This window comes from Parabacteroides sp. B2-S-102, assembly GCF_023656665.1.
GTDB lineage: Bacteria > Bacteroidota > Bacteroidia > Bacteroidales > Tannerellaceae > Parabacteroides > Parabacteroides distasonis.
This window is the reverse complement of sequence record NZ_JAMOKM010000008.1, coordinates 115,344-173,014: the sequence shown is the minus strand read 5'-3', so window position 1 is coordinate 173,014 and position 57,671 is coordinate 115,344. Positions and strand designations below refer to the sequence as shown.

The following is a 57,671-nucleotide window of genomic DNA, read 5'->3' as shown; positions in this document are numbered from 1 at the left end:
ACTTGCGTCGCCCAACGCAACCTTTCGTGTGACAAAACATGACCTTTTACGTAGAAATCAGTGGTTAAATACGTATTTTCACCCATTATCTATCCCTAGTTGAGGCTTCTTGAAAAAGAGGCTCGTCAGACAAACAGACTTATTTTAAGCAAATAGATAGATATATAGTTTTTTTACTTACAGTTACAGCAACCCATATTCACAAAGCATATATTACGATATAAAACCAAAACGCACACTTCTAATTATCATTTATAACTAAAAGCATATATTATAACTTCAATCTATTACAAACCTCATATTTATAAAACATTCGAGCCTCTCACCTGTTATATACTTATCAAAACGTTATATATTTGCATTACAATAAAACAAAAAGAAATAATATAAAGAATAATATCATCAAAATGACAAAATCAATCAGATTCACAAAGATGCACGGTGCCGGAAATGATTACATCTATGTAAACACGATGGTCTATCCGATAGACAACCCCGAGGAATTATCTATCGCATGGAGCAAGCCGCACACAGGCATAGGATCTGATGGTTTGGTCTTGATAGGTTCTTCAGACATCGCGGATTTCAGCATGCATATCTATAATGCGGACGGCTCCGAGGCGATGATGTGCGGAAACGCATCCAGATGTATTGGCAAATATGTCTATGAGGCCGGCCTAACGCAAAAGAACAAGGTTACCTTAGAGACCTTATCAGGTATCAAAGAGCTACAATTGAAAATAGAGCATGAAGAGGTCACCGAGGTCACGGTAGATATGGGAATGCCTGCCGTAGGCGAGATGGCCTTGGAGGTTGAGGCTGGAGGAGAAATTTACACCGGCACCGTCATCTCTATGGGAAATCCTCACTTGGTTATCTTCGTGGACGAGATGGACCAGGTCGGTCTGGCAAGCGTAGGCCCGTTACTGGAATGCCTCCCGCTTTTTCCGGACCGGACAAACGTGGAGTTCGTGCAGGTGCTAAAGCCGGACGAGGTACGGATGAGGGTGTGGGAACGAGGTTCCGGCATCACACAAGCCTGCGGAACCGGAGCTTGCGCCACCGCCGTGGCCGGGGTCGTACGTGGGAAGACAAAGCGAAAGACGAAGGTCATCATGGATGGGGGCCCTTTAACCATCGAGTGGGACGAGCGAAGCGGTAAGGTCTTTATGACCGGCGGAGCGGTCAACGTGTTCGAGGGATTCATCAAAGTCTGACACGGGGAACAAGACAAAACAACAAAAACAACAACATAAAAACAAAAGAACTGAGTATGGCACTAATTAATGAACATTTCCTGAAACTACAGAACAATTACCTTTTCTCCGACATCGCGAAAAAGGTAAACAGCTTCAAGGTTACCCATCCCAAAGATAAGATCATTCGAATGGGTATTGGTGATGTTACGCAACCACTTGCCCCCGCCGTTATTGAGGCGATGCATAAAGCCGTGGAAGAAATGGCGAGCAAGGATACATTCCACGGATATGGCCCCGAGCAGGGATATCCTTTCCTAATCGACGCTATCATCAAGAACGATTATGCCAGCCGGGGAGTCTTTATCGAACCGAGCGAGGTATTCATCAGCGACGGAGCGAAAAGCGATTGTGGAAATATAGGTGACATGCTCCGCCACGACAATAGTATCGGGGTGACAGACCCCGTATATCCGGCCTACATCGACTCGAACGTAATGAGCGGACGCACCGGGGTATTGGAAAACGGGAAATGGAGCGATGTCGTATACATCCCTTGCACGGAGGAAAACAACTTCGTACCGGATCTGCCCAGTCGCAGGGTGGACATCCTTTACCTCTGCTATCCCAATAACCCGACCGGAACGACCTTGACTAAGGACGAATTGAAGAAATGGGTAAACTATGCCCTTGCCAACGACGTGCTTATCATGTACGACTCCGCTTACGAAGCTTATATACAGGACCCGAATATCCCCCACTCTATCTACGAGATCAAAGGAGCGAAGAAGGTAGCTATCGAATTCCGGAGCTTCTCTAAAACCGCCGGGTTCACGGGGATACGTTGCGGATACACGGTCGTACCGAAGGAGCTGAACGCCTTCACGCTGGACGGGCAACGGGTACAGTTGAACAAATTATGGAACCGTCGCCAATGCACGAAATTCAACGGAACCAGTTACATAACCCAACGGGGTGCGGAAGCGGTTTATTCCACCGCCGGGAAACAGCAAGTGACAGCTACTATCAATTATTATATGACCAACGCGAAGATCATGAAAGAGGGCCTGCAAAACTGCGGTCTCACGGTGTACGGAGGCGATAACGCCCCATACCTCTGGCTAAAGACCCCGGACGGCCTCTCCTCATGGAAATTCTTTGACAAACTGCTTTATGAAGTCAAGATAGTCGGAACCCCCGGAGTGGGATTCGGACCGAGCGGGGAAGGTTATCTACGCCTCACCGCTTTCGGCGATAGGGATGACACCCTAGAGGCCATGGCTAGGCTGAGGAAGTGGCTAAGATAAGTCATTTACTATAAACAACAATAATCATCAGGTATTATGTCAAAGTTAAGATTTAGAGTCGTAGAATCGGCGTTCGAGAAAAAAGCGACCGAGCTAACCACTCCCGCCGAGAGACCTTCCAAGTATTACGGCGAGCTGGTATTCAACCGTGAGAAGATGTTCAAATATCTTCCAGAGAGAGCGTACGAGAGACTGGTGGACTCCATCGACAACGGTACCCCGTTAGACCGTGAGACAGCGAACGCCGTGGCCTCCGGCATGAAGAAATGGGCGATGGAAAAAGGCGCTACCCACTACACCCACTGGTTCCATCCCTTGACGGAAGGTACCGCCGAGAAGCACGATGCTTTCATCGAGCACGATGGCAAAGGCGGCGTACTTGAGGAATTCGAGGGGAAACTACTGATCCAGCAAGAGCCGGACGCCTCCAGTTTCCCGAACGGCGGTATCCGCAATACGTTCGAGGCCCGTGGCTACTCGGCTTGGGATCCTTCCTCCCCTGCTTTTATCGTAGGAGACACCCTGTGCATCCCGACGATCTTCATCGCTTACACAGGCGAGTCCCTCGACTACAAAGCTCCCTTGCTGAAAGCCTTGGAAGCCGTGAACAAGGCGGCGGTCGATGTCTGCCACTACTTCAACCCGGACGTGAAGAAAGTATACGCCTACCTAGGTTGGGAACAGGAATACTTCCTAGTAGACGAGGGCCTATACGCCGCACGTCCCGATCTGTTGATGACCGGCCGTACTCTGATGGGGCACGAGAGCTCGAAGAACCAACAGTTGGAGGATCATTACTTCGGAGCCATCCCCACCCGTGTCATGGAATTCATGAAAGACCTCGAGGTTGAGGCATTGAAACTTGGCATTCCCGTAAAGACCCGTCATAACGAGGTCGCCCCGAACCAATTCGAGCTGGCTCCCATCTTCGAGGAATGCAACCTCGCCAATGACCATAACTTACTGATCATGGCCCTAATGCGCAAGATCTCCCGCAAACATGGGTTCCGTGTCCTGTTGCACGAGAAACCGTTCAAAGGCGTGAACGGTTCCGGCAAGCACAATAACTGGTCGCTGGGAACCGATACCGGAATCCTTTTGATGGGACCGGGTAAGACGCCGGAAGACAACCTGCGCTTCGTGACCTTCGTGGTCAACGTACTGAAAGCCGTGTACACCCATAACGCATTGCTGAAGGCCAGCATCTCCAGCGCGACCAACGCCCATCGTCTGGGAGCGAACGAGGCTCCCCCAGCGATCATCTCCAGCTTCTTAGGGACACAGCTATCCAAGGTATTGGAACATCTGGAGAACAGCGATACGGAAGATTTCAACCTAGCGGGAAAGCAAGGCATGAAACTCGATATCGCCCGTATCCCCGAGTTATTGATCGATAACACGGATCGTAACCGTACCTCCCCTTTCGCCTTCACCGGTAATCGTTTCGAGTTCCGTGCCGTAGGTTCCTCCGCGAACTGCGCCGCCGCCATGCTGGTATTGAACGCCGCCGTAGCGGATCAGTTGAGGCAGTTCAAGGCCGAGGTAGACGCTAAGATAGCCACCGGAAAGGATAAGTTCGCCGCTATCATCGAGGTAATCCGCAAGGATATCAAGGAATGCAAGGCGATCCATTTCGACGGCAATGGCTACAGCGAGGAATGGAAGGCCGAGGCCGCACGCCGGGGCTTGGATTGCGAGACCAGCGTGCCTTTGATCTTCGACGCTTATTTGAAAGATAGCAGCGTCCGCATGTTCGAGTCCACGGGAGTCATGACCCGTAAGGAGCTGGAGGCTCGCAACGAGGTCAAATGGGAGATGTACACGAAGAAGATCCAGATCGAGGCCCGTGTATTAGGCGACCTGACAATGAACCATATCATCCCGATGGCCACCAAATACCAGTCTTCCTTGATCGACAACGTATATAAGATGCGTGAATTATTCCCCGCAGATAAAGCCGCCCATCTATCCTCCAAGAACATGGAGATCATCGAGGATATAGCGAACCGCACGATCTTCATCAAGGAAAAAGTGGACGAGATGGTCAACGCCCGCAAGATAGCCAACAAGATCGAGAGCGAGCGGGAGAAGGCGATCGCTTACCACGACCGGATCGTCCCGATGATGGAAGCCATCCGTTACCATATCGACAAGTTGGAACTGGTTGTCGATGACCAGATATGGACCTTGCCGAAATATCGTGAGCTTTTATTCATCAGATAGTCTTATTCAGACAGTAGTTTTTTGTTGATTGTTTTGTGTTAACAAGGAGAGGATGCTGCGAAGTATACCTCTCCTTCTTTTTTATCCCATACAAAATACATACCTTTGGGGCATAAATATATAGGAGGGAAATTGATATGACGACAATAGAGTTACAACAATGGAGAGAAAGCTTCGTGGAGAGATACCTTAACAAAATCGATGACATGGAGATATCGGAGGAACTGGAACGGGCTGCCAAAAAGATTTTTTCCAAGAGAAGGACACCCCGCCCTTGCGTAATCCACTCGCAAGAGGAGATGATAGCAGCGGTACGGAAATCGGTAGAAGATGCCCGAGAAGGTAGAGTTACATCAAGTGAGGATCTAGATAAAGAGATAGAGACATGGTTCTGAAACAGAAAAATCCATATTGGACAGCCAAGGCCAAAGAAGATTTGAAAGAAATTACGAAGTATTATAAGAAGGAGATTTCTATCAACATGGCCCACAAGAAAGTCAAGGACCTGAAACATTACGCCGATTTGTTAGCTGACAATCCTCTTCTCGGTTTTTATGAGCAAGCTTTATCCTCGGAGTCGCAAGGCTTTCGGTCTCTTGTTCATGAACATTACAAAATCATCTATTTTATAGAAGATGATATCATCTATATCTCCGCGATCTTCGACTGTCGTCAAAACCCCGATAAATTAAGAACATCTATCAGATAAACAATAACAAATATGAATTACGGATTCGTCAAAGTAGCGGCAGCCGTACCACAGGTTAAAGTGGCTGACTGCTTTTATAATATTCAACAGATTGAGGGATTGATGCGCCAAGCGTCCCAAAAAGAGGTCCAGATCATCGCCTTCCCCGAATTATCGGTTACGTCTTATACTTGCATGGATTTGTTCTCGCAAGAGACCTTACTCAGAAACGCCGAGAAAGCCTTGCTGGATTTAGTGAACAACACCGCCGATCTGGATTTACTAACGATCGTAGGTTGCCCGCTTGTCAGCGGGAGCCAACTGATAAACGCCGCCGTCGCTTTCCAACGGGGCGAGATATTGGGGGTAGTGCCCAAAAGTTACCTGCCCAGCTACAAGGAGTTCCAAGAAGAGCGTTGGTTCACGGCCTCTTCACACCTACAGCAATCCATGATCACGATCGGTAACCGGGAAGTGCCGCTGGATTGCTACCTGATCTTCGAGTACGATGAGGTACGTGTGGGTATCGAGATCTGCGAGGATCTTTGGGTTCCCATCCCTCCCAGCTCCGAGCTAGCCATGCAGGGGGCGAACTTGATATTCAATCTATCCGCCAGCAACGAGTTGATCGGTAAGCATGCTTACTTACGATCCTTGATCTGCCAGCAATCCGCACGTTGTATCGCCGGATACGTCTACGCTTCCGCCGGTTTCGGGGAATCCAGTACCGACCTCGTATTCGCGGGAAACGGTATCATAGCGGAGAACGGCACGTTATTAAGGGAATCCGAGCGTTTCTCCATGGAGGAGCAACTCGTTATCAGCGAGATCGATATCCAGAACTTACAGAACGACCGACGGATCAACACCAGTTTCATGCAGGGTTATCTCAACCATAACATGGATAACGGCACCGTAGTCTCATTCAGCCTTCCCAACCGGGCGCTGGACTTGACCCGGGTAATCGACCCGCATCCCTTTACCCCTTCCGGCGATGCCTTGAAAGAACGTTGCGAGGAAATATTCCATATACAGGTAGCGGGACTCGCCAAGCGTGTCCTCCATGCCCACGCCCAAACCGCCGTCGTAGGCATCTCCGGGGGACTGGATTCCACCTTGGCCCTACTGGTCACCGTCATGACCTTCGACGCCTTGAAGATCCCACGGGATAAGATCATCGGCATCACCATGCCCGGCTTCGGGACGACGGATCGTACCTATACCAATGCCTGCGACTTGATACGCTCCCTGGGCGTGACCCTCCGGGAGATCTCCATCAAGGAGGCTTGCGTCCAACATTTCAAGGATATTGATCACGACATCCATGTACATGACGTGACCTACGAGAACAGCCAAGCCCGCGAGCGTACCCAACTTCTTATGGACGTGGCGAACCAAGCGAACGGCCTCGTGATCGGTACGGGGGATCTCTCGGAGCTTGCCTTGGGCTGGGCTACTTACAATGGCGACCATATGTCTATGTACGGCGTCAACGGTAGCATTCCCAAGACATTGGTCAAATATCTGGTGGAATGGGTTGCCAACAACAAGGTAGACGAGGCTTCCCGCACCACGTTATTAGATATAGTAGACACTCCGATCAGCCCGGAATTGATTCCCGCCGACGAGCATGGAAATATCAAGCAGAAGACGGAGGATTTGGTAGGCCCCTACGAGCTGCACGATTTCTTCCTCTATCACTTCCTGCGCTTCGGTGCCTCCCCCGCAAAGATCTACTTCTTGGCGAAGCGGGCATTCGGGGAAACCTACGACGATGCCACCCTCAAGAAATGGCTCCATACCTTCTTCCGCCGCTTCTTCCAGCAACAGTTCAAGCGCAGTTGCCTGCCCGACGGCCCGAAAGTAGGCTCCATCAGCCTCTCCCCGCGTGGAGACTGGCGAATGCCGAGCGACGCGATGGCTACGCTTTGGCTGGATGAGATCGCAGGGCTTTAACATTCGTTCACGGGTATGGTCATAGACGAGGCTCTCTCATGGGTGTCGAAGCCTCGGCTATGACCCGTGAGAGAGCCTCAGTTATGATCGGTGAGAAAGCCTCGGCTATGATCCTGCCTAATCGAACTGCGTGATCACCCTCCGGATCCGGGTGAAGCTATCGCCGTCCTTCTCCAGTTTATAGATGTGCTTATAGGACAGGGCATCCTGCTCGGTCGGTGAGCCATTGATCAAGAGAATATCCCGGTCGTTGGCGAATTTCAAGATCCCCGCCACGTTATTCGGGTGTAGCTTCCCGATCTCATCCATCATGCAATGTAGCCTGAAATCGGAGAACACCGTGGAGGCGTTCCGCTTGAACACGTTCAGCAACATGATATTTACCATGGATTTGACCAGAATATCCGTACCCTCGGAGCCTACGTTCGTAAGGCGCTCCACGAAGCCCGTATCATTCCGGTTCTCGATCACCCGGAATTTAAGGTCGAAGAAATCCGCCAAGCGGATCAAGTTGCCGGAATAAGCGTCCATCGACTTGATCAACTCACGTAGCAACATCGTCGCCTTCTCCCGGGTAGCCGTATCGTCGGCTGAGGAAGCGAAGAGGTTCTGCCCCAAATCCCAGCTATATTCCTCGTTGAATCGCTTGATCTCCTTCAACAGATTGACGATCTTGTTCTGGCTCGGATCAATACGCATCTCGATACACTGGATAATCCCTACGAAGTTCTTCTCCTTGAAATCGGCGTTGATCTGATCCACCACGCCACGGATATTGCCTTCCTGAGAGACCATGCTTTTCGTGTCCGACGTGATCTGCCGGAAGATATCCGAGTTGCGGGTATTGATACGCGACTGGTATTCCGAGACCTTATCCTCGTCGATAAACTCCTTCAAGTCGCAAGCGAAATCCATATACTCTTTATCATCCGAGAAGCTCGTCTTGAAGGCGAACACATTATCCTCGGAGAAATTGCCGGTGTAGGCGGTTATCTCCTTGCGCAGCTCGGAAAGCTTCTGGGATTGCTCGCTGACGCAGATCGTGATCTCCCGTACCAAGGAACGGCAATCGCCATCCGTATCGGTACGGTTCATGGAAGAGAAGATGGATTCCCTAGAGGTAAACCAGTCCAACAGGGTAGAGCGGTGATATTCCTCCCGGTTCTCCAACGCTTTCCGGTTGGACTCCTTCAGCTCCTTCAACTCGGCATCTACCTTGAAGATACTCCGGTTCACGTCCGCCAGACGCTTTTTCAATTCCTCCCGTTCCCCGTGGATGATCTGCTGCAAGCGCAGGCTCTCCGCCGTCCAGTCGGGTACCTTATCCAGCATCTCTCGTTTATCTTTCAGATACTCGATAATCAATGCCTTGGTCTCGTTGATATATTTAATCTCCCCACCGATATACGCCAAGCGGGAATGGATCTCCTCCAAACGTTTCGGATCGCCACCGCTAGCGGTCAGGCTATCCAATTGCTCCCTGTCATATCCGGATTTGCGCTCTTCCAGCTCCGCTTTCTTGCGTGCGATCTCCTCCGAGATAGCTTCCCTTGCGACGGAGAGTTCCTTATCCAAAGCAGCCAGCTCGTCTTTCTCTTGCTCATCCAAGGAAGCGAGTTCCCGGTCCATCTTGCCTTGAAGCGTGGCGATCTCCTGCTGGATCGAGGAAAGGGTGGCCTCGGCAGCGTTCAACTCCTCCTCCAAGCGCCGGATCTCCTCCTGCCTCAGACGGGTCGCCTGATCCCGTAAGGCCGACAGACGAGACTCGTCCTCTTTCTTGCGGACCGCCAGTTGCTCCAACTCATATTCCGCATGATAGATATCCTCCTTGATGGGCTTCACGGAGGATTGATATTGCTTGCGGAGATTCTCCTTTGCCGCCTCCAAATCCTGCCGCGCCGTAGCGATGAAGCGCTGGATTCCGGCACGTTTTTCCTCGGCATCCTTCTTCTCCGCCAAGTAATCCTCCTTGGTCTTGACATTCCGGTGAATCCCGGAGGTGAAGCGGATTCCATAAAAGGTATCTCCCTCGCCTACCTCCGCCGTAAACTCTTTCCCGTAAAGCAGGCGCTCGTCACACACTTGCCCGATCGTCTGCTCCCAGCCGGGTTTATGCTCGGACAGCCAATTGAAGAAGCTATCTTTCTGGTTATCCAAGAACTCCGTCAGTTCCGCTAGCTTAGCGCTCAGGGCCTCGATCTTCACCTCATTGGATTCCGCTAGCTTTTGATAATCCTCATCCAAATGCTTCCCGGCGGTCTCGAACTCTTTCGTCTGGTAGTTCAACTCGTACTTCAGCTCACGGATCTTCAGCTCCAAGTCCTTCCGGTTTGCGTCGTAATTACCGAGACGCCCTTTGACCGCCTCCAATTCCTCCGAGGTTCCCGACTGCCCCCGGGTGGTCTTGATACGCATCTTCAAGGCGGCGACCTCCGTCGTACGTTTCTCCCGATCCACCAACAAACGCTCTTTCTCCTCCGAGGCGGCATGGCGCAATTCCTCCCGTAGCCGTCGATAATACTCCCGGCGAGCCTCCCGACGAGCATTGATCTCAGTCTCTGCCGCCAGTAATTGTTTCTGTTTCTCGTTCTCGAAGCCGGCCAACTCGTTCTTCAGATTAGCGATCAAATTGGCGTGCAAGACCGAGGCTTCTTTATTCTTGGAAGAAAGCAAATCTTTCTCCACGACTAAGGATTCCTGTTCCTGCTGTAAGATCTCCAATTTGTTACAACGATCCATCGCCGTCTGGATATCTTTTCCGGCATAGAAAACCCGTTTCGCTTCCGCCTCCGACAAGGCGTTTTTCAGCACGGCCAACTCGCCTTCCATCGTGGCTGTCCGGTTCTTCGATTCAGCGTCCAGCTTATCCCTTTGCTTATAGAAATCCGATTTGACCGCCTCCTGCTCGTGTATCTTCCGGGACAACTCCGGCAAGATACGCTCCGTTTCCAGATAAGCCCCGCGCAATTGGCGGCACAGATCGTTGATCCGTAAATCCCGCTTACGGATATCGTCCGACAAGGTAGAGATCCCAGCGGCCTTCCGCGCCATGCCCGGCTCACGGAAAACACCGATATCATTCAGTTGCGCCTCAAAACCGGATAGATGGCTCCGGTAACGGCTCAAGTCGATCACGCTATCCGCCTCGTTCAAGGAGGTGATGATCGTCTGCTTGATATAATCCGCCTCCAAGCGTGAATTCAGCAAGACGTTCTGGATCGTACGGATGATATTCTGATACGAGCCGCTCTCCATCAAGGAATAACAGGAGTAATCCCGTTTATTATCCGAGTTTCCGTAGAGGATATTCCGGTATTCCTCATACGTGGAGATCGCCCCGCTATATTTGATACCGTTCTTATCGAGCACCGAGCGGATACGATCCGACGGATAAGGCGCTCCCTCCTCGTCGATAAAAAGATCCGGCCGGTACGGAGAGGCGATAAAACGGTAGCAGATACGGTTCATCGTCTTATAACTAAGTACCGTAAACCAACCATCCTCCCTCGCTACCTCGTAGATGATCGAGGAATCGGCATAAGGGAAATAATAATCCTGATACGACTTCTTCTCGACCGGGATTCCGAGCCGCTGCGTATCGGCGTTGTAAAAGAAAAGGATCGCACGGAGGATCGTACTCTTCCCCACTCCCTGCGTTCCGATTAAATGTATATTTCCATCCAGCTGTACTTCCGAGTAACGGATAGCGGCGCTGTTTATAAATACTATTTTATTGAGATATCTCATCTTCGTTCTTTATGTTAATACTATGGATCATCTTCGTGAGGTAGTCCCACGAGGAGAGCACTTTCCACGTCCCGTTCATATCGCTTACGCACTCGATAAAGCCCTCTTTCGTCATCCTGTCCAAGATGGTATCGAGGATATCCTTGCGTTTCTCCTTGCCTCCGGTATGTTTTTTCAACCCGTCCAGCTTCATCTCTAGATCCATGTCGATACGGGAACGTACCAATATCTCCGCCGGCGAGAAAGTGAAACCGGGCCCGAAGGCCGTATCGTACGTACAGAAGAAGTCCATGATATCGATCCAAGCGAAGAAACGCTGGAGCTTTTGCTCCAAGGTAGCCCGGGGCTCCTTGCGGGAGAAGTAGAAGTAATTATTCCCCTGCTCCAACACGAAATTGATATGCGAGAAATAATCACGTAAACGCTCAAAATTATCTTCTACGACCGAGAAGAGTGTCCTCAACTCCTTTACACTTGTATTCGAGCACAGAAAATTACCTTTCGACAGGTAATCATAGATCTGTGCGGTCTGTACCGGTAAATTATCTATCATCCTTATTATTATTGTTGTTCTATTTTATCCAGTTGTAGAGACGGGGCGTGCCCCGTCTCTACAACTAGGTTCTTTGAATAATGGCATATTCTATATGCTCCATATGCCCAAAACGGTCTGTTATCTCCAACTCATTCTCATAGAGGGAGAGTAAACGGCAAAATAACGTAACCTTCGCCTCGAAATCCATCTCCCGGTTATAATCATACGCCATCACGAAAGAGAACAAATCCCCTCCGGTCCGGCTAAAAACATCCATCATCTTCCGGGTATTGATAGCAGCCTCCCCCACCTCTTGATTCTCCATCTGCTCGGCGGAGATCACCCCCAGCTCCTGCCGGTGGATCACCTTGTCCGGCCGTATGCCGTCGGCCACCTTCAAGATGACATCCAGTGCCTCGTCCGTTTGCAAATAAGGAATGGAAACCTTGAATAAGGTAGGCTGCACGCCCTCCAATACCACGGAACGCTCCGCGTCTACCACCTCCCGCACGTTCGTGTTCTCCTGTAACTCAAACTGCTCCCGCAGATATTTGATACGACGCAGCTTACGGGTAAAACCCACCTGCGTACGGATCTGGTTCAAGTAATCAATGATATCCTGTTGGGAATGGATCAAGCTATGGCCGGCGCTCAATAACTCCGTCTTCAACTCACGGGCGATCGTCAACAACTCCTCGTCCGGGGCTTGGGCGAAAAAGGGAGTCCGTTCCCGATCCAGCAGCTTCTCCACTTCCACGATCAGGCGGTTGATCTCGATTCGCTTAGCGTCCAGATTCTCCAGTTTGGCGATCTTCACCTTATAGCTCGGCTCGTTCTTGAACGTATTATCGATCACCCGTTGCAAGGACACCACGTTACGTACCAAGATCTTCCCGATCTTCCGCAAATGCGCCTTGACCGATCGCAGATAACCCAGCTTACGCAAATCGTTATCCTCCTTGCCATAATAATCGATCAATTGATACACCAACTGGATATTCTCATCGATCACCGAGGTAGAAATCTCCTCATTCGCCTCCAGAAGCAGCTCATAGAAAGAGAGATAATGCTCATCCATCTCGATATAAGGGCCGTTCCTGCGGATCACCTCACGCTCGATCAGGATATTCAATTTATTCTCATCGATAATATCCAACGCATAATCATAGCGAAACGGTAATGATTTTCTTTTCTCAAATAAGACCTCCAATAGGTCCTTTCCCAGATTTAGCGTGTTCGTTATATGGGGTATTGAATTATATATGTACATCCTAAACAATTAAGGACACAAAGGTAATAAAAATACAAGTAACCCTTTTTTCTCCGTGATGAAAAAGGATTTCCATCGTAGTGAAAAAGCTTTTTCATCACGGTGGAAAAAGTTTTTCACCCCGATGGAAAAAGAGGAAAATCACGAAGAGTTATCAATCCGCCGGATACACAATTCCCAACTGCCGGCGTACTTCATCGATAATCTCCAATGTAATCAAAGAATTATCAAGGCTATTGATTTCTGACTCCCGCTTGCCAGACAAGACGAGGTTGATAAATTCCACTACCTCATAATAGTACTCATCCTTATCGGCGACCACGCTTAGGTCTTCCGGAACCGGTTCCGGGCCTTTTCCCATCGCCGGAGCTAAACGGGGAGAATACGTCACTTTACGGATGATATTGATCCGGTCCAAGGTCAAGTTCCCCTCCTCCCCTTGTATCTCGGTAGGCAAGGCGGAGTTGACGATCTTAGAATAAAGCACCGTGGCGTTCATCCCCTCATACAAGAAATTCACGGCCCCTTGCCCGTCCGCTCCTGAGGACAGGACTATGCCCGAGGCATCTATCTTCTTTGGGCGACCAAACAAGACAACCATCGGATAGACCGTATAAATACCGATATCCATCATGGCCCCATTAGACAACTCCGGCTTGAAAGCGTTCAACACGATTCCTTCCTTGAACTTATCATAACGGGAGGAATACTGGCAATAGCAGGCGAAATAACGACGAACCGTACCTACACGCCCAAGATTCTCTCGTACAGCAAGGAAATTTGGCGTAAGCGTAGGCTTCATCGCCTCCATCAACGTGACATTATATGTACGGGAAGCCTCGATCATCGCACGTACTTCTTTCGCGTTGGAAGCGAAGGGTTTCTCGCAAAGAACATGCTTGCCATAGCTCATGCAAAGAATACTCTGGGAGGCATGAAGGAAGTTCGGGGAGGCAATATACACGGCGTCGATCAACGGGCTTTTCGCCATCTCCTCCAAGGAGGTAAACGTATACGGTATATTATGTTTCGAGGCGAAAGCATCCGCCGTCTCCTGAGTTCTCGAATATACAGCTACCAGTTCAAAACGCTCATCCTGCCGGGCTCCGGCAATTACCCAATCACTTATGAAATTGGTTCCGACTACACCAAAACGTACTTTATCCATATTCTATCGTATTATGTTCTTTATTTACAAATGTACGATTTCTGTTTAACATAAATACTCCGTGGAAATGTTATTGTATCTATAAAAAGGATAAGTCACAGGAACTTTTTCGCGACGACGCTGTTTAATCTATACAATTTAAAACCGTTTTAAAACTAAATCAAGTATGAAAAGAATTGTATCTTTTATCGTCGTTCTCGCTGTCGCTATGTGCGGAATGACACAAGTAATGGCTCAAAAATCGATAACAAAGGAAGCCAAAAAAGTAGAGAGAGAAATCAAAAAACAAGAGCGTCTGGCACAAGATGCCGTAGAAGGCCAAGAAGAGTTTAACGCCGCTGTACAAGCTATCAACAACCAATCATTCGTATTGGAGGCTAACAACATACAACCGATGAACGGACAGGTATTCTACGTAAATTCAAATACGAACTTCGTATCTTTGAATGACGGACAGGCTATGGTCCAGATCGCATCCAACTCTCCGTATCCCGGTCCTAACGGATTAGGTGGTATCACCGTACAAGGTAGCGCCTCCAATATCCAGACCAAGCAGGATGACAAGGGCAATGTTTATCTGAACATGAACGTACAGGGTGTGTTTATCTCCGCTACCGTTAGCTTGATGCTTACCAACGGAACAAACAACGCAACCGTTACCGTAGACCCGAACTTCTCCGGTAGAAACTTGAGAATGACCGGTACCCTACTTCCGTACTCACAATCGAACATTTTCCAGGGAACAACATATTAATCATGTCCAACTTTTCTATAATAAGGAAGGCGGTGCTCCGTGAGGAACATCGCCTTCGAACTATTTATAGATAGCCTTATCTCTTATTTACGGAAAGGAGCCTTTACCACTTGAGCCTTCAAGTTCTTATTACGCACCTTGATAAAGATATCCGTACCCGCTTTCGCGAACTCAGGTTTCACGTATCCCATACCGATCCCCTTCTTCAATACCGGAGACATCGTACCGGAAGTAACCACGCCAATTACATTCTCTTCCGCATCGGCGATCTCATAGCCATGACGGGGAATTCCCTTTTCCTGCAACTCGAAAGCACACAACTTACGGGTTACGCCCTCTTTCTTCTGACGCTCCAATTCCGCACGATTCGTAAAGTTCTTACCCTCGGCGAACTTCGTGATCCAGCCTAAACCAGCCTCGATCGGAGAAGTCGTATCATCCAAATCATTTCCATACAAGCAGAAGCCCATCTCAAGACGAAGCGTATCGCGTGCTCCCAAACCGATCGACTTGATCCCTTCCGGCTTTCCAGCCTCGAAGATAGCGTTCCAGATCGTCATCGCATCACTCGGATAGAAATACAACTCGAAGCCACCCGCACCGGTATACCCCGTGTTAGAGATAATCACGTTCTTGCAACCGGCGAACTCACCCGTCACGAATGAATAGTAAGGAATAGAAGATAAATCAACCGGAGTAAGACGTTGAAGAACCTCCTGTGCCTTCGGTCCTTGGATAGCCAATTGAGCCGTACGGTCGGAAGAATTCTCCAATTCGGCACCTACCGTATTATGGCTTACGCACCATTCCCAATCCTTATCGATATTACCGGCGTTTACGACCAGCAAATATTTCTCCGGCTCGTAATGATATACCAAAAGGTCATCCACGATACCTCCCTTGTCATTCGGGAAGCAAGTATATTGAGCCTTACCAAGCGGCAAGACAGAAGCGTCGTTAGAAGTTACGCTTTGAATGAAAGCCAAAGCGTTCGGGCCTTTTACCCAAAACTCGCCCATGTGGGAAACATCGAACACACCTACACCATTCACTACAGTCATGTGTTCGTCGATAATTCCGGAATATTCGATAGGCATATTGAAACCTGCGAATTCGTGCATCTTCGCGCCCAAGGCGATATGCACGTCGGTAAACGGAGTTGTTTTCATGTAATTATTGCATTTAAGATTTACGAGCCGATAGCTCTATGATTTTTATAACTGTTTCCATACTCTTTTCCAACGAACGAACGGGCAAGAACTCATAACGTCCGTGAAAATTCAGGCCTCCCGCGAAAATATTCGGGCAAGGCAATCCCATAAACGACAGGCGGGCACCATCCGTACCTCCCCGGATCGGTTTCACGATCGGTTCTACCCCAACGGAGGTCATCGCCTCAAACGCCAAATCAACGATATGCTTCTGGGGCTCCACGACCTCGCGCATATTGTAATATTGATCCCGAAGCTCTAAATGCGCACATCCCGGATGCGCTTCATTCATCTTATCAACCAACGTACGAAGCAATTCTTTCTTCTCCTCGAACAACTTCCGGTCATGGTCACGGATGATGTAAGATAGAGTAGCTTCCTCAACCGAACCGGTCATACCGGTCAAATGGAAGAATCCCTCATAACCAGTCGTATGCTCCGGACGTTGCTCGGCCGGCAACCAAGAAGCAAACTCGATCGCACGCAAGGAAGCGTTTTGCATCTTATCCTTGGCGTATCCCGGATGTACGTTCAAGCCCTTGAAGATAATTTTAGCGCCGGCGGCATTGAAATTCTCATATTCCAACTCACCGATTTGTCCACCATCAATCGTATATCCCCAATCACAACCGAACTTCTCCACGTCGAAATGATCGGCACCTTGTCCGATTTCCTCATCCGGGGTAAAAGCGATACGGATCTTACCGTGCTTGATCTCCGGATGATCCTTCAAATATTGCATAGAGGCGACGATAGCGGCTACACCTCCCTTATCATCGGCACCTAATAAAGTCTTACCATTCGTTACGATAATATCCTGTCCCTTATAATCAGAAAGCTCTGGGAACATCGATTGAGATAGTACAACATTTTCTTCCGCATCCAAGACAATATCACCACCCAGATAAGTCACGATACGAGGTTGAACATTCTTACCCGACATATCCGGACTCGTATCCAAATGAGCGATAAAACCGATAGTCGGGATTTTCTCGTCCGTATTAGCCGGCAGAGTAGCCATTACATAACTATTCTCATCCAAGGAGATCTCCTCCATACCAATCGCTTCCAATTCCTTCACCAAAGCCTCGGCAAAGACACGTTGTCCCGGCGTACTAGGAGTCGTACCCGTCTCCTCGTTCGACTGGGTATCGAACGTAACGTACTTTAAAAATCTATCTAAAACTGTCATAACTCACTCTTTTTAGCCATTAAAACATTGCAGGCATAAAAGTAGGTAAAATTTTTCTAAAAACAGCTTGAACCATCAAAGCAATGCGTACAAACCTTACACTTAGGAAGGTCGATCGCCTCCACCAAGGTTTCCAGCGTATTAAACTTCAAGGAACTCAACCCGAAACGCTCGGCGATAATTCCGACCATCTTCTTATATTCCGGAGAGTCTGTCGTAGCATATTTATCCAGATTCTTATTCTCATCCCCTTCCAGTTCCTTGATAATCTGACGAGTTATCAACTCCAAAGGACTCTTGGAAGAAGTAAAACCGATAAACGGGCAACTATAAATCAATGGAGGGCAAGCGATACGCATATGTACCTCTTTCGCCCCATAATCATATAAGATCTTCACGTTATCACGAAGCTGTGTACCACGCACGATCGAGTCGTCGCAGAAAAGGATGCGTCTGCCTTCCAGCATCGCACGGTTCGGTATCAATTTCATCTTAGCCACCAAAGCACGCATCTCTTGGTTAGCCGGGGTAAAACTACGAGGCCACGTCGGTGTATACTTAGCGATAGCCCGATGATAAGGCACCCCCTTACCTTCCGCATATCCCAAGGCCATACCCACGCCGGAGTCCGGTATACCACAGGCGCAATCCACCTCCGAGTCATCCTTCTGCCCCATCTTATATCCACTCATAAACCGGACATCCTCCACGTTCTTACCCTCATAGCAAGAAACCGGAAATCCATAATACACCCAAAGGAAAGAGCAGACCTGCATCCCTTCATTCGGTTTACGCATCTGCTCCATACCATCGGCACGCAAACGGACGATCTCGCCCGGGCCTATAAATTTCTCGATCTCATAATCCAAGTTCGGAAGACTGCTAGACTCACTGGTCGCCGCATAAGCTCCGTCTTTCTTCCCGATTACGATCGGCGTACGCCCCCACTTATCACGGGCGGCGATAATACCATCCTCCGTCAGGAGCAACATAGAGCAAGAGCCCTTTATCTTATTGTAAACATTCTCAATACCCTCCACGAAGTCCTTGCCTTGTGTAATCAGCAAAGCGACTAACTCCGTCTGATTCGTTTTTCCGGAACTCAATTCCGAGAAATGCATGTTCGCTTCCAATAACTCCTTTTCCAGCTCGTCCAGATTATTAATCTTCGCCACCGTCACGATCGCGAATTTACCTAAGTGAGAGTTGATAACGATAGGCTGCGCATCCGTATCGCTGATAATACCGATCCCGGCTTTTCCTTTGAATTTAGGAAGCCCCGGTTCAAACTTGGTGCGGAAATAAGAATTCTCCAGATTGTGGATCGAACGCGTAAACCCTTCTTCCTTATCGTACGTAGCCATACCGCCTCTGCGGGTTCCTAGATGAGAATTGTAGTCTGTACCATAGAATAAATCCGTAATACAGGCTCCTTTAGAAATAGTTCCGAAAAAACCACCCATTGTTTTTTATGTTTGTATTTATGTTTGAGACCGCAAAGTTACAAGTTTATTTATATATGTTCCAAAATTTACTTCATAACGTTTATTATCATCGGCAATAAAAAAAGGATACCCCTTTTCAGGATATCCTTTTCCTTATTCTTTGGTCGCAGAAACTTAAGCCTCAGCAACAACTTCTTTTACAGAAACAAATGATCTGTTTTCTTTTCCTCTACGGAAAGTAACAACGCCATCTACCAACGCATACAACGTATGATCCTTACCGATACCTACGTTCTCGCCCGGATGATGAACCGTACCTCTTTGACGAACGATGATGTTACCAGCTTTAGCAACCTCACCACCAAAAAGCTTAACACCTAATCTTTTACTTTGTGATTCACGGCCGTTCTTAGAACTACCCACACCTTTTTTATGTGCCATTTCTTTTCTTCTCCTTTAAACGTTAAGCAATAACTTCTTTAATACTCACCTCAGTGAACTGCTGACGGTGACCGTTCAATTTACGGTAACCTTTTCTTCTCTTCTTGTGGAATACCAGCACCTTGTCACCTTTTACCAGCGGAGATAATACCTCGCATACTACCTTTGCGCCCTCTACAGTAGGAACACCCACTGTTACCTCACCGTTGTTATCTACTAACAACACCTTGTCAAACTCCACAACAGCACCGCTTTCCGCGTTCTGAATGTGATGAACGAACAATTTCTTGCCTTGCTCAGCCTTGAACTGTTGTCCGTTAATTTCTACGATTACGTACATCTGTCTTAAAATCTTTTAAACAGGTTAGGTCCCGGGGGTGGGCTCCGTCTCCGGCTCCACTTATTTACCCTCTGCGGAAAATCGAGTGCAAAGATAGAGTTTTTTATTTAATTCCACAAACATCTTCTTGAACTTTTAAAAAGCCACGCATAAGACGATGAGAATACAGAGCTTTTTACTACCTTTGCAACTAATAATATATTACTATTATCCAAATAAAGATGCAGGAAACAAATAATATGTTATCAGTTCTTGACAACTATACGCTAGACAACCCGGATGAGATCGCTAAAGAAATAGCCAACGACTTCCGCAAGCGACGTATAGAGAAGAATCTGACACGCGAACAAGTGTCGGAGAAGGCAGGTGTAGCAGTCAGTAATATCGTGCGATTCGAACAGAAAGGTCTTATCTCACTCAAGAACCTTATCGGCATAGCAATGGCATTAGGTTACACTTCGGAGATAAAGAAGCTTTTTTCCGAACCAAAATACTCCACCATGGAGGAGCTACTACAAATCCGCAAGAATACCAACAAGAAAAAAGTACATAAGTAATGAGAATCAAAAAAATAGAAAGACTTATCGTAAAGTATCACGAACAGATAGTCGGGACGCTTTCGCTCACTCCCGACAACAAACAGTGTGCCTTTGAATACGATAAAGCATGGCTTTCCAACGGTTTCAGTATATCCCCATTGGAACTTCCGCTGAAACCGGGATTGTTCATCGCAAAGCCCTCACCTTTTTATGGGAATTTCGGTGTTTTCGAAGACAGTCTGCCCGATGGCTATGGTCGCTACCTCTTGCATAAGGCCTTGCTCAAAGAAGGCATCAACGATACCCAATTGTCAGCGCTCGACCGTCTAAGTCTAGTGGGAAATGGGGGTATGGGAGCACTCACATACGAACCGGAAACCAGCATAGGTACTTCGCATGAGCCCCTTGATTTCGATCTGCTGCAAGAAAAGGCCTTAGAAGTGTTGCATGAGAAGAACGACGATGACGTAGAACTTCTTCTTTTTAACAGCCGAAATAGCGGCGGATGCAGACCCAAGGCATTGTTCTCCAACAATGAAGGGCATTGGATGGTGAAGTTCCGCCATACATACGACCCTCAAGACATGGGATTGATAGAATTTCATTACAATGAGTTAGCACGACAATGTGGCATCCGCGTTCCAGACTTCAAACTGATCAACGGTAAGTATTTCACGACACGCCGCTTCGACATCTCGCAAGATGGAGAACGTTTGCATACAGTCACAGCCGGAGGACTGCTTAACATTCCACTATCCAACCCAATTCTCGATTATAGCAACTTACTGGCCCTAACTGGCTATCTAACGCAGAATCCTTTAGAAGTGGAAGAAATGTTTCGTCGTATGGTTTTCAACTATTTCACAGACAACAAAGATGATCATTGCAAGAATTTCAGTTTCACAATACAGAAAAGTGATACCAGCACATGGCAATGGCATCTTGCTCCCGCCTACGATCTCACCCTATGCACAGAGGGTTATAATGGTGAACATGCGACTTCGGTCAATGGAACCGGACATCCCACCATTCAAGACATGATAACCATCGGTACTAAAAACAAGATGAATAAACCGCGCTGCATACGAATCATTGAAGAGGTTAGGACTGGCTGCGGAGATTTGTTGCGGAACAAAGACTGGGAGTAATTTCGACAATAGGAGCTGCCTTCCAATCTATCAGACCATCCGCCGTACGTAAGTCCATAAAATCAAAATCCATAAGCCATCGTTTCAATTTCTCTTCCGCTCCACGCAAGCCATAATACGATTTGAAACGACGGATATAATTTAAGTCCTCAATCATCGGTTGCTCCGCATCCAGATCACGAGGATGGATGTAAGCCAACAAATATTCCGGACATTCACGTGTCCATTTCCTCAATAATCTATAGGGAACCAAGCGGAAATAGCCTCCTCCAGAGAAAACGATATGCTTTCCCAATATCTTACGATACACGATCGGGAATTCTTTCATCCTTATTCCGTTATATTCCACCCAGCTAGGCACCGCAGAAACATATGATGGCATTCCTCCATGCGCATGATGCGCAGGAAAAACCGAGCTATCCATACGAATTCCCAATTCATGCAATATCTCGAAAGCCCACCCCTCGCTCTCACGGATCGAGAAGCCCGGCGCACGAAAAGCCTCTACCTTCTGTCCCGTTATATCCTCCAGCAATTTTATGGAAGAAGAGACATCCTCTTTGAATGCCTCCCTCGATTGTTGCCACACTAACTGATGATTCATCGTATGGCTTCCCACCTGATACTTGGATGCAATCTGTCTCACGATATCCGGATACGTCTTGGCGATCCAGCCGATCACGAAAAAAGTAGCCTTCGTATCTGTCTCCTCCAAGATACGAAAAATGCGCTCCATATTCTCATAGATACGCACTTCAAACCCTTTCCACTGCTCTTCAGAGCGTGTAGAATCGTTATCGAGGAGATGAAACCATTCCTCGATGTCGAAAGTTAGTATGTTCATATTTTGTTAAATCAAGATCTTAATTTAGATTTTCGAAAAGAAGGATTCAGATATTTCACCAAACCAGATAATATACCCATCAACATTGGTAAAGGGTCTTTTAAAGATCCATCCTGATAAAATATATTCTTACCTAAAAAGCAGAACCAAGAGGGATGGGAACTAAATCTTTGGGGAGAAAAGATAAACCACATAACATCCAGTCCCCAAAAACGTAATACTTTTCCGATATGATAAGTATAAGTTAAGATCGGTTCATCCTTCATATCATGAACGATCATTTCCGGATAATTAACTCCTGCTATATATGCAGCATGTATACTTGCCGGTACACGAGGATTTATTTCTATAACTTTATATTCCCCCGATTTGCTCTCCATAATATCAAAGTCGGCAAAACCAACCCAATCCAAAGCATCTAAAATATCTTTACAGATGCAGACCAAAGTCTCATTTTGAATCGTCTCACAATAACAACTAGTCCCTCCTTTTAAAGGGAAATAACGCATGATTCGAATAATTACGGCTTCATGGCACCCCCCGCTCTTATCACGATAAAGCATCACATTATAATAGATCCCTGTATGATCAACATATTCCTGTAAAGTGCAACGACCAAAATCTCGTTCTATGGCAGGCCATTTGTCTAATAGCTCTTTCTCTTCATGCACAAGCATAATCCCTCTAGCCCCAGATGAAATATTCGGTTTGATTAAAGCAGGAAAGCCAACATAAGATACTACTTCATGCAGATTTTTTGACGAAAGAAATGCAGTCCGAGGGTGTGGAAATGATCGTTGCTTGCAAACATCCATCAATCTTTCTTTGTCATGTGCCTTTATAAAAGTATCATAATGTGGAATGGCACACTTCACGGAAAAAGAATTTTCTATCCTCTCCTTATTTTGGCTCAACAACTCTGCGCTATCATTATACATTGGAATAATAACATCTTGTGGATTTTTCCCCAAGAAATCAACTAAAAAATTCAAGTATTCAGAGGGAGCATCACGCAAGATAGGACAAAGGATCTTATGATCTACAAACCTAGAGACATAACCATAAGATAACCTAGATTCAATGAAACCAAATATAACATGACCATTCTCTTTCAAAGAACGAGCTACGGAAATGGATTGAACCGTATGAGCATCCAGTAACAAAATATTCATATCTAGCGGTATAACATAAACTATTAAAGCTTATAGTACAATTTTTCTCTTACGACCCCTACTATTCCCCAATAAACTAAACAATACAAACTTTTTATTAATGATAATTTTTCTACTCTTCGAAGTACCAGCCACTGAGGCTTTATCATTCTTATTTTATTAGAAGTAACTGCCGTGACCCTATCTCTATAGGAGATTGTTACAGTCAAATTTCCATAAGCATATGGTACCTCTTTCAGGATTTTTAGCCAATAAACATAATCATCCCTGAGACTCCCTAATTGCTCATCAAAATAATATTTCTTCGATTTGGACACATCATAAACCGTAGCAGAAGGACAAATCGGACATAATTTTAACAAATCATCATATTTAACCTTTTTCGGACGGGGAAATGGAACTCCCAAGTATCGCTTAGAATGTTCTTCTATATGTTGTACTGAAGCATAAACTATAATAGCTTTCTCCGTTTGCAAAAAATTCACTTGTGATTCCAAATACTCTTCCGGCCACATATCATCCGAATCCAAGAACGCTATATACTGTCCTTTCGCCTCTTTCAACGCAATATTCCTCGCCCCAGAAGAACCTTTGTTCACCTTGCTCTCTATCAATTTGATCCGCGGATCCGCATACCGCTTCACGACGTTGATCCCCGCCCCATCATCCGGCGAGCAATCATCTACGATAATCATCTCCCAATTCGTATACGTTTGCTTCAAGACAGATTCTATCGTATCGCCAACAAACTCAGCCCCTTTATACATAGGGGTAATGATCGAGACCAATCCCTTTTCCATATTTTCAGACATTGTATTATATTTTTCTCTTTATAATCATAATCCCACCAAAAGACCGACAAATCTTGTCAGCCTATTCGCATCCTTTACCCTACGATATATCACGCCAAAGAGGATGGGTAACGAGAATCCCAACACAAACGAGACACACGAAAACAGATATTGGTTCACCTCCGGAAAAGCATGGGCAATAGGTCCGCACACAAGCATCTGCGGGAAATAAGAAAGCAGGAACACGGTATAGGTGTAGTCGGATAGATGTATCAAGCCTACCCCGCTACGCTTCTCCACTATAAGCGATAAAATCAGGCTGAATACGATACCTACTAATGCGGCAACCAATTTCCATGGCAATAAGCTAGCGGATAAAGCAAACGATCCCAAAAACATTCCATACTTATATCGTAGCAGAATAGCATCTATCCTCCCCTTATAAATACAATAAAGAATTCCCAAACCGAAATAAGCGGAGTAATGAACAGCAACCGATATTTGCATAAACTGCATATTAGGCATCACATAACTTAACACAAACAGCAAAATTACCCCCCCCATTTGTAAATATACGTTAACATATATCCATTTCCTTAAAAGCGAAAAGAATACGAATATCATGAACAACGTCGGTAAAAACCACATAAATCCAATCGGATACCAAAGCATACTCTCCACCCACGAGGAGAAACTAAACGTCAACGGATTCTGCATCAACTCCGCAGGAACAAAACGTGACTTAATAACAAAAATCACACTATTAATAAATAAGAAAGGCAATAAGAGCCGCTTGACCTTTTTCCTCATGAATGGAAAGAATCTCATTCCTTGCATTTTATTTGCTGGATATGTATACGCAAACAAGAATCCAGACAAGAAAAAGAAAAGAGGCATATGAAATGAATACACCCATTTATAAATCCAGAGATCTCTGTAATCCAAGGTAATATCCGCATGGCCTATCACAACCAACAGTGTTGCAAAAACAAATAAAAATGAAACTTGCGTGAGTTTCTTTCCCATAATCATTCCAAGTTTAATTAAATTTTTCCGCCAACTCCAACGCATTTGCGATCACCTGATGCATATCATAATATTTATATTCCGCCAGCCGACCGCCAAAGACCACCTTCTCTTGTGCGTCTGCCAAGGCCTTGTACCGAACATACAACTCACTGTTCCGTTTATCGTTCACCGGATAATAAGGCTCATCCCCCGGTCTCCACTCCTTGGAATTCTCCCTTGAGATCACCGTGTCCGGTTGTTGTCCAAACTCAAAATGTTTATGTTCGATAATACGGGTATAAGGAGTATCGGCATCCGTATAGTTCACCACGGCATTCCCTTGGAAATTAGGAACACCTTCCAATAACTCTGTTTCGAAACTCACGGTTCGATACTCCAAATACCCAAAGCGATAATCAAAGAAGCGATCAATCTCCCCCGTGTAGATTACCCGATCCGCTATCGAATCAAAATATTCTCGATTCCCGAAATAATCCGTATTCAAACGAACCTCCACGCCATCTAGCATTTTCTCGATCATCCTCGTGTATCCGCCCTCCGGGATACCTTGATACTTATCATTGAAATAATTATTATCGAAAGTGAAACGCACAGGAAGTCGTTTAATGATAAACGCAGGAAGTTCCGTAGCCTTACGTCCCCATTGTTTTTCTGTATAATCCTTGATCAGCGTATAATAAATATCCTTCCCGATCAAAGATATAGCCTGTTCTTCCAAATTCTTAGGGCTAAGGATTCCGGACTCTCTCCGTTGCTTCTCTATCATCTCCTTAGCCTCCTCCGGGGTCGTCACCCCCCACATCTGATAGAAAGTATTCATATTGAAAGGCAAATTATACAGTTTTCCCTTATAATTTGCCACAGGAGAGTTGGTGTACCGATTGAACTCAACCAACGAGTTCACGAACTCCCATACCCTCCTGTCACTGGTATGAAAAATATGCGCCCCATACTTATGTACGTTGATGCCATTCACGGACTCCGTATAGACATTACCCCCTATATGCGAGCGCTTGTCTATAACCAAACATTTATATCCTTTTTGATGAAGGAGGTAGGCCATTGTGGTTCCAAAGAGACCGGAACCGACGATAAGGTAATCATAAATCATCTCTATATGGTTTAAAATTATTATTTGAGGAATCTGTCAACAGGCACAAAGAATAAGATCCTTTTTGTAAGCCTATCGGTTTCCTTATCTACTATTGATCATGCATAAACCACTTATATATTCTCAAATACGGCAACGGTATCTTTAGAAAACGTTTTAAATAACCTATTTTCCAAGGTGATGAGGAAATACCCTTTTTCAATTTCAAAAAACTGAAGTAAACGCCACGATTAGGTTTAGCCAACGGGGAAATCGTATTATTGGCATAAAAAGACCAATTTCCGAACCGATTTAAGTCCGACTGACGGGTTTCCGTTCCCAAACGGCAGATCGCATCGAAAGCCATCGTCTTGTCCCAGCGGATGACATCCGACAAGGAATTCTCACAGAACCGCTTGACAAAGCATAAAGCCCCCTCCCGTATCTTTAGGAGATCCTTGAAATCATTTCTCAACTTACTGTTCCCATCATATTCAAAATCATACAATTCAATAGTTTGATCCGATTTATACCGTTTCACCGAGCCGTGATCCGCACTGAACAACATCTCCAGTAACCCCTCGAAGGATCGCACCATCACCTTTTCCTCGGAATCTTCCGAGCCATACAGATAGCCGAAAGCGTTTTCCTTATCCAACATGATACCTAGATAGAATCCCATAATTTCCATATTCTTTCCTAGTTCCGGCAACATTTCCTCCAAAGCCTTCTGTAAACGTCCCCGCCAACCTATATCGATAATCCCTACTTTTCCGGATAGGTTTAAACGATCGATGTAGTACTGTAAAGAGAGAAATTCTTCTTCCGAATTCTCAATAATATCGGGAAGTAATTCCTTTAGGAAACTCGATAAATCCTTATTCTCTAAAAAATCTTTTTTCAAAAAAGAATCATCCAGATCAAGTCCATAACGACCAAGTGCCAAGACATATTCCTTATAATCTAACCCCAACAAATCCAACATCGTTCTGACCGATGTATAACGATATATAGAGAGCCTGTCCAACATGGCTTTTATATCCTTGCAATGGCGTAATATCGGGACTAATAAACTTCTCCTTGAAGCATATACATATTCAGTATCCTCCTTAGGATATAATATCTTATAAGCGGCACGCATGATTTGTCCGTCACGAGAAAGGAACAGAAACTTATCGATTCCCAAACGTAATTTATATTCATGCAGCCAAACACAAAACCCATACAAAAGAGGTCCCAAGGTCTCATATCCGATACGAAACAAACGATCACCCGATTCCGATACCGTATTATTGATAAAGCTATACAAAGAATCCGAATCGAGTTCTCCCGTTTTAGATTTCCGACAATAAAGCGTATGGTTGACCTCTCTTGGTATATGAACGGATCGGATACCGGACAATTTCGGACGTATATAATCCGCCATCAAAGCATCCCCTATATGTACTATTTTTCCGGGGCTGTATGAGTTCTCCCGCAATATCATCCTATACATATTGCCGGTATATTTTTGGACTCCGGTCTCCGAGGAGACGTATATTTTCTTATACTGGTTATAACCGCATTTCAATAAAAGACGCTCAATAAAAGCCCGATCCAAATACATATCGGAGACGATAATCACCTCTTTCCCCCAGTCAATGGCATACTTATAAACCTCCTTGATTTCTAGATTCACGGTAGTCAACGCATACTCCATCTCCAGTTCCAGCTGCGATAAGGACGATTTAATCTCCTCCTCATAAGGCAATTGATCGTAAATTTCCCCAAACGAGATCTCCTCGCGATCGGACAATTCGCGGGCCGTTCGCTCCGCACATACACGCTTATCCCTGAATCCTTCCATAGAGACACCGAAACGTTTTAACGCCTCTCTTTCCACCAACGAGAACACATCTTTGGGTGTCCTTACGTTCCTTTTTATCAGCGTGTCGAACACATCGAAAGAAACAACCTCGCATCTATCGATATATTGCTTGTAAGACTTGATACTCATTCCTGTGTTGTTTTGTGGTTTTGAATTAACAAATTATCATAGACCTTTTTTAATTGCTCGCCATAGACCTCCTCCGTAAACGAGTGAATGGCTTTCTCCCTCGCTTTATCTCGAATAATGGTCGTATCCATATCCAAGACTTTCTCCATCAATGCCTCCAATTCGCTATTCGAATCAAACAAGAATCCGGTTTCCTCATGTTCTATCAATTCCGATGTCCCACCCGAATTCCTTCCGATAACCACGCAATCATTCATCATAGCCTCCACCGTCACTCGCCCGTATGCCTCATGCCAGGAACACATTAATAATGCAACCGCTTTCCTCATCAACTCCTTGGCATCCGTACGGTATCCCAACAAGACGACTTTTCCCTCTATCCCCTCTTTTTCTATAAGCGATTTCATCTTCTTGACGAAATGAGCAGATCCGGTTCCCGCTATATACAGCCGAATATTGCGATTGCGTGACACTTTTGAAAATGACGATATAGCATCCAAAACACCTTTATTTTCACTTAAGCCACCACAATACAAGAAATAATTCTCCTTCTCATAATGCACATCTTGAATATTACGGATAGAATCGACCGCATCGTAAAGAACCACTGCGTTCTTATTCCGAATATGAAAATGCCTCTTTACCGCTTCAGACACACAAATGACAGAATCCGAATTATTGAAATCCTCACATAACTTTTCAAAAGGTTTAAATGACCGCATATAGAAATGTAAATCTGACATTTCTCTCAAATGCCAAACATGCTTAATCCGCTTTTGTTTTGCGATTTCAAAGCCAATACTAATCCAACTATTATTCGAATGAATAACATCTATACCATTCTCTTCTATAATTTTTAATATCAAAGGATAAGAATACTTGTTAAGAATCCAATAATAACAAAACCTAACAGGATATAATATAAAACTTAAAAAATTCTTATTATAAGTCGCCATATTAAATTTAAATGGAACAACCTTATACGATACGCCCATTTCTTTCAACAGCGACAAGAAAGGGCCTTCTGATGGAGACAAAACCAAACAATCCTTAAAGCCATACGACTTAATCATATTAGAAAGCGAAAGATTTGCTCCATACAATCCCGCATCATTCAATAAAAAAGCAACTCTCATAATTATTCACAAAATATTGTTTGATAAGGAGAAACACCAACATTTCCTTCTTTTAGGCCCCTATTATTAGCATAAATAAACATCTCAAATAAAACAACATAAAACAACACCATGAGATATTTCAAAGCTATAATCTTTTTCTCACGCCATACACTCAAGCATAAGGGGAGAGCAAACACCAATGTTATTGCAGCTGCATCTGCCAATCTTAAAAAAATACTAACCTTTGTCATTAAGACCAATGATATAAAATAAAACAATGAAAAATAAATCACAGCATTATCTTTAGTCTTCGAGAACAAGACAGACAAAAAAACTATCGCCGCAAACAATATTTTCGAAAACGCACCATATCCCGTATTATAGGAAGGCTCAACCCCATAAACACTAAACATATATCCTCCATAATATGAATTCAAGAACAAGTCATTGTTCAACAAAACAAAAAACATATCTGTATAACATATACATAATAAAAACGATGAAATGAGCAGGAGAATAATTCTATTGCAATGCATCCTATTTACAAAAAAGAATGGCAGGAAAACAAATGAGGAAGCATGAAACAAGACAGACAATGGATATATTATGAAAGCCCCCCATCTTTTACCTCTAAAAAACAAATCGAATGCTAAGATTACGAGAGACAAAGAAATCATATTCCTTATCGCAGAATAAGACAATAAATAGCACAACAACACATACATCAAAATTTTCCACGTATAGTTCTTTCTTTGCAAGAACAGCAAAGGAAAATAGGTTATAAATGCAGAACAAACGAAAAGGCTATGCGCAGGCAACTGAAGATTCCTTAAAAAAAGGATCAAAGCATAAAAAACTATTTCTGTTTGTTTGTATTCGGAAGAAAAATTAAAAGAATCCACATAACTTGCATAATCAGTACCAATATCATATCGTAGAACAGAGGGCACGAAAAGTACCATAAAGAGGCTGTAACGAGCAAGGATACGTGAGCGTCTCGTTTTAGAATGTTCTGCATAATATGCGAATAATACGGACAGCAACAATATGGCATTATATAAGATAAATGTTTCTATCATAGTACTATAGAGACAAATAACCAATTTTCATATTCACGAAATCATTACTTCAACGCTTCCCGCAGAAACGTCACGGATCGCTCACGTAAAGGTGCCAGCGACTCCTCTATCTTGTCCCAATCTATCGGGAGATGATAAATCCGTTCAAAATCTCCGGGGGCTTTCCAGACGTTATCCGACAAGCTTAGTTTGGAAAGCATGTTTAATACACGGCTGTTCCCTTTGGCATGCGTGCCGGACAAAGGGAAATAAACGAAAGGCTTATGGAACAGGATACAGAAAGCCACCCCATGAAAAGAGGTGGTCACCACAAGGCCGGAATGCCGGATAAGGGAAAGCCATTCCGGAATAGTGGCGTAACGATATTCCACCCCTTGAAATAGTTCACGACCGGGTAAATATCCGCTGGCGGGTGTCACCACCAACGATAGTCCCTCTCTCTCTGTGAAACCTCGAAGCTCCGGCCAACATATCTCCTCATTACTTGAAATATTGATACTATATATAAAAATGTAAGGAGAAGGGCTTGGGGGTATATCTCGTGAAAGAGACAGATACTCCTCCTTCGCAAGCAACAAGGTCGGATCGAGCACATGTACCGCCTCTTTCCCGACCGCTTGGCAGATAGCGACCCCGCTTTCCTCGCGTACGGACAGGATATCGAACCGAGACAATCTAGCGGTTAGTTCCGCTTGAAGCCTTAAAGGACATTGATCCGATCCGAAACTAGCCGCGTATGCGATACGCCTTATCCGATCCGATCCGAAATCCAGCCAATAGGCCCGATCGTCTTTCCGTCTCAAAAGCACGGGATGCCATACCTGGTCGCTACCCGTTATATAGAGATCTGCCGTTGGAGGATCCTTCCGCAACTCTTTTAAAGAGCCATAGATCCGTTGAGTCTGATAGATATGGCTCTTCCTAAACTCCTCAAAACGACGCTCTTTATTCTTAACCCGATTAACAGCCTCCATGCGCCTGACCTCGCGATGCCTCCACCAACGCAGGAGCGGATAGACGAGAACCGTCTTCGCCATAAGCTTCAAGCACTTTCTCCAAAGTGGTTCTTTATAGAGGTAACGTATTAAGAATGGCTCATGGCCAATCCCTTTTAAATAACGCTGCAAAGCCCAACACTGCAATTGCTGCCCATAATTGTCACCGCTTTGCCAAAACGTAACGATTCCTATTCTCATAGTCTATATTTTATTTTCTTCCTCGAAACTGCGGATTGCTGATCCATGAATTACTGATTTATAAGTATAAAGTTATCAAAGCGACAGCCGGACGGCCATCACCCAATAGAGATAAACGTTCTAAAAATTAGAAATCTTTCGTATTTCGGGTTACAATCACCTCACATTAGGCGGAAAGGGCACTGTTGTATTGCAGCGCACCCTGTAAAAAGACAGCAGAACCCAATCATTCGAGTCCTTTTAAAATCCTACCCTGCGAGCCACCGATGGCAAGACTCTTCGTACGCCATATACAAGGCATGAGGAGAGAGCCAACACTACGAATGTCTGTGAGAACCAATCCCAATGAAAGGGCAAGCGACTCAATACCATGATAAAAAAGCAATGGATAAGGTATATCCCAAACGAGATCTGTCCCAACCAGACCAATAGTCTAAACCAAAGGCCAAAGGAGGTAAACTTCCGCTGAGTCTTCTCGGAAAACAATACCATGATTACCGCCAACGAATAGAGATGCGCGGAGGCCTTTATGCCATATCCCATATAGTACAAAGGATACAACCATTTGGTTTCCAAAAACGAGAGGAACAGACCTATACCCATTACAAAAAGCCATGGCCAAAGCCGATAAGCACGCTCTTTTCTATTGCCTAGATAAACCCCCATCACAAAAAACAGGAGCCATACGGGAAACAGGCCACCCTTTTCCAAGGAACTCATGCCATATCCTTTGACTAAATCTAAATAAGTGACTAGTATTATAGCCACCATAGTGATAACGAATGCTAAAATTACCCCCCCATATTAACCTTTCGTAACACCGGAAGCAATACATAGTATTGAATGATAAGGGCTATGAAATAATAGATGGAGAAGCCGCAGGCGAGGAATAGGATCATGCCTTTCATCCAATCATTACCCTGCCACACATAGAGGGCCCAATAAGGTAAAGACCAGATTAGAGTAGGTATATAGATCTTGGGGATTTGATGTTTCAAGAATCGCGCATACGACCGCTCGCCTTGCTTTTTTGCAAGGAAATAACCAGATATGGCCAAAAACAGGGGTACAGCGCAATTCAACATCTGCCTAGATACAATCAGTGCGTCTCCAACCATTTCCTCTTTTTGCGAAGTGGCGGCAAACGTATGGATCGCTATGACCATCAAAACGGCCACACCCCGAAGAAAATCGAACCAGCTCTCTCTCTCTTTCATCTCCCCATCACCTTCTTGATCATCTCTTTCCCCTTTTCTCCTACCACGCTCTTCATCGCCTCTTTCAATACGCCTTTGGTCGATACGTTCAAGTTGTTCATGATCCGTATGGCATCGCTCTCGTCCCGGCTGTCGGTGAATACCTCGAACAGCATGGGACGATCGGTGAGACCCGGAGCGAGGAAACGGTCGAGTTGCCTCAAATAATCCTCCTTATTCTCGGCCGAAAGGTATTCATATCCCAGATCCTCCGCATAGTGGCGCACCAATTGGCGCGACTTATTGCCATAGTGACCGGCCGCGGCGATGTAATCGTCCGCCGCCTCGCCGAAGGCGGCGCCGGGATGCATGTAGTTGCGAAACTCCGTCCCTTTGCCGTTATTGACTAGCAAGATGCGGACGTTCCTCCCTACATGACGGTTTCCCAGCACATTCATGTCGTAGAAAAAGGCCAAGTCGCCCGCCACGCAGAAATAGAGCTTGTCCGGATGTACCCAGGAAGCGCCCATGAACGAGGAGATATAGCCGTCTATGCCGAAACCGCCGGTATTGGCGTATCCGTACACCGAATCGGGCAGGTCGAAGTAGTTCCATGTACGCAACGTATTGAGGATACCCAAGAAGAGCACGCTTCCCTCAGGGATACGACCTGCCGTCTCATGGGCTATCCATACGTTCGAGAACGGCAAGGCGCTTTTCGGCACTTTCGCCCAAATGGCTCTTAGTTCCTCCCGGCAAGCGTCCAGGTAGCCTTGACGCCCCGCGGACGCGGTATCCGCGTAACGCTCGAAAAACGCCCGCTCCTCCATCTCGAACACGCAGGTCAGTTTACGATAGGTATCGCGAAGCGCTCCGTCCGGGTTCACACGCCACACCTCCTGGGGGCGCATTCCTATATAACCTCCGGATACCTCTCCGATATGTATCAGCAGATCCATGCTCACCAAGTCGCAATAGTCCTTCTCTTGCGAGGAGAGGATGGAGACCGGGACCCGGTATTTCCCTTTGTAGCCGCTGGTATGATCCGTGAACACCACCGCGTCGTAGGTGGAGCAGAAAGCGTCGAGAGCCGCCGTCTCCGGATCAGTGAATTTCCGGTGCGTGCCGACAACGACCGCCACACGCCCCTTGGGTAACTCGGGGAACAGGTCTTTCGGCATGACACGGCGGATCATCCGTGCCTGCGGCAATTCCCTAACCGAATAATCGCGGCTGTAGGTGGTCTCCATATTCAGGTGCACTGGGCCTCCGCCGCGATGACGCAACTCCAGCAAGGCGCAGTTTATCCTCACCGTGTTACTCCACTCCTTCACGCTGTCGTCCGTCGCAGGTATATACTCGCTCAAGAGAGCGATGTCGTTCTGTATGACGCGCCGGTCTATCACCTGTGCGATATGATGGCCGATCCGGGAAATATCCTGCGTGCTCGTGACGGCCAGTACCGGCAACTTTCGATAATAAGCCTCGGTTAGTCCCGGGATATAATTACGGGAAGCCGTCGCCCCCGTACAGCTCAACACCACGGGCTCGCCCGATTCCTCCGCCATACCACACGCCAGATACGCTGCACTACGCTCGTCCACGCTCGAATACACCTCAAACCACTCATCCTGTTGTAAACTCGCGACAAACGAAAGATTCGTAGTTCCTGGAGACGCAACGATTTTCTTGATTCCGTGCTGCTTAAGCAACGAGATAAGGAGCTGGACACTACGTTCCGAGCTATAATATTTTCCATCCATATTCCTGTTTTCTAAAAAGTATAATCCATATCATCATAAGTGACAGTTGCGGCTCCCCCTGTCATATAAACCATATCTCCGACTATCGTCCGTCCCATTGGGCTTACCAACACTACCGCCATGTTAGCTATCTCTTCCGGCAAGGCATAGCGCCCTATCGGATTCCCCTTATTCGTGATATTACCTTGACCATCTTTCAACAACATCGGGGTGGCCGTAGGCCCGGGCGCTATCCCGTTCACCGTAACACCATAAGGGGCAAGGCTCTTGGCAAGTCCAAGCGTCAGGCCTCGTATTCCCCACTTGGAAAGCGTATAAGCGGAAGTCGCAGGACGCAAGCAAGAGGACGAACCTACATTCAGGATATTCCCTTCCACCTTATTCGCTTTCAAATATCCGCCAAACAGTTGCGATAAGAAGAATACGCCTTTAAGGTTCGTATCTATCACCTTGTCAAACGCTTCTTCCGTGGCATTGGGCATCGAGGCACCTAGCACACCCGCATTGTTCACCAATATATCTATATGCGGAAATCCTCCGGATCCCACTTTATCTAACGCCTTTTGAAAACGATCATGGAATAAGTCCACCCTTGTATTATCCATTACCAAACCGAACAAACGGCCTTTGTAATGATCATCCTCGTTCAATTCCCCACAGGCCAGTCGCAAGCGCTCTTCACTACGACCCGTTATCACGACCGCCGCACCACTCCGTAAAAACGCTTTCGCCATATGGAAACCTATCCCGCTCGTTCCGCCCGTGATCAGAGCCACACGCCCCTTCAACAACTCGTTCGGAGCGAGACTTACCACCCGAACGTCAAACTTCCGGGCAGGAATATTATTGAGAATGAACTTAATCATCCCCTTTACCTTACGTTTAAATGACATATTTCCTTATTTTTATCCAGCCTATTGATCCTACATTACCGCCTCTTCCCCATCAGTTTCAAGAAGATCGCCTTCACGTAATGGGGGTATCGGTGAATCCGGAGGAGCATTTTCACATAGAAAGCCCTTTTCGCTCTTTGGGAATAGCGTTTATAGCCCACACCTTTCAGCCAATGTAACAGTTTATCGCAATAAGGATAGGTCACTGTGTCATCGATGGAATCCACGATATCCCAAAGCCAGCATAAATTCCGCTCGCGATATTGATAGAGACGAACGTGACGGGAGAATCGCTTCTCGTCGAACTTCTTAAATCCCCAATCTGCCGGATCCTCTCCCGCGCACAGGATATTAAGCTGCGTCCTCACACATTTAATGCACGTGCCACACTGCTCCGTCTCGTCATCAAAACAAGTCCAAAGCATGGTTCGCTCCCCCCGTGCCTTACACCACTCCACGATATTCCTCGCTTTCAGTGAACGCCGCACATAAAGACCATCCTGCTCGGTGAAGGAAACCTCCGCGAACTTGAATGAATCCGACAGCTCCGGATTCGCCCCGTCCAAATTGGAGGCATGATTATCCTCTAACTGCTCAAAGGTACTTCCCATAACTAAATATCTAATACCCAGCGCATAAGCAAAAGGCGCAGCGGAAAGCAGGTTCCCCAGATATTTCATGCCAAACCATCCATCGAAACGGAACGCCTTGCTACTGAGGGCGAAAGCGTTCTTCAACTCCGCCCATATCCGATCGTCATCAAAAACATCGGCTTGGAAATTATTCGTGATCAGAAGCCAATCACTGCCTGAAACGGCGGAAAACTCACGGATGAGACGAGACTTGACCTGGAGGAAATCCTCACCGGTGTCTTCTTTCTTCGTCTTTGCCATAGCCTCGATACTTGGCACACTCACCAAGACACTCCTCTTTCCTGGATTATTTATCCCGGCATGTACCGCATCTATGCCCCCGGAAAAGAACACGATCGTATCAAACCCGCTCTTTCCCATCTTATTCTCCACCACGGCTCCGGGTCTCACCCTCCCGCTCCACACCTTCTTAAAGGGACCGTAAATCCGGGAATAAGTCTCATAAATATCCGGCAAACACTCATACAACGTCTTATCCATGGACGGGACAACCAGATCCACCCCATAGAACCACGTAGCCGGTAATAAGTACAGCGAGATAGGGATAGCCAAGATAGATTCCGGCAAGTCACGCAAGGAAAAGGGAAAGCCCTCAGCATGATGGAACTTCACCCATGCCTCCACCCTCCGGCTTTTAAGAAGACTCAAGCCCGTAGAATCGCATATCTCATACTGGATAGTGTCGCCAACAGCGACCACTTTCGTGATCTCAATTGTCTTATTCATCTGTATATTAATTTGATTACATCTTTATTCCCGAAAGCTTTCACTGAGCGCGGGATAGTCTCTCTTTTAATATTCTCACCACATAATCCCTCTCCTCCCGGGTCATGCCGATGAGTATCACGGCCACGCCGATGAAAGCCATGATCGCAAATGTCCTTACCCCAAAACAGACGAGACCCCCGTATTCCTTTCCGGGAAGAATATAAATGAACAACGCGGACAGCAGGAATACGGCCAATGAGAACGACAAGCATTCCTTGCAAAAACGTGCTACCGGAAAAGCGAACTTCAATTTGGAGTGGATGAGCAGCACGACAAGCACAAGAGCCTTAAAAACAATGTTCAGCACAAAAACCGTCTCCACAGGCATCCCTAGCTTCAAGCAAACATACGAAGCCATGAAATTAACCGTATAGAGACTTGCCAAACCTATCTCGAAAGATTTTATGTTCCCCTGTGCCAGCATACCTGTTATAAGGGGGTTCAAAAAACACTCCACGAGTGAGTACAGAAGGGTAAGTACCACGAAATTCACCGTATGGGCGGGGACATCGACCAACCACAACCGCAACACATAATCAACGCCCGCACAAAGGGGCAACAAGATCATCAACATGATAAAAAAGCTGAACTTGCTGCACCGGATGATCAGGGAATACATCGCCTCCAGATTCCCGGAGGCGTAGTTCTTGGTGATTTGCGGATTCGAGGCTTGCATGAAATTCATGACGAAGCTATACACCGCCGCGTTGACTTGCATAGCGATCCCCCGTGCGGCATTGACAGCGGGACCACCAAACAGGTTTAAAAGGACGTTGCTTCCTTGGTCTTTCAGCACGATGGCCCCATTCCCCAAGAACGCCCAACCAGAAAAAGCGAACATGCGGGAAAGCAATCGCCTGTCGAAGCCCCACAGGAAACGGCACTCCGCAAAATGACGCTTGCAATAGAGCACATAGGTGAAACGCACGATCAAGGCCACCAACACCATGCTCAAGGCGTATAGCCAAAGCTTATCGACAGGGGAGATCAGTAACAAATAGGCCACCAGCAACTTCAAGACCACCTCGATGATGCTGATGTAAGCGAACGCCTTCATCTGCTCGTGGGCTATAATCAACGCATTATAGGGAACGCTCAGCAAATTGATGAAAAAGCTCAACACGGAGAACCCCAACACATAAAACGTCACGCCGAGGCGGTCGGACGGTATGACCATCTTATGCGCCACGAACCAAACCCCGAACGTGCCTATCAGCAAGGAGATGACAAGCCCCATGGCTATCTGTATCAACAAGGAGGATGAGAAAATGCGCCGCAACCGCAAGGTAGTGGCATCCGGCTGCCCCATCTCGTAGGTAATGAAACGGCCGATAGCCACCGACAAGGCACCCGACAAAATGTTGAACAGCGCCACAAATCCACCTACCACGTTGTAGATGCCATAATCCTCCTCGCCCAATACCTCCAGTACCACCCGTACCGTATACAAACTTACCGCCATCACCAATATCTGGCGGAAGTAGAGGAACAGCGTGTTCTTAGCGATCCGTTTATTGTTCACTGACGAAACTGACATAAGAAAGGATTCATTTTTACCCGATTTGAATTTTCGAGCAAAGGCATCGTATCAAGAGGCTTTGGTCAAGATAGTATAAAAATGGCTCGTTTTTTTGTAAGCACTCAATTTAGGGCATACCCCTTTGAAAGAGCACTTTTCAGTGCCCTAAACCGAGTTTTGTTAAATAATTAGTTTTGAAATTAACATTGGCTCGTAACCAAAGTGATTTTGTCAGGAACCATGTTAACATAATCCCTGCACCCGTTAAAGATATTTTAAAAAAAAGTTCCGATGAAGTTCCAGATAGAACTTAATATTCAATCTTCCATCCCTCGATCGTCCGTGTCTCCGTGCTGAAATTAATCCCAACCTTCACCACCGGTAACCCGCAAAGAGCGAAACGCTCCGGATAATTTTTCAAGTTGATTTGATCAAAGGCTATATCCGCGGTCCTATTCAACTTCAATTCCACGACATAAAGTGTTGTCGTGGTGCGCATCACCATGTCCACACGGCCTTGGGGGGTACGGACTTCCACGTCCACATACATTCCAAGCAGGCTGAAGATCGTATAAAGCAACGACTGGTAATGACCCTCGTAATCCGTATTGTCACATTGAGGGATGGTGGACAGGAAGGTCTGCAACAAACGCAACGCATCATCCATCCGCTCTCCTGCGATCGCCTCGAAAAGAAGGGCTACCGTGGTAAGCCCATCCGCGGTATATTGATGCAAAAAACCGGGAAGCAAGCTCTTCAACAATCCCATACGTACCTCCTTGTTGGGGATATCGAGCGTGTACAAATTCGTGAGCGGGGAATAGCCCTTTATCGTGACGTAACCACTCTGATAGAGCAAGGGCGTAATATCGAGCATCCGTTCCGTGGGGGCGTCAAACGACTCCGCCAACACTTTGCGTGCGCCTATTTGCTGGGGTTCCACGTGATACTTATCCAACATCTCGATCAAATAGGTAGGTGTACCACTATCAAACCAATAGGAACTGATTTTTCCCTTGCTCAAGGCGGTAAGCAAACTGAACGGATTATAAATATCGGATGACGGCCACGTGAAATGATAACCGTCATAATTATCTTTCAGGCGAAGAAAAGCCTCCTCTCCGGATATCCCCAGCTTCCCTGCCAGCAAATCGATATCCGCACCCATCTGACCGCGCAATTCCTCTTCCGAGATGCCGCAAAGCGAGGCATAAGCCTCGTCCATGCTGATGTTCTCAATATTGTTCAGCTCGCTGAATATGCTCAACTGTGAGAATTTCGTGATACCGGTGATGAACACGAAGCGCAAGTAAGGATCACACGCCTTCAACGGACTGTAGAAATTGCGCATCACGTCGCGCAATACGGGAAGATCCCTCTCCTCGTGTACCACATCCAAGAGCGGAGCGTCGTACTCATCAATCAAGACAACCACCTTCTGTCCGGTCTGGGCGTAGGCACGTTTTATCAGGCTCTCCAGACGCTGGTTGGTATAGACCGCGCTCTCATCGCGTCCGTATATTTCCTCGTAACCGGATAGTTTCCGTTCCAATTCACTCAACAAACGTTCCTGATCCATATGCTTCGCCGTGCTCATGTCGAAGTGAAGCACCGGATAGCTCGTCCATTCCTTTTCCAGCCGTTCCATCGCCAGCCCTTCGAACAGTTCCTTACGTCCCTCGAAGTAGCTGCGCAGCGTACTGGTCAGCAAGGATTTTCCAAAACGGCGGGGACGGCTCAAGAATTGATATTTCGAGGCGGAATGGGTCATTCGGTAGACCAGTTCCGTCTTGTCTACATACAGGTAATTCCCCTCCCGGATTTCAGAGAAGGTCTGGATGCCTATCGGATATAATCGTTCTTGTCCCATCATCGTATCGCCTATTTAGTCTTGAACCTCAAAGATTCAATTTTTCCCGGATTCAACGAATTTCACCTTGTTTTTTACAGATCATCGTTTCTACACAGGTGTTTTCGCGATAAAACAATTAATCGTCAAATGTAGCAACGACCATAAAATCAAGTTTATAGCCAACAAGAAGGTAATATTCATCCACCATGCCAACCATGCGTTCAATCCGATAAAAGACAACGCTATCCCAAGGATCGTCACCATCACCATCCGTACCCGCATCCCCGTGCGCAACAACTTATGATGAAAGTGATTCTTATCCGGCAAAAACGGATTCTTGTGCTCACGCAGGCGATGCAAGACCACACGGATCACGTCCAGCAGCGGAACCAGTACCGTAGAGAAAGCGATCACCATGTACGGGTTGGACAATGTCGGAGAGACCTCGTTCGTCACGCTCATGTGGATGATCAGGAAGCTGATCACGTAGCCCAGCGTAAGGCTGCCGGCATCCCCCATGAAAAGCTTATGTCCACGGTTGGCGTTACCGAACACGTTGTAGCACCAAAAGGGCATAAGGATACCCAGCGTACAGATCGCCAACAAGGCGTAAACATACTGCCCACGAAGAAAGAATATCACGCTCAAGACCGACAAGGCGATACAACACAGGCCCGAGGCCAGGCCGTCGATACCATCAATCAAGTTAATGGCATTTGTTATATATACCACGATAAACACCGTGAACGGCACCCCTACCCAAACCGGCACCGAGTAAATACCGAACAAGCCACCAAACGAGTCGAACCAGTTGCCTGACAGTACCAACAGAAACGCCGCAGCAATCTGCACGGCGAACTTATAGCGGTAGCCTACACCGACCAGATCGTCGCAAACACCCACCAGATAAAGCAGCGTCATGCCCACGAACAGGAACAGGTACTCATAAAGCATATTGAATGACAAGCCGGACACGTTCACATCCCAAAAGTACAGACGAAAACCGATCACCAGGAACATCGACATCAGGATCACTGGAAAAAAGGACAGCCCACCCAGACGAGGAACCGGCATCGTATGTACCTTACGGACGTCCGGGACATCATAGAGCCGTTTCTTATGGGAAATCACCAAGATCCTCGGGATGATCACCATGCCGAGCGATACGGCAAACAGGAAACCGAATAATAGAAACAAAGATGTTTGCATGATCCTAACGTATAAGATTATTTCTTTCTTTCATCCATCTTCCCCCGCATGTAAGCGATATACCGCTCCACGGCTTCATGGGCCAGTCGGCGGAACCGATCCTCGTCATCCAGATGTTCCCAAAGGAGGTCCAACAGACGGACATAGATGCTGAAATGCATGTCTATACCTTTTTTAAAGCGTTATAGGTACTGCCGCCCATACCTCCGGTTACGCAGACGATGGATTTGGTCAGCTTGGTGACTTTCAGCAGCGTGTCGATGTAATCACCCAGACGGGGAAAGAATTGTTGTCGGTACATATGTGATAATCGTATTAATTTCTCTGAAATCCGTACGTGTGGGGATACGGCAGTCCCGATACCTCCCGGTCGTGCCACGACCGGTAATCTTCCGCAGGGAAAACGGGGACGGTCAATCGCTTATAATCCGGCTCGTCTATCCGCAAGATATGCTTGCGGGCGTACGAACGCAGCGAGCGATCCGTTACGGACACCATCACGACCGGAAACGGATACCCGAACAGGCGCATCGGCGTGGTCTCGCTGTCCGGGAACGCACGACGCAACTGATAGGCCGAACGCTCGAAGGCAACCCAGTAAGGCCCCGTACAATATAGGTGCATGGAGGTATGGTTCGCACGCTCACGTTCCATGATCTCGCACAAATGGTCGTTCAGCAACGCCACCAAACGAACGCCGGAAGGAAGGGTAGACATCAAATTTGAATTATGAATTTTGGATTATGATTTAAACTGTCAACTGCCACTTCTCAACTGTCAACTGATTCGTGGCCCAGCCATCTATCATAGTCGCCCAGCCGGTGGATCAAGGATAATTTACTTTTCTTAGGCGAGGGATCGACTTGCCAAGGATCCACTAGCTCGTATGCCATGCGACGGTAGAGAGCGTTATCCGTACAGCCGTACAAGGTGACCAGCAACAGGGCACGGGATTGCGGTGCTTTCACGACAGGCAATAAGCCGCGCATCGTGTCGTGCAAGCGAACGAAAGCCTCCTCATCGCCCGACAGCTTATAGGTCGGGAGGAGCAACGCGCACAGCTTGCAGCGCATCACGTCTGTCTCCGCACGCAAAGAGGCATACCCCCGCAGTACCTCGCCGGCCAATCGTCGATCCTCCTCGCAGACACTGCCGGAAGCATGGTAACGTCCCAAGGCCTCGTGCAGGCCCTCCGACAGGCGGTCGTTGTCCAGATGGGTATAAACGTGCTTGCTCTTCGTGTTCAACTCGATCAACTCGTACTCACCCGCCTTTACCTCGAACAAGGGTACCCACATGCAATCCAGTATGCGCGCCATCACCTCCTTATGACCGCCGCCCGGCTGGATCACCACCTCGGCCTCCATCCCGGTAAAATAACCGGACGTGATGCGTACCCGATCCCCCTTCAACAAGCGGGTACTCTCCGGCACGTACACCGGAAGTTCGTTGGAGTAAGCCTCCGCCACCCAGCGCAAATTCGCCATCTCCTGATCCAAGAGGTGCGGGAAATAAGTCGTACTCCCGGAAGAGACACGGGGAAGGAAATTATACAAGGGGAGTGCCTGCTTCATGCGGAAAATTTCCTCTACCGAAGAACGGATAAACACGTAGTTGAACAGCAAAGGTCGCCTCGTGTTGACCAGCTTGCCACCCACCTTTCGCACCTCCACGTACGAGGGGGCGAAATACTCGAAAAGAGCCTCTCCCCGACGTTCCCGCCGGGAAAGCTCCACGTCCAAGCCTTTGGAGGGACTGATCCGGTCACGCCGTCCACCCGCGGCGGTAGGAAGCGTGAGCACGTACCAGCGCACGGCTTTCAAGTCATGACGCTTGCCGGCCTGTGTCAGGCCCCCCTTCGGACGATCGTTTCTCAAAATACACGTCGGCATGATTCTCTTTTCCCTAAGATATACGAGGAGTTCCCCTCTGATTAAACGACAATTCAAAGCCCTGCCAAACGTACCCTATTTACGCCTAACACACAGCACTTTAAGTTTTCAAATATGGCATTTCTGAAAATTACCATACCTAGTGAATATTTAGCTACTCGGGAAGTAGCGTAAAAGGAGGTGAAAATTACCCAGCTGTAGAGACGGAGCGTGCTCCGTCTCCCATCGTCTGACGGTAATTTAAATACCATTTTGAGGAGATGAGACGGGGCACGCCCCGTCTCTACAGGGATACACACAGGTTATGGGGCATGGTGGAATGATACCGGGAACAAGAGGTCGTTTCACCCGCGTCACCATGTCTATACGTTTAGGATAAAATGGGAAAATCAAAGAATCGAGAGGATCAAACGCCTACAATGAGTAAACAAGCGGATCTATTCGCTTGTTTTTAGTTATTTTTTACTATATTCGCGGCATGAAAGAATACGCTACTTCCCGAGTAGCTAATCTCTTACCCCACCTCGGATACCGGTTTATACACGCTCTCGAAGCAAGCCCGGTTCACCGCCGACAGACGTTCCAAGGAAAAGCTCTTCAAGTAAATTTGCGTGGTCTTGATAGACGTATGCCCCAACAGCTCGCTGATCATCTCGATCGGTACGTCCTGTTCCTTCAAGGTCGTGGCGAAAGAGTGACGGATCGTGTACGAGGTGACCGGCTCACCCACACCACAAGTCTCCGCCAGCGACCTCAAGTCGCGGTTAAAGCGCAGCAAGGCGCCGTTGTATTCCGCATAGGCCGCCTCACCCGTTTTCTTCCCGCTCAGAAACGGGAACAGGTAAGGCGAGTCCTTGTCCGTGCAAACCGCCAACTCATCCAACAAGAGCCGTACATCGGCCGGGATCTCCACCCGGATGAAAGACCCGCTCTTCTGACGGTGGTACGACAAGACCCCGTCCTTGACATTCTCTTTCCGCAAATGGGCGAAATCCACGAACGCCATCCCGCTGAACGAGAACATCAGGCAAAAACACAGCTGGGTTCTCCGCATCTCCGGCTCAACTCTCGGAGTCCCCATCAACGAGCGCAAGCTATCCAGAGGCAACGCCTTCTTCCGCTTGCTCTCCACGCCTGTAAACACCCCCTTGAACAGATTCGGGATATACGAAACCTCGCCAGCCTCCACCGCCAAGTTATAGATATGCCGGATTCGCCGCATATAGGTGGACACCGTATTGCGCATACAGCCCCGCTTCGACAGCCATGCCTGATAAAGCAAGAGCCTCTCTTTGTCTATATAGGCATAAGGGATTTCCTCCATCCCGCAAAAACACTTGAACGAGCGTAAAGCGTCCAGATAACTCTTCGCCGTGGAATAACGCCCCACCTCACGAAGGTGGGCTATATAAGCCAACATACCCCCCACCACGTCTTCTTTTTTCATATAAATCCTCCTTAAATCCTTGTTTATTCTGTTATCTTTTATTTAATCATGTCAACACCATTAACATTGGGACGAACTGTTCGTCCCGCACTTTATTTTATTAATCCGACCTTCACCGCCGTTAATCTAAGAAAAAGAATACATGAAAAATGAATTTAAAATGTCCCTTTTCGCAGCCCCGATCTCACCGGTCAAAGATAGCCTAACGGGACGAGTATCACGACCGGCTACCGTATATCCCAGTCGAGAAGTCACCTTACAGGAGGTGGCCCGACTCATCACCGGCGATCCGGCCCTCGAACGCCTCACCCGGCAGCTCCGCCTCCCGCTTGAGACGGGTGACAAGGAACGATTCAGCGAGCTGAAACGGCAAACGCTACCGTATGTCACGCCTTGCGGGACTTTCTCCTACCGGAAAAGCGATCGGCTCCTAGCCCCGAGCGGATTGGTGGTAGTGGATGTAGACGGATTGGACTCTACCGCGGAGGCGGAAGCCCTCCGAAGACAGCTGTTCGACGATGCCTACCTATGCCCCGCTCTCTGCTTCATCAGCCCGAGCGAACGAGGCGTAAAGGCTTTCGTCCCCTATCCGGAACATCCCGGAAACGAGACACCCGCCTATATCTCCGAGCATATCCTAGGCGTGATGAACTACGTGGAATATGTGTATGGCGACGGAGAGACGCGAGGCTCCCGGAAAGTAGACCCGAGCGGCAAAGACATCGTCCGCTCCTGTTTCCTATGTCATGATCCCAACGCGCTCTTCAGGATTTGAAATCATAACTCATAAATGATAAATTACATGTCAGACAGTTTATCCCGCTTAGTAGAAGCGGTTCGTTCGGCGGGTGTAGATATCGCCCCCGGATATTGTGAATACGTACGCTTGGCGTTTGCCATCGCCAACGATTGCGGCGAGGCAGGACGAGAAGGTTTCATCGCCCTGTGTTCCCTATCGGTGAAGTTTAACCGGGAGAAGGCCGAACGACTTTTCTCCAACTCCTTGAAAAAGGGAGACCACAGGATACACCTCGGTACGGCCTTCCACTTGGCCGAACTGGCGGGCGTACGCTTGGAGCCTCCAAGCCGCCCCCGCAATACGCACGCAAGTAATGCAAGTAATGCAAATAATGCAGCACCTGTTTCCCACACACGTGCGTGCGATAATAATGTAGAGACCGAGATCGAGGAGCAGGTCGATCCGTTCACCCACCTGCCCTTCTTCCCCGAGGGGCATGAGTGGCCCCGGATGTTGCGGCAGATCATGGCGTTCGGACAGAGCCGGGAGCAACGGGATGTACTCCTTCTGGGCGGGCTCACCACCTTGGGCGCCTCGCTCGCCCAGACGCTGCGGTTCCTATATGGAGGCAAATGGTTCTTCTCCAGTTTGCAAACCTTCATCGTCGCTCCCCCCGCCTCCGGAAAAGGCGTGCTCGCATGGACGCGAATGCTCGTGCAACCGATCCACGACGAGATCCGGGCGACCGTGGCGGAGGAGATGAAAAGGTATAAGAAAGAGATGACCTCCTTCAATTCCTTGGGACGGGAAAAGGCGAAAGCCGAGGAGCCGGAAATGCCTCTCAACCGTATGTTTATATTCTCCGGCAACAACACCGGTACCGGTATCTTGCAGAATATCATCGACTCAGGCGGCGTGGGGATCATCTGCGAGACCGAGGCGGACATGGTCAGCAACTCCATCGCCTCGGATTATGGCCATTGGAGCGAGGTGATCCGCAGCTCGTTCGATCACGACCCACTCAGTTACAACCGGCGGACAGACCGGGAGTATCGGGAGCTGCGGCACTCCCACCTGTCGGTATTGATAAGCGGAACGCCCGGGCAGGTGAAGCCGCTGATCCCTTCCAGCGAGAACGGATTGTTCTCCCGGCAAATGTTCTATTATATGCCCCGTGTACTTCACTGGATCAACCAGTTCAGTCTACAGCGGACCGACACGTCGCTGGAATTCCAGAAATTGGGCAAGGACTGGATCGCTCACTTGAGAGAGATCCAGAAACTGGGGGTGATCTCGCTTCGCTTGACCGACGCGCAAATCGTCTCCTTCAACGAGGTGTTCCAAACCTTGTTCGAGCGCTCCCGGAAGGGTACCGGCAACGAGATGAACAGCTCCGTCGTACGGATGGCCATCAATATCGGACGTATCCTATCGATCGTCGCCCTATTGCGAATAACAGGGGAATGCGAGGAGGCGGGAGACTTCGCCGCCAGCCTGCGCAAGTCGCCCCGGCTCACACCAGACCCGCAGACCTGCTCCGACAATATCAAGGACGGGATCATCACCCGCTGGGATCTCTCCATCCAAGAGGATGATTTCCAAGCGGTCCTTTCCTTGGCCGAGCCTATGTACCTACACGCCGTACACATACTCTCGTTCCTTCCCGCCAACGAGGTGAAGAACCGAGGCATGGCCGACCAAGAACGTCTCTTCATCACCTTGGATACGGATTTCACCTATCAATCCCTCTTGGAAGAAGCCGAGAAGCTGAAGATACCCAAAAACACCGCATGCAGTTGCTTGCAACGTTGGCAGAAACAGGGAATCGTCCGAAAGGGAGAAAAACGAGGGGATTATAAGAAAACATAATCCCTCTTCCTTCTCTTCTATTAAATATGTACGCACGTGTGTGGGAAAACAGGTACTGCATTACTTGCATTATTTGCATTACTCGCATAAGTCGCACGCCCCACACGTACACCGGCATCGCCTCACGCCTACGCCCGTACAGGGCCACGCCGATATACGTGTGGGCTAACGTCAATATACGCATGAAGCGATGCCGATATACGCATGCGAAAGCGAACGTGGAAGCTCCTCGTTCAAGGACGGCCCAAATAGCGAAAGATCAGTTCCACTTGCAGGGAGGTGAAAATCCGCTGCCGGTTTTGGTAGCCTGTCTCATCCAGCTCATGGCTGAGCTTCTGATGATGTCGGACCCATCCCGCCAAGCGGTTGAGGGCGGAACACGGACTGATATCGGGAGCATAGGCCATGGCCAACTCCCGTTTGCTATAAGGGCGCACCGGCCACCCTTCCTGATACTCGTTATTTGTCTGCATAAAATAGGTGTTTTCAATTCATTTACAGGAATAAAGATACTGAAAAAGTACGAATCCGGCAACAATCCGATCCACTAATATTCATCTTTTATCACCTTATTCCCCTCAATTTCACACCGCCTCTACGAGACTCATTCCGGAGGAAACCGGAAGTCGTACATTCGTAATCGAAAACAGATCGATCCCATTTTCAATTTTCAATTATCAATTTTTAATTATCAAAACTATGGCATTAAATTACAGTGTGGCCCTTCGGCCCAACCCTTTGAAGAAAGACGAGCCGGCGAAAGCGTACGCCACGGCACAGGTCAATGGAGAGCTGTCGCTCAAGCAACTGAGTCGCCGGGTATCCATGCAAACCACCGTCAGCCGTGCGGACGTGGTAGCGGTATTGATCTCCACCGTCGAGAACCTGCTTGATGCCCTCCAAGAGGGAAAGCAGGTGGATTTCGGCGATTTAGGCAAATTCCGTCTACAGATACTCAACGAGGGGGCGGAGAGTCTTGAGAAATTCACATCTACAAACATCACCGGTGTCAACATCCAGTATATACCGGGTGAGGACCTGAAGAACATCTTCGCCGGACTGGAGTTCCAGCCGGTGGCCAGTCGCAAGGCTCAGCAAGCCGTGCTTCGTGCGGAGAAGGCCGGGGAGACCTCTGTCGATATCAGCAAGAAGCCCGCTTCCGGAGGGGACGACTCGGAATCGCCTGACGAGATCTAGCGTGTCACTTTTGGCTTGCACCCAATCGGTATGTCACTTTTGGCTTGACCCAAAAGTAACCAAAAGGTCAAGGCTGACGCTGACGGGCTACTTCGAGACCTGCGCTCGCTGTCGCATCCCAACTCGCTACGCTCAAACAGGGATGCTCCGGGCGCTCGCTACGGTCTCTCCGCTTCACGCCCGTCCGCTGAGGCCGTCCAAAGGAAAGCTCCGCTTTCCTCTTATATCAGCCGGGATATCATTATTCATTATTCATTGTTCACTATTAATTATTAATTATCATGAAGAAGTCTGTTTGGAGTACCATTCTCAAAGTGATCATCGCTGTTGCTACCGCCATCGCAGGGGCCTTCGGCCTGCAAGCTTGCCAATTGTTTTAGCAAGCCTCCCCCACCCGTTCCCACTCCCTAAAGAAGACAACCTCCCCAAAAGAGGACACCCTCTACCCAGAAGGACAGTCTTTCTCAAGGGGCCGGCCTCTCCTCAAAGAGCCGGGAACGGCTCTCCATCCGGCCTTAGCGGGCGGGCGTAAAGCGAGGCGGCCGAAGTGAGCGACAGGAGCGTCCCTGTTTGAGCGAAGCGAGTTGGGACGCGACAGCGAGCGAAGGCCGACGAGTAGCCCGTCCGCGTCAGCCTTGAACTTTTGGTTACTTTTCTTTCAAGAGAAAAGTAACACACAAACAAAAAAAAGAATAAAAATGAAACAATATTGCTTTTACCAGAATTACAGGGAGGTTCGCCTCCTTGTAATTCATTGCAGCGCAACACGCTACGACCGGGATTTTCCAGTGGAAGCGCTTCGGAGCGCACACAAGGATCGTGGGTTCGCCGACATCGGCTATCATTACTATATCACCCGGGATGGCGAGCTGCACCGCTGCCGGCCGGAGAACCAGATCGGGGCACACGCCTCGGGCTGGAACGATCACAGTCTGGGTATTTGCTACGAGGGCGGATTGGATGAGCGAGGTCTTCCCGCTGATACCCGCACCTACGCCCAGCGTTGTACCCTGCTCGATCTCTTGCGGCAGCTACGCCGTGATTACCCGTCAGCGCATATCCTGGGACATTACCAACTCAGCCCCTATATCCGCAAGGCTTGCCCCTGCTTCGACGCGGAGAAAGAATATGCGGAATTGTATTAGGCTTCGTGATATTTGAATAGGCAACAGATTTTTTCGTATGTTTGCGGACAATATAGAAAATAAACAAAAAGATACGACATGAACTACTACGAACTTAGTTTCACATACACCTCTCCTATCGAGAAAGAGATTATCAATGACGTGCTGGCCGCCGAGTTGGGGGAAATCGGTTTTGAGAGCTTTACGGAAAGCGAGAAGGGTTTGCTGGGATATATATCCGAGGCTTTATACGACAAAAAGACATTGGATGATAAACTGGCCGACTTTCCGCTAGAGAATACCCGGATCGATTACACCTCCAAATGGGTAGAAAGCAAGGACTGGAATGAGGAATGGGAGAAGAATTATTTCAAACCCATCCGGATCGGAAACGAGTGCATTATCCGTGCCTCCTTCCACGAGGCGGAGCCCGGCTATACATATAATATAATAATAGACCCGAAAATGGCTTTCGGTACCGGCAATCACGAAACGACTTATTTGATGATAAGCGAGATGCTGAAACTAGACCTAGAAGGCAAGGAGTTACTGGATATGGGATGCGGCACAGCCGTGCTGGCCATCTTGGCCCGGCTGAAAGGGGCGAAACGGGTAGCGGCCATCGACATCGACGAATGGGCTTATAACAACGCCCTAGAAAATATCCGCCTGAATCATACCGAAGACATACAAGTTGCCTTGGGCGGCGCCGAGAAAATCAAGGAATTCGGACTATTCGACATCGTCTTTGCCAATATCAACCGGAACATCCTCCTGAATGACATTTGTCAATATACAAACAGTATGAAACAGGGAAGCATCCTATTTATGAGCGGCTTTTATGTAGAAGATATCCCGGCGATAGAAGCTGAATGTCAGAAAAACGGGCTGAAATTGGATTCTTATAACGAAAGAAATAACTGGGTTGCCGTGAAGGTCTTAAAAGGATAACTTTTTTTAACAACAAAAGTTAAGACAAGGATAAACCTTAATCCAAATAAATACGTTATCTTAGTGGAAACTTCTAAAAAGAAAAAGTTATGAAAAGCGTAGATTCAAAATTATTACTTGGCCTTGTAGTAGGCGCGGCTGTTGGTGCCGCTGTAGGTTATTTGGCAGCGACAGATAAGAGAGAACAATTACTGGAAGAATTGAACGGTGTTGTCGGAAAAGTAAAAGAAGGTTTTAACTCCGCTCTTGCCAAATATAAAGAAGGAAAGCAAGAAGTAGTACAGGCAACAGAAGAAATCGTAGCTGAATAAGCTTTGTATGGAGAAAGATTCAGGAACAGTCTTCCGTGAGCTGAAAGAAGATGTATCGGCTTATGTGGAGTTAAAACTTGAGCTCCTAAAGTTGAGTACATATGAGAGAACGGGTAAAGTCATAGCCGTTCTCTCATATGGCTTGATATTATTGTTTTTGGCATTCTTCGCCATCTTGTTCATATTCTTGGCCTTGGGCTTCTTCCTAGGGGATTGGCTCGGCTCCTCCGGGTTCGGATTCGGTATCGTGGCGGTCTTGTACCTGCTACTTATCGGCATTATAATAATGAATAGGGACAGGATCAGCACAAAAGTATTAAATGAGGTAATAGCCGCCATGACGGCGAATGACGATAAAAATAATGCGACAAACGATGAACAACCAGCAAACCCCACTGGAGAAACTGATTTCTGACAAAGAACGCATACAGAGACAATGTAAGCGGCAGGAACAGAAATTGAATGAGGATTTCTCTTATATACAGGAGAACGCCGGAAGTTTGTTGTTATCCGGACTATCGTCTCTCCTTTTCCCTAGCAATAAGTCAACGACAAAAACAAACGACAAGAACACAGCTCCCGTAACGGCCGGACAACCCTCCATCGCTTTAGGGATCTCAGACTATTTATCCATAGCGAAAGGTATGATTCCCATCGCTTGGGATCTCGCTCAACCATTTATTATGACGTGGGGAATCAAAAAAGCGAAAAAATGGTTCTCAAATCTCTTATTCAAGAAAAAGAAATAACCTCCAACAATTAATTTATGTTAGAGGGCAGTTTTTTTCTCGCTATATTATAAGGCTCAATACAAAAAACATGACTACATTTGCAGTCGTTAAAGCAAGGATAAAATGAATATCTACTCCTTGCGATGGATAAGAGATAAAAATAAAGACTTATTATTAATAAACCCATAAAAAGTTTTATTACAATGATCAAACTAGGTATTAACGGTTTTGGCCGTATCGGACGTATGGTGTTCCGTGCTGCAGTTGCTAACTTTGGCAACGATATTCAAGTTGTAGGTATCAACGACCTTTTGGATGCTGATTACTTGGCATACATGTTGAAATATGACTCAGTACACGGTCGTTTCGACGGCGAAGTAGCTGTAGAAGACGGCGCTTTGGTTGTAAACGGTAACAAGATCCGTTTAACTGCTGAGATGGATCCTGCTAACTTGAAATGGAACGAGGTTGACGCTGACGTTGTTGTTGAGTCTACTGGTTTCTTCTTGACAGACGAGACAGCTCGCAAGCACATCCAAGCTGGCGCTAAGAAAGTTATCATGTCTGCTCCTTCTAAGGACGCTACTCCTATGTTCGTTTACGGTGTTAACCATACAACTTACGCAGGTCAAGACATTATCTCTAACGCTTCTTGTACTACAAACTGCTTGGCTCCTATCGCTAAGGTTTTGAACGACAAGTTCGGTATCGTTAAAGGTTTGATGACGACAGTTCACGCTGCTACAGCTACTCAGAAGACTGTAGACGGTCCTTCTAAGAAAGACTGGAGAGGTGGTCGTGGTATCCTTGAGAACATCATCCCTTCTTCAACGGGTGCCGCTAAGGCTGTAGGTAAAGTATTACCTGTATTGAACGGCAAATTGACAGGTATGGCTTTCCGTGTACCGACTTCTGATGTTTCTGTTGTTGACTTGACAGTAGTTCTTGAGAAAGAGGCTTCTATGGCTGACATCTGCGCTGCAATGAAGGAAGCTTCTGAAGGCGAATTGAAAGGTGTTCTTGGTTATACTGAAGACGCAGTTGTTTCAACTGACTTCCGTGGCTGTGCTAACACTTCTATCTTCGACGCTAAAGCTGGTATCTCTTTGGATTCTAACTTCGCTAAGATCGTATCTTGGTACGACAACGAGTGGGGTTATTCAAACAAAGTTTGTGAGATGGCTCGCGTTATCGCTGGTAAGTAATTTATTACCACTCTACATAGAAAAGGCTATCCTTTTTGAGGATGGCCTTTTTTTTCGTACGTTTGTATCATGAAATCATATGAACTTATCACGATTCTAGGGCCTACGGCTTCCGGAAAGACGACCTTCGCCGCCGCTCTCGCCGCCCAGTTGGATACGGAGATCATCAGCGCTGATTCCCGGCAGATCTATCGTTCTATGGATATCGGGACGGGTAAGGATTTGGCCGATTACAACGTGAATGGAAAACAAATCCCCTATCACTTGATCGATATCTGCGAGCCCGGCTATAAATATAACGTATTTGAGTATCAGCATGACTTTTTCCGGGTCTATGAGGATATGAAGCGGAGGGGTAAACTCCCGATCTTATGCGGAGGAACCGGGATGTACATAGAGGCCGTATTAAAAGGATATAAGCTATTAGACGTGCCTCAAAATCCTGAGCTAAGGGAATCCTTGAGGAATAAAACCTTGGAGGAGCTGGAAACCATCCTCGCCTCTTATAAGATATTACATAATAAAACGGACGTGGACACCGCCCAGCGGGCTATCCGTGCGATCGAGATCGAGGAGTATTATAAGACTCAGGCACCAGACGTAAATGAATATAATCCGATCAACAGCCTGATCATCGGTATCCATATCGACCGGGAATTACGTAGGGAAAAAATATCCAGACGCTTGCGGACCCGGTTGGACGAAGGAATGGTGGATGAGGTTCGTACGATCTTGGTTACGGGTGTTAAACCGGAGGACTTGATCTATTACGGATTGGAATATAAGTTTCTTACTTTATATATTATCGGGGAGCTTTCTTTTGAGGAGATGGTCTCGCAACTCGAGATAGCGATCCATCAATTCGCCAAGAGGCAAATGACTTGGTTCCGGGGCATGGAACGCCGGGGTTGCGAGATTCATTGGATAGACGCCACTCTACCGACCGAAGAAAAAATAGCGACAACAATGCGAATTCTAAATAATCAGCTATGATAACAATAAACGATCTAAATAAAAGCGAGAACTTCTTCTTGATGGCAGGTCCTTGCGTAATCGAGGGGGAAGATATGGCGTTACGTATCGCCGAGAAAATAGTGGGTATCACGGAAAGACTGCATATACCCTATGTATTCAAAGGCTCCTATCGGAAAGCGAATCGCTCCCGTCTGGATTCTTTTACGGGCATCGGGGATGAGAAGGCGTTAAAGATCTTACGGAAGGTGGGCGAGACGTTCAATATTCCCACCGTTACCGACATCCATGAGACAACGGAAGCTGCCATGGCCGCCGAATATGTCGATGTCCTTCAAATCCCGGCTTTCCTATGCCGTCAAACGGATTTATTGGTAGCGGCGGCCGAGACCGGGAAAATCGTCAATATAAAGAAAGGACAGTTCCTTTCGCCGGGTGCCATGCAATTCGCCGTACAAAAGGTAGTGGACGCAGGAAATGATAATGTCATGATCACCGAGCGGGGAACGACATTCGGCTATACCGACCTTGTTGTCGATTTCCGGGGTATCCCGCAAATGCAAACATTCGGTTTCCCAGTCATTATGGATGTAACCCATTCCTTGCAGCAACCGAACCAAACCTCCGGCGTGACCGGTGGATTGCCCGCCCTTATCGAGACGATAGCGAAAGCCGCTATAGCCATAGGCACGGACGGCCTGTTTATAGAGACCCACCCGGAGCCAAGCCAAGCCAAATCCGACGGGGCCAATATGCTCAGACTGGATTTATTAGAAGATCTTTTGACACGTTTGGTACGTTTACGCCAAGCGATCCTATAAAAAATAAGGGGCCCTTACTAAAAAGGCCCCTTTATTTCTTATTTTTACGATCAATAATCTAATTATCCCATCTTGCTGATTTTCTTCAACCGATCTTCATCTATCAACTTAATCTTTCTACCGTCTAAAGCAATGATACGTTCCGCCACAAAGGTGGACAACGTGCGAATAGCATTCGATGTAGTCATATTAGATAGATTTGCCAGATCTTCACGAGCCAAATAGATGCTTAACGTAGCACCGTCTTCTTCCAGTCCGTAACTATCTTTCAGGAATAACAAAGATTCAGCTAATCGCCCACGAATATGTTTTTGCGTAAGGTTAACCGTACGTTCATCCGAGATACCGAGATCAATGGATAATTGTCGGATGAAAAACATAGCCAAATTCGGATTACTCATTAAAAGGCCCGTAACCACTGTCATAGGAATCATGCAAACCGTAGAAGCCTCGAATGCGGAAGCGTTCGTCAAGTAATCTTCTTGAGCGAAACTAGCCCGGTAACCAAAATACTGCACAGGCTTAATCATTCGGATAATCTGGCTTCTGCCACCTACTCCATCCTTGTAAATCTTCACTTTACCCTTTAACAAGCACATCATGTCCTTTGGTTCGTCGCCCTCGCAATAAATCAACTCGTTACGTTTGAAATGCTGGATCGTCGAATTACTACGGAGGATCTCACGTTCCTTATCAGTCAGAACCCTCCACACCTCTGATAAACTGGCCGATAAATCGACCTCTTCTTTTTGCTGTTTAACCACGACTGCTATATAACATACTTATGAAGCACAAATATACGATTTTTCTTTTGAAAAAATAAAAACTTTTGTACGATTAATTACACCATATTGTAACATTTTACTTTCTTTCACGTCTAAACTGAAATTTATTCATTATGTTTGTCTGGAAAGAATGTAAAATCGTTGAAAAAGTTATATTCGATACTTACCTTGATTTTAATCTCTATAAGTATTTTCGCAAAGAGCACTGATACTTATAGTGATAAGATCCTGTCTTTTGGCAAGGGGAATCGAGAAACGAGAGAACGGGCGGACTCGATCATGCACCTTGTTATCGAAAAGGCAACCCAATACCAAAATACGGTATCGAAATATGAGGCTGAGATCTATATCAAAGGACGTACAGAAATTTTAAAACAAAATATGTTAATACGTCTCGCCCACCATATCTTCCCTATCGACCGAAAAAATAAGGATATGCTTTTTGAGATGGTCAGCCAATCTAAATTTAACGCTCCGCAGAACTATCTTCATGATCTAAAGGCGGTCAACGGAAACAGCATACCCAACGGGAAAAAGCAGCAGGAGGCCTTGGCCTTCTTGAATTTGAACGTATACTCCCCCACCGCTTACGATGATGCCATCTTCATGCCGATAGCCAGCAACGCTTTTAAGTTTTATACGTTCAACTTGGAAGGGCTGGAGACTATCAACGGCTTGACGATTTACAAAATCCGTTTCCTGCCGAAGCAATGGAGCCAGAAATTGGTATGCGGGGATTTATATGTCATCGACCAGTCATGGACGATCGACAAGATCGATATGAACGGTCGTTACTCTTTCGCCGAATTCAACCTAGTCATGAGCTACGGACGGGATTTCAGGCGGTTCATCCTACCCGAGAAGGCGGATCTATTCCTCCGATACAGGGTATTGGGAAACGCGGTGGCAACCACCTACCATTCTTCCTTTAAGTATCAGGAAGTGGAATGGGTGGAGGAGGACAACGAAAGCCATAAGTGGAAATCCTTGGACCTGACCAATTATTACAAACTCTCGTCCGATACGGTTCCTATTATCAGGGATTCCACGTATTGGAATATCCATCGTGACAATCCCTTGAGTCCGGATGAAGCCCACTTATACAGTAAAGCCCAAGAGCAGAATATAAGTAAAATCGATACGGCCGATGATCTCCAGAAGTACGTTAAGCTAACGGAGCAGTTGACGAATACGGTCAATATGGATTATAAAACGACCCGTATTAAATATTCCGGCTTTCTAAATCCGTTCCAATTGGGTTATTCCGCCCGTAACGGCATCACTTACAAACAGAGATTCCGTATCAGCAAGACATTCGCCCGTGACAAACAAATTCGTTTCCGTCCGGAGATTGGTTACGTATTCAAGCGCAAGCAGATATTTTTCAAGGTCGGAGGCGATTGGGAATACTCGCCGCAGAAACGGGGAATTTTATCGGTAGAAGTAGGAAACAGTAATGAGAGTTATTCTTCCGAGATCACCCAAAAGATCAATGAGGAATTGAAGGATTCCACCTTCAATTTCGATGATTTAAACCTTGAGTATTTCAAGCATTACTATGCGGAAATAAAAAACTCCATTGAGTTATTCAATGGGTTTCAATTAACAACAGGCATCTCTTACCATCGCCGTATCCCCTCTAAAAAGAAAGTGGCGATTGATCCCGGGGATGATGTAGAGGAAATACTTAGCCAAAATTATAATGACTTTACGCCCACGCTCGGTTTCTCCTATACCCCCCGCCAATATTATCGCATGGACGGATACCGGAAGGAGTATGTCTATTCTTACTATCCCACGATATCAATCGAAATAGCGAGAGGTATCCCCGGAGTCGGGAAAAGCTCAGGAGATTACGGACGTATAGAGGCAGACGTGCATCAAAGCCTTATGCTTGGCCTGTGCAGACGATTGAACTATCATATCAGCGCCGGTCTTTATACCCAACAGAAGTCCACCTATTTCGCGGACTTTAGGTATTTCACCCGCAGGAATTTCCCCGATACATGGGATGATCAGATTGGCGGAGTCTTCAATCTGCTGAAAGGCGAGTGGTTCAATGCCTCCGATAAGTATATACAAGCGCATTTCATGTATGAAAGCCCTTTTGTCTTATTCAAGATCCTCCGCATCAACTCCACGAAAAAATTCATGCAAACGGCCTCACGCTATATCCTCTCCGAACGCTTTTATCTGAGCCAGCTATGGACACCGGTCTTGCCTAGCTATACGGAAGTCGGATACGGGATCGGGAACCATATCTTTAATATCGGGATATTCGCCGGATTCGATCGCTGGC

Annotated in this window: 55 protein-coding genes (1 of these 55 only partly in view); 22 read left to right on the top strand and 33 right to left on the bottom strand. The window is 47.1% G+C overall.

Annotated elements, in window-relative coordinates; translation table 11 throughout:
• Positions 1-407 precede the first annotated feature (407 nt).
• The 6 genes from dapF to NBH07_RS12400 all read left to right on the top strand — a co-directional run bounded on the left by dapF (position 408) and on the right by NBH07_RS12400 (position 7,370).
• On the top strand, positions 408-1,217 hold the full coding sequence (dapF, locus tag NBH07_RS12425; RefSeq protein ID WP_156682550.1) for a diaminopimelate epimerase: 810 nt from the start codon (positions 408-410) through the stop codon (positions 1,215-1,217).
• 56 nt (positions 1,218-1,273) lie between these two features.
• Positions 1,274-2,503, top strand: a complete 1,230-nt coding sequence (locus NBH07_RS12420) for an LL-diaminopimelate aminotransferase (protein WP_005861937.1) — start codon at positions 1,274-1,276, stop codon at positions 2,501-2,503.
• 36 nt (positions 2,504-2,539) lie between these two features.
• Positions 2,540-4,726, top strand: a complete 2,187-nt coding sequence (locus tag NBH07_RS12415; protein ID WP_005861934.1) for a glutamine synthetase III family protein — start codon at positions 2,540-2,542, stop codon at positions 4,724-4,726.
• 137 nt (positions 4,727-4,863) lie between these two features.
• The gene (locus NBH07_RS12410) at positions 4,864-5,121 is read left to right on the top strand and encodes a hypothetical protein (RefSeq protein WP_121736454.1); all 258 of its coding nucleotides are present in this window, start codon (positions 4,864-4,866) and stop codon (positions 5,119-5,121) included.
• A complete protein-coding gene (locus tag NBH07_RS12405; RefSeq protein WP_121772759.1) occupies positions 5,112-5,435 on the top strand; it encodes a type II toxin-antitoxin system RelE/ParE family toxin in 324 nt (107 codons plus the stop codon). Before NBH07_RS12410 ends, NBH07_RS12405 begins: the two co-directional genes overlap by 10 nt.
• Positions 5,436-5,447: 12 nt before the next feature.
• On the top strand, positions 5,448-7,370 hold the full coding sequence (locus NBH07_RS12400) for an NAD(+) synthase (RefSeq protein WP_156682551.1): 1,923 nt from the start codon (positions 5,448-5,450) through the stop codon (positions 7,368-7,370).
• 117 nt (positions 7,371-7,487) lie between these two features.
• Here NBH07_RS12400 and NBH07_RS12395 read toward each other — a convergent pair whose 3' ends face one another.
• The 4 genes from NBH07_RS12395 to NBH07_RS12380 form a co-directional block, all read right to left on the bottom strand.
• A complete protein-coding gene (locus tag NBH07_RS12395) occupies positions 7,488-11,117 on the bottom strand; it encodes an ATP-binding protein (RefSeq protein WP_156682552.1) in 3,630 nt (1,209 codons plus the stop codon).
• A complete protein-coding gene (locus NBH07_RS12390) occupies positions 11,101-11,670 on the bottom strand; it encodes a condensin complex protein MksE (protein ID WP_005866029.1) in 570 nt (189 codons plus the stop codon). The genes NBH07_RS12395 and NBH07_RS12390 overlap by 17 nt, the downstream gene beginning before the upstream one ends.
• Positions 11,671-11,734: 64 nt before the next feature.
• On the bottom strand, positions 11,735-12,922 hold the full coding sequence (locus NBH07_RS12385) for a hypothetical protein (RefSeq protein WP_005861921.1): 1,188 nt from the start codon (positions 12,920-12,922) through the stop codon (positions 11,735-11,737).
• 154 nt (positions 12,923-13,076) lie between these two features.
• A complete protein-coding gene (locus NBH07_RS12380; RefSeq protein WP_009018523.1) occupies positions 13,077-14,090 on the bottom strand; it encodes a Gfo/Idh/MocA family protein in 1,014 nt (337 codons plus the stop codon).
• A gap of 166 nt (positions 14,091-14,256) precedes the next feature.
• On the opposite strand from NBH07_RS12380, the gene NBH07_RS12375 reads away from it, so the two are divergent.
• A complete protein-coding gene (locus NBH07_RS12375) occupies positions 14,257-14,844 on the top strand; it encodes a DUF4251 domain-containing protein (protein ID WP_005861917.1) in 588 nt (195 codons plus the stop codon).
• Positions 14,845-14,927: 83 nt separating this feature from the next.
• Here NBH07_RS12375 and gcvT read toward each other — a convergent pair whose 3' ends face one another.
• From gcvT to rplU, 5 genes are all read right to left on the bottom strand, one after another.
• Positions 14,928-16,013 (bottom strand): glycine cleavage system aminomethyltransferase GcvT, encoded by a 1,086-nt coding sequence (gene gcvT, locus NBH07_RS12370; RefSeq protein ID WP_009018524.1) that lies wholly within the window; start codon positions 16,011-16,013, stop codon positions 14,928-14,930.
• Between the two features lie 13 nt (positions 16,014-16,026).
• Complete coding sequence (gene pepT, locus NBH07_RS12365) at positions 16,027-17,247, bottom strand: peptidase T (RefSeq protein ID WP_005861913.1); 1,221 nt, start codon at positions 17,245-17,247, stop codon at positions 16,027-16,029.
• Between the two features lie 56 nt (positions 17,248-17,303).
• Positions 17,304-18,710, bottom strand: a complete 1,407-nt coding sequence (locus tag NBH07_RS12360) for an amidophosphoribosyltransferase (RefSeq protein ID WP_009018525.1) — start codon at positions 18,708-18,710, stop codon at positions 17,304-17,306.
• A 156-nt stretch (positions 18,711-18,866) separates the two neighbouring features.
• Entirely contained in the window at positions 18,867-19,133 is a 267-nt protein-coding gene (gene rpmA, locus NBH07_RS12355; protein WP_005861909.1) for a 50S ribosomal protein L27, read from the bottom strand.
• 22 nt (positions 19,134-19,155) lie between these two features.
• Complete coding sequence (gene rplU, locus NBH07_RS12350) at positions 19,156-19,473, bottom strand: 50S ribosomal protein L21 (protein ID WP_005861907.1); 318 nt, start codon at positions 19,471-19,473, stop codon at positions 19,156-19,158.
• Between the two features lie 221 nt (positions 19,474-19,694).
• Between rplU and NBH07_RS12345 the strand changes: the two genes are divergently transcribed.
• Both NBH07_RS12345 and NBH07_RS12340 read left to right on the top strand, forming a co-directional pair.
• Positions 19,695-20,030 (top strand): helix-turn-helix domain-containing protein, encoded by a 336-nt coding sequence (locus NBH07_RS12345; RefSeq protein ID WP_005861905.1) that lies wholly within the window; start codon positions 19,695-19,697, stop codon positions 20,028-20,030.
• Positions 20,030-21,160: a type II toxin-antitoxin system HipA family toxin gene (locus tag NBH07_RS12340; RefSeq protein WP_057317599.1), complete on the top strand. Its 1,131-nt coding sequence runs from the start codon at positions 20,030-20,032 to the stop codon at positions 21,158-21,160. Before NBH07_RS12345 ends, NBH07_RS12340 begins: the two co-directional genes overlap by 1 nt.
• On the opposite strand, the gene NBH07_RS12335 is transcribed toward NBH07_RS12340, so the two are convergent.
• From NBH07_RS12335 to NBH07_RS12230, 22 genes are all read right to left on the bottom strand, one after another.
• Positions 21,114-22,004: a polysaccharide deacetylase family protein gene (locus NBH07_RS12335; protein WP_005861900.1), complete on the bottom strand. Its 891-nt coding sequence runs from the start codon at positions 22,002-22,004 to the stop codon at positions 21,114-21,116. The genes NBH07_RS12340 and NBH07_RS12335 overlap by 47 nt on opposite strands.
• 11 nt (positions 22,005-22,015) lie before the next feature.
• Positions 22,016-23,176 (bottom strand): carboxylate--amine ligase, encoded by a 1,161-nt coding sequence (locus NBH07_RS12330; RefSeq protein WP_005861898.1) that lies wholly within the window; start codon positions 23,174-23,176, stop codon positions 22,016-22,018.
• Positions 23,177-23,199: 23 nt separating this feature from the next.
• Positions 23,200-23,988, bottom strand: coding sequence for a glycosyltransferase family 2 protein (locus NBH07_RS12325; protein WP_005861896.1), 789 nt, complete (start codon positions 23,986-23,988; stop codon positions 23,200-23,202).
• A gap of 24 nt (positions 23,989-24,012) precedes the next feature.
• Positions 24,013-24,993 carry an acyltransferase family protein gene (locus NBH07_RS12320; protein WP_250833518.1) on the bottom strand — a complete coding sequence of 327 codons (981 nt, stop codon included), beginning with the start codon at positions 24,991-24,993 and terminating at the stop codon, positions 24,013-24,015.
• Positions 24,994-25,006: 13 nt separating this feature from the next.
• Entirely contained in the window at positions 25,007-26,107 is a 1,101-nt protein-coding gene (glf, locus tag NBH07_RS12315) for a UDP-galactopyranose mutase (protein ID WP_005861893.1), read from the bottom strand.
• Between the two features lie 91 nt (positions 26,108-26,198).
• On the bottom strand, positions 26,199-28,082 hold the full coding sequence (locus NBH07_RS12310; protein WP_156682553.1) for an HAD family hydrolase: 1,884 nt from the start codon (positions 28,080-28,082) through the stop codon (positions 26,199-26,201).
• Positions 28,079-29,077: a glycosyltransferase gene (locus tag NBH07_RS12305; RefSeq protein WP_226768327.1), complete on the bottom strand. Its 999-nt coding sequence runs from the start codon at positions 29,075-29,077 to the stop codon at positions 28,079-28,081. Before NBH07_RS12305 ends, NBH07_RS12310 begins: the two co-directional genes overlap by 4 nt.
• 143 nt (positions 29,078-29,220) lie before the next feature.
• On the bottom strand, positions 29,221-30,162 hold the full coding sequence (locus tag NBH07_RS12300; RefSeq protein ID WP_226768326.1) for an EpsG family protein: 942 nt from the start codon (positions 30,160-30,162) through the stop codon (positions 29,221-29,223).
• Positions 30,163-30,323: 161 nt separating this feature from the next.
• Positions 30,324-31,475, bottom strand: coding sequence for a polysaccharide pyruvyl transferase family protein (locus NBH07_RS12295; protein WP_005861884.1), 1,152 nt, complete (start codon positions 31,473-31,475; stop codon positions 30,324-30,326).
• Positions 31,476-31,715: 240 nt separating this feature from the next.
• Positions 31,716-32,267, bottom strand: a complete 552-nt coding sequence (locus tag NBH07_RS12290) for an acyltransferase family protein (RefSeq protein WP_262884040.1) — start codon at positions 32,265-32,267, stop codon at positions 31,716-31,718.
• A complete protein-coding gene (locus NBH07_RS12285) occupies positions 32,267-32,692 on the bottom strand; it encodes an acyltransferase family protein (RefSeq protein ID WP_122128703.1) in 426 nt (141 codons plus the stop codon). The genes NBH07_RS12290 and NBH07_RS12285 overlap by 1 nt, the downstream gene beginning before the upstream one ends.
• Positions 32,689-34,434, bottom strand: a complete 1,746-nt coding sequence (locus tag NBH07_RS12280) for a thiamine pyrophosphate-binding protein (protein WP_005861880.1) — start codon at positions 34,432-34,434, stop codon at positions 32,689-32,691. The genes NBH07_RS12285 and NBH07_RS12280 overlap by 4 nt, the downstream gene beginning before the upstream one ends.
• 11 nt (positions 34,435-34,445) lie before the next feature.
• Positions 34,446-35,327 carry an SDR family NAD(P)-dependent oxidoreductase gene (locus NBH07_RS12275; RefSeq protein ID WP_005861878.1) on the bottom strand — a complete coding sequence of 294 codons (882 nt, stop codon included), beginning with the start codon at positions 35,325-35,327 and terminating at the stop codon, positions 34,446-34,448.
• A 35-nt stretch (positions 35,328-35,362) separates the two neighbouring features.
• On the bottom strand, positions 35,363-36,706 hold the full coding sequence (locus tag NBH07_RS12270; protein ID WP_156682555.1) for a hypothetical protein: 1,344 nt from the start codon (positions 36,704-36,706) through the stop codon (positions 35,363-35,365).
• 40 nt (positions 36,707-36,746) lie between these two features.
• Positions 36,747-38,285: an oligosaccharide flippase family protein gene (locus tag NBH07_RS12265; RefSeq protein ID WP_005861874.1), complete on the bottom strand. Its 1,539-nt coding sequence runs from the start codon at positions 38,283-38,285 to the stop codon at positions 36,747-36,749.
• A gap of 292 nt (positions 38,286-38,577) precedes the next feature.
• Positions 38,578-40,137 (bottom strand): PD-(D/E)XK nuclease domain-containing ATP-binding protein, encoded by a 1,560-nt coding sequence (locus NBH07_RS12260; RefSeq protein WP_036629199.1) that lies wholly within the window; start codon positions 40,135-40,137, stop codon positions 38,578-38,580.
• A 90-nt stretch (positions 40,138-40,227) separates the two neighbouring features.
• A complete protein-coding gene (locus NBH07_RS12255; protein WP_156682556.1) occupies positions 40,228-41,328 on the bottom strand; it encodes an MraY family glycosyltransferase in 1,101 nt (366 codons plus the stop codon).
• Between the two features lie 17 nt (positions 41,329-41,345).
• Positions 41,346-41,489: a hypothetical protein gene (locus tag NBH07_RS12250; protein WP_005861867.1), complete on the bottom strand. Its 144-nt coding sequence runs from the start codon at positions 41,487-41,489 to the stop codon at positions 41,346-41,348.
• A gap of 2 nt (positions 41,490-41,491) precedes the next feature.
• Complete coding sequence (locus NBH07_RS12245; protein ID WP_005861865.1) at positions 41,492-41,629, bottom strand: hypothetical protein; 138 nt, start codon at positions 41,627-41,629, stop codon at positions 41,492-41,494.
• Positions 41,630-41,643: 14 nt separating this feature from the next.
• The gene (locus NBH07_RS12240) at positions 41,644-42,045 is read right to left on the bottom strand and encodes a hypothetical protein (RefSeq protein WP_005861863.1); all 402 of its coding nucleotides are present in this window, start codon (positions 42,043-42,045) and stop codon (positions 41,644-41,646) included.
• Between the two features lie 53 nt (positions 42,046-42,098).
• Positions 42,099-43,220: a transcription termination/antitermination protein NusG gene (nusG, locus tag NBH07_RS12235; protein WP_250833517.1), complete on the bottom strand. Its 1,122-nt coding sequence runs from the start codon at positions 43,218-43,220 to the stop codon at positions 42,099-42,101.
• Between the two features lie 514 nt (positions 43,221-43,734).
• A complete protein-coding gene (locus NBH07_RS12230) occupies positions 43,735-44,667 on the bottom strand; it encodes a tyrosine-type recombinase/integrase (RefSeq protein ID WP_044545355.1) in 933 nt (310 codons plus the stop codon).
• A 142-nt stretch (positions 44,668-44,809) separates the two neighbouring features.
• On the opposite strand from NBH07_RS12230, the gene NBH07_RS12225 reads away from it, so the two are divergent.
• A complete protein-coding gene (locus tag NBH07_RS12225; protein ID WP_008774051.1) occupies positions 44,810-45,442 on the top strand; it encodes a BT4734/BF3469 family protein in 633 nt (210 codons plus the stop codon).
• A gap of 27 nt (positions 45,443-45,469) precedes the next feature.
• Positions 45,470-47,275 carry a DUF3987 domain-containing protein gene (locus NBH07_RS12220; RefSeq protein WP_009018545.1) on the top strand — a complete coding sequence of 602 codons (1,806 nt, stop codon included), beginning with the start codon at positions 45,470-45,472 and terminating at the stop codon, positions 47,273-47,275.
• 233 nt (positions 47,276-47,508) lie between these two features.
• Here NBH07_RS12220 and NBH07_RS12215 read toward each other — a convergent pair whose 3' ends face one another.
• The gene (locus NBH07_RS12215; RefSeq protein ID WP_009018546.1) at positions 47,509-47,748 is read right to left on the bottom strand and encodes a DUF4248 domain-containing protein; all 240 of its coding nucleotides are present in this window, start codon (positions 47,746-47,748) and stop codon (positions 47,509-47,511) included.
• A 226-nt stretch (positions 47,749-47,974) separates the two neighbouring features.
• Between NBH07_RS12215 and NBH07_RS12210 the strand changes: the two genes are divergently transcribed.
• The 10 genes from NBH07_RS12210 to kdsA all read left to right on the top strand — a co-directional run bounded on the left by NBH07_RS12210 (position 47,975) and on the right by kdsA (position 54,587).
• Positions 47,975-48,472 (top strand): HU family DNA-binding protein, encoded by a 498-nt coding sequence (locus NBH07_RS12210; protein WP_005865971.1) that lies wholly within the window; start codon positions 47,975-47,977, stop codon positions 48,470-48,472.
• 281 nt (positions 48,473-48,753) lie between these two features.
• Entirely contained in the window at positions 48,754-48,852 is a 99-nt protein-coding gene (locus NBH07_RS12205) for a smalltalk protein (RefSeq protein ID WP_005861849.1), read from the top strand.
• 318 nt (positions 48,853-49,170) lie between these two features.
• Positions 49,171-49,617, top strand: coding sequence for an N-acetylmuramoyl-L-alanine amidase (locus tag NBH07_RS12200; protein ID WP_008780824.1), 447 nt, complete (start codon positions 49,171-49,173; stop codon positions 49,615-49,617).
• 78 nt (positions 49,618-49,695) lie between these two features.
• A complete protein-coding gene (prmA, locus tag NBH07_RS12195; protein ID WP_009018549.1) occupies positions 49,696-50,547 on the top strand; it encodes a 50S ribosomal protein L11 methyltransferase in 852 nt (283 codons plus the stop codon).
• An 89-nt stretch (positions 50,548-50,636) separates the two neighbouring features.
• Complete coding sequence (locus NBH07_RS12190; protein WP_005861840.1) at positions 50,637-50,858, top strand: YtxH domain-containing protein; 222 nt, start codon at positions 50,637-50,639, stop codon at positions 50,856-50,858.
• Between the two features lie 7 nt (positions 50,859-50,865).
• Positions 50,866-51,273 (top strand): phage holin family protein, encoded by a 408-nt coding sequence (locus NBH07_RS12185; RefSeq protein ID WP_005861838.1) that lies wholly within the window; start codon positions 50,866-50,868, stop codon positions 51,271-51,273.
• Positions 51,233-51,607, top strand: a complete 375-nt coding sequence (locus tag NBH07_RS12180; RefSeq protein WP_005865964.1) for a hypothetical protein — start codon at positions 51,233-51,235, stop codon at positions 51,605-51,607. Before NBH07_RS12185 ends, NBH07_RS12180 begins: the two co-directional genes overlap by 41 nt.
• Before the next feature lie 185 nt (positions 51,608-51,792).
• Entirely contained in the window at positions 51,793-52,794 is a 1,002-nt protein-coding gene (gene gap / locus NBH07_RS12175; protein ID WP_005861834.1) for a type I glyceraldehyde-3-phosphate dehydrogenase, read from the top strand.
• Between the two features lie 69 nt (positions 52,795-52,863).
• Positions 52,864-53,787, top strand: a complete 924-nt coding sequence (miaA, locus tag NBH07_RS12170) for a tRNA (adenosine(37)-N6)-dimethylallyltransferase MiaA (RefSeq protein WP_009018551.1) — start codon at positions 52,864-52,866, stop codon at positions 53,785-53,787.
• Complete coding sequence (gene kdsA / locus NBH07_RS12165) at positions 53,784-54,587, top strand: 3-deoxy-8-phosphooctulonate synthase (protein ID WP_009018552.1); 804 nt, start codon at positions 53,784-53,786, stop codon at positions 54,585-54,587. The genes miaA and kdsA overlap by 4 nt, the downstream gene beginning before the upstream one ends.
• Before the next feature lie 62 nt (positions 54,588-54,649).
• Here kdsA and NBH07_RS12160 read toward each other — a convergent pair whose 3' ends face one another.
• Positions 54,650-55,300, bottom strand: a complete 651-nt coding sequence (locus NBH07_RS12160; RefSeq protein WP_369799702.1) for a Crp/Fnr family transcriptional regulator — start codon at positions 55,298-55,300, stop codon at positions 54,650-54,652.
• Positions 55,301-55,513: 213 nt separating this feature from the next.
• Between NBH07_RS12160 and NBH07_RS12155 the strand changes: the two genes are divergently transcribed.
• Positions 55,514-57,671, top strand: partial view of a DUF5686 family protein gene (locus NBH07_RS12155; RefSeq protein ID WP_034527832.1) — the 5' portion only. 47 nt of this gene lie beyond the right edge of the window; the window shows 2,158 of its 2,205 coding nt (coding positions 1-2,158); the start codon lies at positions 55,514-55,516; the stop codon falls past the right edge of the window.

What these genes read in the sequence shown, in the direction of transcription:
- NBH07_RS12275 (WP_005861878.1), bottom strand. Translation starts at nt 35,327, where the DNA reads ATGTCATTTAAACGTAAGGTAAAGGGGATGATTAAGTTCATTCTCAAT.
- NBH07_RS12325 (WP_005861896.1), bottom strand. Translation starts at nt 23,988, where the DNA reads ATGTCTGAAAATATGGAAAAGGGATTGGTCTCGATCATTACCCCTATG.
- pepT (WP_005861913.1), bottom strand. Translation starts at nt 17,247, where the DNA reads ATGACAGTTTTAGATAGATTTTTAAAGTACGTTACGTTCGATACCCAG.
- rplU (WP_005861907.1), bottom strand. Translation starts at nt 19,473, where the DNA reads ATGTACGTAATCGTAGAAATTAACGGACAACAGTTCAAGGCTGAGCAA.
- NBH07_RS12395 (WP_156682552.1), bottom strand. Translation starts at nt 11,117, where the DNA reads ATGAGATATCTCAATAAAATAGTATTTATAAACAGCGCCGCTATCCGT.
- NBH07_RS12410 (WP_121736454.1), top strand. Translation starts at nt 4,864, where the DNA reads ATGACGACAATAGAGTTACAACAATGGAGAGAAAGCTTCGTGGAGAGA.
- NBH07_RS12245 (WP_005861865.1), bottom strand. Translation starts at nt 41,629, where the DNA reads ATGTACCGACAACAATTCTTTCCCCGTCTGGGTGATTACATCGACACG.
- NBH07_RS12190 (WP_005861840.1), top strand. Translation starts at nt 50,637, where the DNA reads ATGAAAAGCGTAGATTCAAAATTATTACTTGGCCTTGTAGTAGGCGCG.
- NBH07_RS12360 (WP_009018525.1), bottom strand. Translation starts at nt 18,710, where the DNA reads ATGGGTGGTTTTTTCGGAACTATTTCTAAAGGAGCCTGTATTACGGAT.
- NBH07_RS12270 (WP_156682555.1), bottom strand. Translation starts at nt 36,706, where the DNA reads ATGAATAAGACAATTGAGATCACGAAAGTGGTCGCTGTTGGCGACACT.
- NBH07_RS12280 (WP_005861880.1), bottom strand. Translation starts at nt 34,434, where the DNA reads ATGGATGGAAAATATTATAGCTCGGAACGTAGTGTCCAGCTCCTTATC.
- NBH07_RS12400 (WP_156682551.1), top strand. Translation starts at nt 5,448, where the DNA reads ATGAATTACGGATTCGTCAAAGTAGCGGCAGCCGTACCACAGGTTAAA.
- NBH07_RS12375 (WP_005861917.1), top strand. Translation starts at nt 14,257, where the DNA reads ATGAAAAGAATTGTATCTTTTATCGTCGTTCTCGCTGTCGCTATGTGC.
- NBH07_RS12405 (WP_121772759.1), top strand. Translation starts at nt 5,112, where the DNA reads ATGGTTCTGAAACAGAAAAATCCATATTGGACAGCCAAGGCCAAAGAA.
- NBH07_RS12390 (WP_005866029.1), bottom strand. Translation starts at nt 11,670, where the DNA reads ATGATAGATAATTTACCGGTACAGACCGCACAGATCTATGATTACCTG.
- NBH07_RS12335 (WP_005861900.1), bottom strand. Translation starts at nt 22,004, where the DNA reads ATGAACATACTAACTTTCGACATCGAGGAATGGTTTCATCTCCTCGAT.
- kdsA (WP_009018552.1), top strand. Translation starts at nt 53,784, where the DNA reads ATGATAACAATAAACGATCTAAATAAAAGCGAGAACTTCTTCTTGATG.
- NBH07_RS12305 (WP_226768327.1), bottom strand. Translation starts at nt 29,077, where the DNA reads ATGGGCGTATCGTATAAGGTTGTTCCATTTAAATTTAATATGGCGACT.
- NBH07_RS12205 (WP_005861849.1), top strand. Translation starts at nt 48,754, where the DNA reads ATGAAGAAGTCTGTTTGGAGTACCATTCTCAAAGTGATCATCGCTGTT.
- NBH07_RS12330 (WP_005861898.1), bottom strand. Translation starts at nt 23,176, where the DNA reads ATGAATATTTTGTTACTGGATGCTCATACGGTTCAATCCATTTCCGTA.
- miaA (WP_009018551.1), top strand. Translation starts at nt 52,864, where the DNA reads ATGAAATCATATGAACTTATCACGATTCTAGGGCCTACGGCTTCCGGA.
- NBH07_RS12285 (WP_122128703.1), bottom strand. Translation starts at nt 32,692, where the DNA reads ATGAAAGAGAGAGAGAGCTGGTTCGATTTTCTTCGGGGTGTGGCCGTT.
- NBH07_RS12200 (WP_008780824.1), top strand. Translation starts at nt 49,171, where the DNA reads ATGAAACAATATTGCTTTTACCAGAATTACAGGGAGGTTCGCCTCCTT.
- NBH07_RS12240 (WP_005861863.1), bottom strand. Translation starts at nt 42,045, where the DNA reads ATGTCTACCCTTCCTTCCGGCGTTCGTTTGGTGGCGTTGCTGAACGAC.
- NBH07_RS12300 (WP_226768326.1), bottom strand. Translation starts at nt 30,162, where the DNA reads ATGGTACTTTTCGTGCCCTCTGTTCTACGATATGATATTGGTACTGAT.
- NBH07_RS12260 (WP_036629199.1), bottom strand. Translation starts at nt 40,137, where the DNA reads ATGGGACAAGAACGATTATATCCGATAGGCATCCAGACCTTCTCTGAA.
- NBH07_RS12295 (WP_005861884.1), bottom strand. Translation starts at nt 31,475, where the DNA reads ATGAGAATAGGAATCGTTACGTTTTGGCAAAGCGGTGACAATTATGGG.
- NBH07_RS12310 (WP_156682553.1), bottom strand. Translation starts at nt 28,082, where the DNA reads ATGAGTATCAAGTCTTACAAGCAATATATCGATAGATGCGAGGTTGTT.
- NBH07_RS12230 (WP_044545355.1), bottom strand. Translation starts at nt 44,667, where the DNA reads ATGAAAAAAGAAGACGTGGTGGGGGGTATGTTGGCTTATATAGCCCAC.
- rpmA (WP_005861909.1), bottom strand. Translation starts at nt 19,133, where the DNA reads ATGGCACATAAAAAAGGTGTGGGTAGTTCTAAGAACGGCCGTGAATCA.
- dapF (WP_156682550.1), top strand. Translation starts at nt 408, where the DNA reads ATGACAAAATCAATCAGATTCACAAAGATGCACGGTGCCGGAAATGAT.
- gap (WP_005861834.1), top strand. Translation starts at nt 51,793, where the DNA reads ATGATCAAACTAGGTATTAACGGTTTTGGCCGTATCGGACGTATGGTG.
- NBH07_RS12225 (WP_008774051.1), top strand. Translation starts at nt 44,810, where the DNA reads ATGAAAAATGAATTTAAAATGTCCCTTTTCGCAGCCCCGATCTCACCG.
- NBH07_RS12220 (WP_009018545.1), top strand. Translation starts at nt 45,470, where the DNA reads ATGTCAGACAGTTTATCCCGCTTAGTAGAAGCGGTTCGTTCGGCGGGT.
- NBH07_RS12415 (WP_005861934.1), top strand. Translation starts at nt 2,540, where the DNA reads ATGTCAAAGTTAAGATTTAGAGTCGTAGAATCGGCGTTCGAGAAAAAA.
- NBH07_RS12250 (WP_005861867.1), bottom strand. Translation starts at nt 41,489, where the DNA reads ATGCATTTCAGCATCTATGTCCGTCTGTTGGACCTCCTTTGGGAACAT.
- NBH07_RS12255 (WP_156682556.1), bottom strand. Translation starts at nt 41,328, where the DNA reads ATGCAAACATCTTTGTTTCTATTATTCGGTTTCCTGTTTGCCGTATCG.
- NBH07_RS12420 (WP_005861937.1), top strand. Translation starts at nt 1,274, where the DNA reads ATGGCACTAATTAATGAACATTTCCTGAAACTACAGAACAATTACCTT.
- NBH07_RS12385 (WP_005861921.1), bottom strand. Translation starts at nt 12,922, where the DNA reads ATGTACATATATAATTCAATACCCCATATAACGAACACGCTAAATCTG.
- glf (WP_005861893.1), bottom strand. Translation starts at nt 26,107, where the DNA reads ATGATTTATGATTACCTTATCGTCGGTTCCGGTCTCTTTGGAACCACA.
- NBH07_RS12210 (WP_005865971.1), top strand. Translation starts at nt 47,975, where the DNA reads ATGGCATTAAATTACAGTGTGGCCCTTCGGCCCAACCCTTTGAAGAAA.
- prmA (WP_009018549.1), top strand. Translation starts at nt 49,696, where the DNA reads ATGAACTACTACGAACTTAGTTTCACATACACCTCTCCTATCGAGAAA.
- NBH07_RS12345 (WP_005861905.1), top strand. Translation starts at nt 19,695, where the DNA reads ATGCAGGAAACAAATAATATGTTATCAGTTCTTGACAACTATACGCTA.
- NBH07_RS12320 (WP_250833518.1), bottom strand. Translation starts at nt 24,993, where the DNA reads ATGGGAAAGAAACTCACGCAAGTTTCATTTTTATTTGTTTTTGCAACA.
- NBH07_RS12265 (WP_005861874.1), bottom strand. Translation starts at nt 38,285, where the DNA reads ATGTCAGTTTCGTCAGTGAACAATAAACGGATCGCTAAGAACACGCTG.
- NBH07_RS12215 (WP_009018546.1), bottom strand. Translation starts at nt 47,748, where the DNA reads ATGCAGACAAATAACGAGTATCAGGAAGGGTGGCCGGTGCGCCCTTAT.
- NBH07_RS12185 (WP_005861838.1), top strand. Translation starts at nt 50,866, where the DNA reads ATGGAGAAAGATTCAGGAACAGTCTTCCGTGAGCTGAAAGAAGATGTA.
- NBH07_RS12180 (WP_005865964.1), top strand. Translation starts at nt 51,233, where the DNA reads ATGAACAACCAGCAAACCCCACTGGAGAAACTGATTTCTGACAAAGAA.
- nusG (WP_250833517.1), bottom strand. Translation starts at nt 43,220, where the DNA reads ATGCCGACGTGTATTTTGAGAAACGATCGTCCGAAGGGGGGCCTGACA.
- gcvT (WP_009018524.1), bottom strand. Translation starts at nt 16,013, where the DNA reads ATGAAAACAACTCCGTTTACCGACGTGCATATCGCCTTGGGCGCGAAG.
- NBH07_RS12380 (WP_009018523.1), bottom strand. Translation starts at nt 14,090, where the DNA reads ATGGATAAAGTACGTTTTGGTGTAGTCGGAACCAATTTCATAAGTGAT.
- NBH07_RS12340 (WP_057317599.1), top strand. Translation starts at nt 20,030, where the DNA reads ATGAGAATCAAAAAAATAGAAAGACTTATCGTAAAGTATCACGAACAG.